Origin of the sequence: Psychrobacter sp. UBA2514 (assembly GCF_002341255.1) — a bacterium.
GTDB lineage: Bacteria > Pseudomonadota > Gammaproteobacteria > Pseudomonadales > Moraxellaceae > Psychrobacter > Psychrobacter pacificensis.
In genome coordinates, this window is sequence record NZ_DDNS01000021.1 from 1 (window position 1) to 57,671 (window position 57,671).

The window sequence follows — 57,671 nt, forward strand, 5'->3', positions numbered from 1 at the left end:
GCGTAGAGCCATTATTATAGAGAAATTGAATAATCCATAAATTCTTTATTGATAATAACAAAAGGAAAATACAGTGTCACAGACTCAGCCAACTATTGAAAAAATTCACAGCCTTAGAAAAAAAACAAGAGACAGCGTTAAAAAGTCTTACCCTTATATAGTCGATACACTCTAAAAATGTCATAGCACTACTGGGATGAATTTTGCGCAGCCTCCTATCGTGCGCTCAAAGAAATTTGAAGCGGACTATAATAATTACCATCGTTTGTCAGGCGAGGGTAAGCGGGATACAGACACATTCAGAAATGAAATGAAGAATTTTATTACTATGTATCCTGAAGATTTTGAGAAAAAACCGCTAGAAAATTATTTGAAATAACAGCTATTAATGGCACTCCATTAACATTTCTGTAAGTACATTACCGTTAAATGATTACCCTGCGCAGCAAGATAGCTCTTTAACGTCTTTGCTAAAGGTTTGAGCGCATAACTTCAATCCTTCAACCATCGTCAAATACGGAAATAGTTGACCTGCCAATTCTTCGACTGTCATTTTATTATGAATAGCAAGAGCCGCACTTTGAATCAGTTCTCCGCCTTCATGGGCTAAAATTTGTGCGCCTATCAGTTTTCCCGTGGATTCTTCAGCTACCAACTTGATAAAACCATCCGTTTCAAAATTTGCTAAAGCTCTTGGTACGTTTTCCATATCAAGTACACGACTTATCGTATTTATTCCTACCGCTGAAGCTTGTACTTCGGTTAGACCTACCGTAGCAACTTGTGGGTCGGTGAATATAACAGCAGGCATGGTAGATAAGTCGAGTTGCGCATTTCCACCTGTCATATTAATTCCAGCCCTACTTCCGGCAGCAGCAGCAACATAAACAAATTGTGGCATATTGGAGCAATCTCCAGCGGCATAAATGTTAGCTGTTGATGTTTCCATCATACTATTAACAACAATGGCACCACTTTTATCTGTTTCAACACCAACATTTTCTAAACCAAGCTTTCCAGTATTTGCATGGCGACCCGTAGAGATAAGCAATTTTTCAGCGATTAATGTTCCTTCGTTAGTTTCCAATGAAAAACCATTGCTATCATAAGAAACATGACTTGCTTGCGTATTATTAAGTACCCTAATACCTTCTTTTTCAAAGCACTCTGCCAGTTTTTCACCTAATAACGGATCTTCAGCATATAAAAGGGTATGTCTGGCTAGAATTGTCACACGGCTACCTAAACGGGCATAAGCTTGCGCAATTTCCAGAGCAACAACGGAGGAGCCGATGACAACTAGACTACTCGGTAACTCTTCTGCAAATAAGGCTTCTGTTGATGTCCAATAAGGTGTATCAACTAAACCCTTAATTGGCGGAATGCTTGGTGTAGAGCCTGTTGCAATTAAAATGCGATCTGCAACCAGCTCTTCTTCACTACCATCAGACTTGTGAACTAGCAAGGTATTTTGATTTTTAAAACGTGCATAACCTTTAAGTAAAGATAGCGCGGGATTACTCTCTAAAATACGTTGATATTTAGCATCGCGTAGTTCTTCGACGCGAGCGTTTTGCTGATGTGCTAATAAGGAGCGGCTAAGTTGTGGCTGAATATTTTCTAAACCATCAAACGGGTTAGTACGTTGCTGATGCGCTAATTGCGCAGCACGGATCAATATTTTTGAAGGAACACAGCCGACATTTACACAGCAACCTCCGATTACATCGGCTCCTTCAATGATAGTAACTCTTGCTCCGCCTTCTGCTGCTTTAATCGCACTGGCAAAGGCCCCTGAACCACTACCAATAATGGCTACATGTAATTGTTCTGGCTGGATGTCATTTGGCGAGCAACAACTATTCGTTGACATATTTTATTCCTCTTAAAAAGTTAAGCGGTACAAGTTTCATCATCACAGCGTTTATTCGCAGGAGAAACCATGTCCCAAATTGATACAGCAACCATTAGTCCTAGCCCCGTATAAGTAACGTATGAACTCCACCCGTACTGGAACCAAGGGTATAAAGAGAGTAAAACCAAAATGGGGCCAATTGAACCGATAAAACTACGGTGCCATTGACGATGGCTAAACCAGCCTAAGATATTCATTGCCAGCGCTAATACTGCAAACAGTGGTAACAACGTATTGATAAATACCCCTTCCCACTGACTAAGAAATCCCATCCCAATTGCCGCACCAAGACTAGCTATCGCGGGAAAACACATGGCGCATCCCATTGCCGAAACAAGTGCACCTATAGAGCCTGCTTTATCTCCGATACGCGTAACTAGTTCTAAGGGGCTAAATATTACTTATTTTCACTTTTTAAATTTGAAGGGTAGCCAGCGTTGGTAGTCGCTGCAATTAATGCATTGATGTTGGTTTTAGTGTCATCAAAAGAAACAACAGCTAGCTTAGGCTTGTAGGTAACTTTCGCATTTTCAACGCCATCAACATTTTCTAATGACTTTTTAACTGTGATTGGACATGTCGCACAGTTCATCGTTGGCACTTCCAGTGTAACTGTTTTTACTTCAGCAAAAGCACCAAAACTAGAAAGTGAAAGCAGTGCGGTTAATAATAATTTTTTCATAATTAGCTCCAAATTTTAAAATGTTATAAATTTCTTGATCTGTATATTAAGCAAACAAAAGTATCCAATAATTACTGGTCACTAAAATTGTCGCAACTATAGCGCTCAGCCAGAAAATGACTTTTCGTTGTTGCTGTTTCTTAGGAATTGCACAGGCCGTTCCCGGCTCACACTCTTCTACAGGACGGTAAATTTTCCAACCTGAGTAACCAAACAACAACACTACAAATGCGATAAATAATGGCCTATAGGGTTCAAATGCAGTTAAATTACCAATCCATGAGCCACTTACCCCAAGTAATAACAGGAGCAAAGGACCTACACAGCATACGCCTGCGCCTAATGCTGCTATGATGCCTCCTATCATTGGAAGGTTTGATTCTTTTTGATTCATATAGATACCTCATTAGATAATGCAAGTGTATTGCATGTACCTAAGTACGGAGTCAAGGGTGATTTATAAAAAATTTATCTTTGATAATCTGCTACGACAGATACGGGGAATAAGCTAACTTGAATTAAGGCGCAGAAGTAAAATTGGATATGCTGTTTTAGTGGGAAATGGTAGTTAAGTGAATCATTTACTTCGGTTGCAACGAATCAATTATTGGGCAGTGGCTATCGTCATCATTATTTTGGCATTGTCCTAAATGTTCTTCCAAAGCGTGTTCTAACAACAACAAGTCAGCCATCTTTTTTTGTACTGCGATCAGTTTTTTATTAGCTAATTCTTGTACTTTACTACATGGACTATCGTTTAACGCAAGTAACCCTTCAATCTCATTTAGCGTAAAACCTAATTCTTGAGAACGCTTGATAAAATGTATTCTATTTACCGTTTCTTTCGGGTAATGTCTATAGCCCTGCATAGGCTTTGGTGGTTGTTTAATTAAGCCTTTGCGTTCATAAAAGCGAATTGTTTCGACATTTACACTCAGTTCTTTAGCCAACATACTTATGGTTCGTTTAGACACGTTATCAATTACCTTACTGACTTTTTGTTTACTTACTTTATATCTAATTAAAGTGACCATCAATGAATACCAGTTTAAACATCGCTAATTGATTTTGTTTTTTCTTCTATTAAATAAGTAAAGTTACCGTTGTTACAACAATATTAAACCACAACAATGTATGGTTTATCCTTTTTCATTATCAAAGTCCAAATTAGTGTTATTACATGCAGTTCTACATGAGTATGCTCCAAGGGAACCAGCTATTTAACCCTTTGAACCTATTAATAGACTACTTAAAACAGACTGGTATAATGGAACCACTTATATTAAGTCGTCTTTGATTATTTATAAATAGGTATTATTCACACTAAAATAATCAAGTACGACGTGAACAATACCTATACGGCGATGAGCCATAACAAATATATCAATTAGTAAGCGACTTATCCGCCATTTCATTAGCCATCTTCAATGCTTGGTATAAACTCGTCGCACTTGCGCCGCCGCGTCCCGCCAAGTCTAGCGCCGTACCATGATCGACAGAGGTGCGAATATAAGGCAGTCCTAAGGTGAGATTTACCGTATCACCAAAGCCGTGTGATTTGAGTACGGGCAACCCTTGATCGTGATACATGGCGATGACTGCATCGCAGTTTGCTAAGTGTCTGGGGGTAAACAGCGTATCGGCTGGCATCGCCTCTGAAATATTGACGCCTGCATCGGTGAACTCTCGTAAGACTGGATTGATAATCTCAATCTCCTCCATACCCAAATGCCCGCCCTCGCCTGCATGTGGATTGAGACCGCACACCAAAATACGAGGCTGCGTGAGGCCAAACTTTTCTCTCATGTCATTGACAACGATTTGTACTGTTTGACGTACATTATCCGCGGTGATGGCAGCAGGTATGTCTTTTAATGGCAAATGGGTAGTGACAAGCGCGACTTTCATCGCTTGATTGGCAAGCATCATCACCACTTTCTCACAGCCACTTTGCTGCATAAAAAACTCGGTGTGACCGCTAAACATAGTGCCATCCAATAGCTTGATACCAGCATCTATCAGCGCTGATTTTTGTAAAGGACCTGTGACGATAGCGGCAACTGTTCCATTTACTGCTAACTGATGAGCAATGTCTAATTGCTGAGCCACCATCGCTGAGTTGGCAATATTGATTTGTCCGCCAGTAACTGGTCCTGCACAAGGGACGTTAAGCAAAATAAAAGCACTATCAGCATCTATATCCTGCTGTGCTATCTGCTCGGCCGCGTCCATATCAAAGTCACCAGCCTCGTTGTCAATGGTTTGCCAAATAGGCACTTCTGTCAACACGCCAGCTGAAACCAACTCCTCTGCACGGACTTGCATCGTGCTCGCATCAGCGGTTACCCAAATGGGACGGTCAAAATCTTGCAGCTTGCCCTCTGCCGCCAGATTCAATACGACATCCATTCCAATGCCCGCAGGTTCACCTGTCGTGATTAATAATGGTCGTTTTTGTTCTGTCATAGCAATAGCCTTATTTTATTTAAATTTTTGATTTTATTATATTTATCGTCAATATTTTCAGTTGTTACGTTTAGACAATGGATGCGGTCTCTTATTTTATGCATAACAATCACTGTAGATTTAGTTGCTTACCCAGCCTAAAAAATCACATTATGTGTTAAACTTTCGCTTCTGATTGTAGCATTTGCAGGCAAATCTAAAACCACGTTTTGGTACATCTACCGTAGAGATGTACCATATCTGTTTTGCGCTACCATCGACATCTTTTTTTATACCCATTTTGACTCATTAGGCACTCATGGCAGAAAACGACAAAACCGACGACTTACTCAATCAGACACCGCCGCACAATATCGATATTGAAAAGGCATTGCTCGCGTCTTTGATGAGTATCGAAGAGGCGTACGACAAGATTGCCGATATCGTCACCAAAGATGACTTTTATGCGGGGCGACATCAATATATTTTTGATGCGATTGCTCACCTTGCAGCCGTTAATGAGCCTTATGATACGGTCATGGTACACGACTGGTTAGAGGCGCAAAAGTTACTCAAAGGTGCAGGTGGGGACAGCTACTTAGCTGATATTTTGAGCCAAAGTCCGGCGACCTTGTTTAACCTGACTGCTTACGCTCAGCGCGTACGTGAGCTCTCAACGCTGCGTCAGCTCATTACCACGGGTAATGACATGCTAGCGCTGGCCTACAATCCAAAAGACCAAAGCGTTAGTGATATCTTGGACAATGTCGAAGGTAAGATATTTAGCATCAATGAGCAGCATAACAAACGCGCGGAACAGCGTGGCCCTGTCGGTATTACTTCGGTCTTAACCAATGTTATCGATCAGATTCAAGAGTTAAAATCCAACCCCGATGGCATGATTGGTTTACAAACGCCATTTGTCGAGCTGAATAATAAAACGCAAGGGCTACAATCAGGCGACTTGATTATCGTCGCCGCTCGTCCTTCTATGGGTAAAACCACTTTTGCAATGAACTTGGCAGAAGGGATTTTATTTAATGAAGATTTGCCTGTTGTGGTGTTTTCGATGGAGATGCCGGCAGAGTCTATTGTCATGCGTTTGCTGTCTTCATGGGGCGCGATTAACCAGACGCATCTACGTTCTGGGCAAATGAATGAAGATGAGTGGGCAAAGATGATGAACGCCATTCAGCATCTACAGTCTAAGCATTTATATATTGATGACAGTACCGCCTTGCCGCCATCCGAGATGCGCTCACGCTGTCGACGTATTGCCAAAAACCATGATGGGCGCTTGGGTGCTATCGTGGTCGATTATCTTCAGCTGATGAAAGTGCCGAGCCTAGATGGCAACCGTGTTGGCGAGATTTCTGAGATTTCGCGCAGTCTAAAGGCGCTCGCACGTGAGCTTGAATGTCCCGTGATTGCGTTGTCACAGCTTAATCGTAGTCTAGAAAACCGTCCAAATAAACGCCCAATTATGTCGGATCTACGTGAGTCTGGTGCAATTGAGCAGGATGCCGATTTGATTATGTTCATCTATCGTGATGAGGTTTATAATGAAAACTCAGACCACAAAGGTGTGGCGGAAATTATTATCGGCAAGCAGCGTAACGGCCCTATTGGTACCGTACGCTTGGGTTTTGAAGGTCAATTCACCCGCTTCATTAATCTAACGCCAGAATACTATCAAGGCGTCAGTTTTGAGAATGATGAGTAATCAGCGTTATAACATTTAAGTCTTAGTAAAATGTAAGCCCATACCGATTTTGGCTTACTCACAAGTTAGTAAGTAGCTTTAACCACATAGCCAGTATAGTATCAACTCCATTGATGCTGTACTGGCTTTATCACTTCATAATTCTACTCATAAAGAAGGCGATTATGCGCACCATTACCATAAAACCAAAAGCCATTACTCATAATCTCAATCAAGTAAAACAACGCGCACCGCAAGCAAAAGTCTTAGCGATGGTCAAATCCAATGCGTATGGGCATGGCGTGGCGGCGGTATTACCAGCCCTGCAGCAAGCAGATGGTATTGGGGTTGCGACTTTAACCGAAGCATTAGAAGCCAGACAATTAGGTTGGGAGAAAACCATTGGTCTAGTAGAAGGGGCATTTAGCGCTGATGAGTGGCAACAAGCCATTGATCATGATATTAGCTGCGTGATTCACCACGGACCACAGTTAGAATGGGCACTACAAAACTTCCCGCCAGCTGGTAGTGCAACTAATGTGGTTTGGCTAAAATATAATACAGGTATGAACCGTTTGGGTTTCAATGCTGAGGGTGTGCTATCAGCAGCCAAGCGTTTGCATGAAGCAGGTTATCAGCTGATCCTAGCCACCCATTTTGCCAATGCTGATGATCATGACCATCCATTAAATGCCATGCAGATTGAGCGCTTCTCAAGCGTACTTGCGACTTTGAAAGATACCATTAGCCTAGATATCAAAGGCTCATTATGCAACTCTGCTGGCATCGTCAACTTCCCAGAGTACCATTATGATTGGGTACGCCCAGGCATCATCTTATACGGTAGCTCGCCTGTCGTCGATAAAAGCGCACAAGAGTTAGACTTGCAGCCCGCGATGGAATTTAGTGCTCAAATTATGGCATTACAAACGGTCAGTGCCAATGATGCGATCGGCTATGGTAGCCGCTGGCGTGCGCAGCAAGACACCAGAACCGCTCTCGTGAGTGTGGGTTACGGAGACGGCTACCCGCGTGTAATAAGTGACGACGCTTATGTCACCGTCATCGATACTAACGACAATCAAAGCTACCGTTGTCCTGTGATTGGGCGTGTGGCAATGGATATGATCGTCATTGATGTCAGCAAAACGCCTGAAAGCCTTGCTTTGGATAGCAAAGTCATGCTCTGGGGCGATGCGCCGCGTGTCGATGAAGTGGCAGGTCATGCTGGAACGATTAGCTATGAGCTGTTATGTCGCCTCAGCATACGTCCAAACCGTACACAGGCATAATCATTAACGGCACAGGCATTAGCATACGAGTACTATGGCTTGCTAATGCGATTTCGGTCTATTTAGCAAGCCATTCGATCTTGATAAAATTGCACGTTTACATTGAAAGTAAATACGCTATACTAAAAGTTTGTTGTCAACCCAGTATACGCACTGACGCGATGATATTGAAGACTGATGACGTTTCACTGACTGCGATCGACTGCTAGGATTACTATGAGTTTGCGCCATTTTTTAACCTTATCTGATTTAACCAAACAAGAACTAGAAAACTTAATCAAACGCGCAAGCGAATTGCGTAAGATGCAACACGCAGGCGAGATATATCAGCCTTTCGTTGGTCGTACGCTTGGCATGATATTTGAAAAATCTTCAACGCGTACCCGTATCTCATTTGAGACCGGCATGGGTCAATTTGGTGGTAATGCTATATTTTTATCACCCAACGATACGCAGCTCGGTCGCGGTGAGCCATTAGAAGACTCAGCACGCGTGATCTCCAGCATGGTTGATATCATTATGATTCGTACCTTTGGGCACGAAAAAGTCGAGACCTTTGCTGAATACTCAAGCGTCCCTATTATCAATGCGTTGACCGATGAATACCATCCTTGTCAATTGCTTGCTGATATGCAGACTTATTATGAGCATCGCGGTAGCATCGAAAATAAGATCGTCACGTGGGTCGGTGACGGCAACAATATGTGCTCGTCATTTATGCAAGCCGCCAATCAGTTTGGTTTTGAATTACGCGTGGCAGCGCCTTATGGGTTCGAGCCTGATCCGAAACTTATGGAACGCTTCTCACATTGCGTGAGCTTGGTCGAAAACGTACAAGACGCAGCCAAAGATTCTAATTTGATTGTCACCGATGTATGGGCAAGTATGGGTCAAGAGTCCGAGCAAAATACGCGCGCACGTCGTTTTGCCCCTTATCAAGTGACGCCGTCTCTACTAGACAAAGCCGACCCTGAAGTGGTGTTTATGCATTGCTTACCCGCCCATCGTGGTGAGGAGATCTCTCATGATATGCTAAACGATCCGCGCTCTGTTGTGTGGGATGAAGCCGAAAATCGTCTACATGCGCAAAAAGCCTTGATGGAGTTTTTGCTAAAAGACAAAATCAAACTACCTGCCTAACTTACCGTGTAAAAAACAGTAAGATAAGTCATTAGTCCGTTCATAAATAAAAAAGCCGTTCAGATTTGGACGGCTTTTTTATCTGTAAAAATGGCTTGAGACTGTATTCTTGAGACTGTATTAGCGCGTAAGCGTTGTTACGCCATCTGCACTGGCTTTTAATAGCACATCCGCTTGGTTTGCCGCAAAGATACCATTACAGACCACACCCACGATATTATTCAGCTCTTTTTCAAGCGCGATTGGATTACTCACATCCAAGTCATAAGTATCTAGAATGACGTTGCCGTAATCAGTGACAAAGTCTTCACGATAGACAGGCTCACCGCCCAATTTTGCTAATTGACGCGCGACATAAGAGCGTGCTTGCGGCAGGACTTCAATTGGTACTGGAAACGCACGACCTAATATATCAACGCTTTTGCTCTCATCAACCATGCAAACGAACTTTTTGGAAGCAGCTGCGACGATCTTTTCGCGAGTCAATGCACCGCCGCCGCCTTTGATAAGTTGCAAGTGCTCATTGACCTCATCAGCACCATCAATATAAACATCAAGCGTACCAGCAAAGTTTAGATCAACAATTTCGATACCAAGCGCACGCAGTTTGTCTTCAGTCACCTGTGAGCTGGCAACCGCACCAGCAAGCTTCAATTGTGGCAACAACTCAATCAAACAGTTGACCGTACTACCCGTCCCTACGCCAAGTATCATATCATCTTCGATATAGCTTAGGGCAGCGCGGGCGGCGGCTTGCTTTTGTGCTTGCTGATCACTCATCATAAATCCTTGGAAAATAAACGTATGGTCTTAAAAAAAGTAAAAGGCTAAAACAGATAAAATGCGTGGCTATTATAACCGATGATATTCATCGATGTTAGCGCAATCACAATTCTAATTCGGTAGTCATATAATACTTATCTCACAACGTTCTTCACCACACGCTTTCACTTTATATTCATTCAGGCATAAAATCCCAAGAAAACTGCAATTGAGTCTTGCAAGATACTCAAAATCAGCATAGGCTAATCTATTTCATTTTTATATTCATTCTGTTTAGGGATTACTATGCTGTCACACTGGGTACGAGCCATACTACAAGCCACCGTCTATGACGTTGCGATTCAAACACCACTTGAAACGGCGCCCAAGCTGACCCAACGTTTTGCCAATGACATTCGTTTTAAACGTGAAGACTTACAACCTGTCAAATCTTTTAAGTTACGAGGTGCCTACAACCGTATCAGTCAGCTAAGCGATGAGCAAAAAGCGCGCGGCGTTATCTGCGCCTCAGCAGGCAACCATGCTCAAGGCGTGGCTTACTCTGCGCGCAAACTGTCACTAAACAACATCATCGTTATGCCAACGACTACGCCTGATATTAAGGTAGAAGCCGTCAGAGCGCTTGGTGGCAATGTCGATCTGCATGGCGATAGTTTTGATCAAGCAAACCGCTATGCAATAGATCGTGCTGAGCGCGAGGGCCTGACCTTTATACCGCCTTATGATGATGAATTGGTGATTGCTGGGCAAGGAACCATCGCGCTTGAGTTGACCCAACAGTGGCGTAACATGGATTATGTGTTTGTTGCCGTTGGTGGTGGCGGTCTCATCTCAGGTGTCGCCGCATTTTTGGGAGAAGTGGCACCGCATGTCAAAGTGATCGCGGTAGAAGCGGAACAATCAGCTTGCCTAAAAGCCGCACTTGAAACGGGTGAACGTGTCAAACTTGAGCAAGTCGGACTGTTCGTCGATGGCGTGGCAGTCGCGCAAATTGGTGAACTGCCTTTTGACGTCGTGCGTACTCAGAAAAGTGACAATTCAGGCCCTATCGTGGAGCCTAACGTCGTCACCTGTAGCAACGATGAAGTCTGCGCAGCAGTCAAAGATGTGTTTGAGGAGAGCCGCAGTATCGTAGAGCCTGCAGGTGCGTTGGCAGTTGCTGGTATGAAAAAATATATCACAGCGAACAATATTCAAGGCAAAAACTGCGCGGCCATCATTTGCGGCGCTAATATGAATTTTGACCGTCTGCGTTATATTGCTGAGCGCACTGAGATTGGCGAGAAAAAAGAAGCTATCTTTGGGGTTACTATACCAGAACAAACTGGCGCTTTCTTGAACTTCTGCCGCAGTCTGCACGGTCGTAATATTACTGAGTTTAACTACCGTGCCGATAGCAAAAAGTCACCAGACTCAATGGAGCCTGCCTCAATCTTTGTCGGTATTGCATTAAAAGAAGGTGAAAAAGAGCGTCAAACTATTAGTACTCAATTGGCAAATGATGGCTATACCGCTCACGATCTGACTGACGATGATATCGCCAAGTCACATATCCGTCATTTGATTGGTGGTCACGCTAAGGTCGAAAACGAGCAGTTACTACAAGTGATATTCCCAGAGCGTCCGGGCGCCCTGCTGACTTTCTTAGAAAAATTGGGCGATGACTTTAATATCACTTTATTCCATTACCGCAACCATGGTGCCGCTGAAGGCCGTGTACTGGTTGGTCTACAAGCCTCAGAAAGCAACTCTCGTCAGCTACAAGACGCCTTACTAGACATCGGCTATGACTGCACGACGGTCAATGACAATATTGGCTATCAGTTATTTTTGAAATAATGACTTAACGGGATATATTTAGACCTTATTATAAAAGCGACTTGTCATATGATGGGTCGCTTTTTACTTTCTATAATCTGCTACAGACGGCGACGAACACAAAACCTTATTTGTAAATACCAAATATGCCCTCATATTATTTGATATAAAAACAAATACAGAGTGAGCTTTATGAAAAAAAATACTGATGATAACACCCAAGGTTTGGTCAAAATTCGTCTCGATAAATGGTTATGGGCCGCTCGGTTTTACCGCACACGCACCCTTGCCAAGCAAGCCATTGAAAGCGGACGTGTGCATTATGGTGGCAGCCGCGTCAAGACCAGTAAAGAGATTTCAGTCGGCGATGAGCTAACCATTCGTCAAGGCTCAGCGACCGCCATGACTGAAAAGACTGTCATTGTTGAGGCGCTATCTGCACAGCGGGGCAATGCGACCGCCGCTGAGGTGCTATACTCAGAGACCAAAGAGAGCGAAACGCGGCGTGCTTATTATGCTGAACAGCGCAAACTGGCCAACCTTGCTCGTCCTGATAATAAGCCCAACAAAAAAGAGCGCCGTGACTTACAGCGCTTCAAAAGCAATCAAGATTGATACAGCATTACCCTCGCATCACCCAGTTACCTATAGCATTGTCATAAACCCAGTATTAAGTGACGCTATTGTCTAGTCTCTGTCCTTGCCATTCAAGCGATTAAGCGTTACGCTAGTCGTTGGTTCAATCGATTGCATGCTAATAAAAGCCGCATTAACAGTGCTGGTTTCTTATAGCATGTTTTTTTGTTATAGAAGGTCATATTATGCTGATGAAAGCCTGTACTCCCTCGTCTGTATTATTGGTTTGTTTAGGAAACATCTGCCGCTCCCCTACCGCTGAGGAAGTTTTCCGTCAGCAAGCGGCGATTGCTGGACTCTCAATAAAGATAGACTCAGCAGGTACCAGTGATTCACATGTCGGCGACAAACCTGACCCACGTTCGCAGCGCCATGCGAAATCACATGGCTACAAAATTAATAAATTGGTTGCACGCCAAGTCAGCGCCGATGACTTCCGTGATTTTGATTTGATCTTAGCCATGGATTCACAGAATTTGGCTGACCTACAAGCCATTAAAGACGACATGGCAGAGTCAGAAGAGGACTTGGCAAAGCTGGCCCTATTTAGTGAAGAAGACCCTACCTATTGCGGCAGTGATGTGCCAGATCCATATAAAGGCGATAACGATGATTTCGAAGAGGTGATCGAGCGCATCGAATCAAGCGCCCAAGCTTGGATCGAAAGCTGGAAGGCTTGCTAGCTATAAATTCTATATTTCTGCTACTCTTGCATCCGGTATCCTCTATAATATGGTTAATCCTCTATAAAAGAGCTGCAGCGTTAACCGTGCTTGAAGTAACACAGTTACGTCTGTACTCAACTGCCTTGTATCTCTTTTAAATTGAATCAACTATAGCTACCTTATTATTTATTATCCTTTTGCCCCATAGGCTATGTTATGACCCAAGCTGCACGCCTTGATCTCGACGCTCAGACCATGACTATAAATGACTCATCAGCGACTCTGTTAGTCAGTAATTCAGTCGATTTGGCACATAGCAATACGATGGCACTGTCGTGTGTCGCTGACTCTGTAGTGACGTTGACCAATGAGGCACAGCTTGATGACTTTATGGCAACCTATGCAGAGGATGTAGAGCATCAGCTGTCATTATTTGTCTTATCTGGCGGTAGCAATGTTTTATTACCAGCAGCGTTAAATGCAGTGGTATTGCAACCCAAAATGCGCGGTATTCATTTGACTGCACAAACCGACGATTATGTTGATATCGAAGTAATGGCGGGCGAAAACTGGCATGATCTAGTCGTACATACAGTCAATCAAGGCTGGTATGGGTTAGAAAACCTTGCGCTCATACCTGGCCTAACTGGTGCAGCGCCAGTACAAAATATTGGTGCGTACGGTGTGCAATTAGAAGACTGCTTACAATATGTACGCGCCTATCATTTACCGACACAAACTTGGCACCATTTATCAGCGGCCGACTGTCAATTTGACTATCGTGATAGTATCTTTAAACGCACGCCAAATACATGGCTGATCAGCCGCGTGGCTTTTAGACTGCATACAGATCCCACCCATATTTTAGCCAGCTATGGAGATGTACAGACTGTGGCGCAGCGCTATGCGGAACAACAAGAGCGCGAGCAAGCCAATCCTCATGACGTTATGCAAGCCATTATAGATATTAGACAACAAAAGCTACCAGACCCAAAACAGCTACCTAACTGTGGCAGTTTTTTTCAAAATCCTATTATTGGTCAAGATCAATTTACGGCGCTGCAAACAACTTATCCAGCTATCGTTGGTTATCCGATGCCTGACGCGATGGTAAAAGTTGCCGCAGGTTGGCTCATCGAGCAAGCAGGATTAAAAGGGGGCGGCATCGCACCTATCATGACTCATAAACATCAGGCGCTGGTACTGACCAATCATACTCCTTATCAAGCAACTCAAGAAGATGTGGAAACAGCACAGCGCTATATCGCCAACATCGTCTATGAGAAATTTGCAATTCAGCTATCACGTGAGCCAGTTTGGGTGAATGCTGATGGCTCAATTGGATATCCTGAGCATGTGGTCTAAACAATCATGGTCTAAACGCTTATGGCGAAACTATTTGCGTTCAGCCGAACGAATGGTGAAGCTATTCCGTATCATCAATATTACCTTTGTATTAGGCTCGACGTCTGTTATTTTAGTCCTAATCAGTTTGTTCACACCGCTATTTTCACAAGCCGTTGTCTATATATTTGCGCTTCTTCCTTTACCAAAAATGCCTTCTGCTGCTATGAGCTCTCCGCCGACTGCTTACGTGGTATTAGGCGGTGGTCTAACTAATGATAATAACAATCAAATCATCCTCAATCGCTATAGCCTGAATCGTGTCCGTACCGCGGCTGGGGCCTATCACGATCTTCCCTTACCTATTGTACTAAGCGGCGCTGAAGCCCCTTGGCTAGGTCAATGGCTCATTGAGCATGGTATCGATGGGCTGATAAGCGAAAATGCCAGTATGAATACGTGCGAAAACGCCCGTTTTACAGCCAAGCGTATTCCGCTTCATCACGTTTACCTTATTACTGATAGTTATCATATGGCACGTGCGCGCAGACAGTTTGCCTTGAATGGTATTAATAGCACACCGCTTAGCGCACCATTGCCAGTGAGACGCGACTGGATGAAACCTGCGCAAAACCTAAGTCATTCACGGCGGGCTGTTTATGAAATCGCCGCCTATCTACGGGATGTGATACGTCCGCAAATGAACTGTCGTCACGCCGATGATGTGACTTCACAGCAGCTCCTAACACCGCGAGGCAGTGCCAAAAAAGCATCTGATGAATAGGTTTTTATACTAAACGCGCAGCTAATATCGTCATATGATGCTACGCCTCATTCTAATCGCTACAGATCATCCACTGCATTTGCGATGGGTGTATAATAATAAAAGACACTGCTATTGAAGAGAGTTACCATGCTCAGTATATTTTTATTAATCCCATTAAGTCTCATGCTATTTGTGGTTGCCATCTGGGCGGTGCGTTATGCGGTAAAATCAAACCAGTTCGAAGATTTGGACAATGCATCACAGCGTATCATATTGGATGATCGTCAAGAGCGCAGGCAAACCATGCAGGCTCATGAGCGCGCGGTGCAGTCTCAGCCTTCTGCTGATACCGAGCCGTCAGATGATAACGTTGATAAAGATGCGCTCGTTCGTACTGATGTAGAGAAAAACACAAAAATCTAACCTTTATTCTTCTCTCTTTTCATCGTGTAATGATGAGCTTTCGTTAGATAATAATCGTGTCTATAGATACGGCCTTTATGACTTTTAGGAGATGCATCCATGACCATGGCTTTACTTGCTGCGGCATTACTGATGGGGTTTTTTGGCTCGCCGCATTGTTTGGGTATGTGTGGCGGTCTTGTGACGGCATTTGGTCTGTCTATGAAAGATGTCAGTCCTACTAAACGCCGCGCGCTGGTGGCCACCTATCATCTTGGCCGTCTGAGCAGTTATGCACTGTTAGGTCTGCTGGCAGGATTTATCGGTACGACGGTGTTAGAGCCACTCATGAAAGGCAATAGCTTGCCACGTATTTTACTGGGCGCAGTGTTGGTCTTTGTGGGTGTGACCATGCTTGGCGCACCTTTTTTGAATAAGCTCGAGCGTTTTGGTATGCGCTTTTGGCAATACCTCAGCCCGCTACGCCAAAAGGTCTTTCCCCTAAACACCTTTCCACGTGCATTGACAGCTGGTTTGCTTTGGGGCTTTTTGCCTTGCGGTTTGGTATATGGCGCCCTACTCATCGCGGTGGTGGCTCACAACCCATTAAGCGGTGCAGCGTTGATGTTTGTTTTTGGTCTTGGCACGGTGCCGATGTTAGTTGCAACGCACGAGACAGTCGGCTGGTTACGTGACAAGATTGGTCGTTTTCGCTTAAGGCAGTTAAATGGTGCGGTGATGGTACTCTCAGGTTTGGCAGTTGCTGTCGTTCCTATGGTCATGGCAAACATGCATGGCGGGCATGGTGGTGGACACGCACAGATGGATCATAGTAGCCACTCTGCTATGATGTCTGAGACAGATGCTCATAATATAGATCAGATGAATCACGATATGACGCCAGCTATGGATCATGATATGCAAGACATGGATAATCATATGGATCATAGCATGCATGATATGGGTGATGACGCCACCTCCATGCATCATGGTCAATAATTTCTAACACATAACTCGAGTACTGCGCGGACTTTACCAAGCGTACAAAAACCCCTTAATATCAAAAATGATATTAAGGGGTTTATTGGTTAAGTGTTACCTATTTATAGCAATTATTCCTGCCACTGCTCAAGCGTAAACTTGGTTTCTAAATGCTTCTCTAATGCTGGTATATTAAATGCGTCATCTTCACTGACAAAGCTAATGCTAATGCCTGTTTGCCCAGCGCGGCCCGTACGACCAATACGGTGGACATAATCATCTGGTTGATCGGGCAAGGTATAGTTAACGACATGACTGATATCATCAACATGGATACCGCGCCCTGCAACATCTGTCGCCACCAAGATAGACGTGTGACCATCCTTGAAGCGCTGCAAGTATTTCTCACGTTTTTGCTGAATTACATCACCTGAGAGCATGACAATCTTATGCGCTTGACGCAGTTTATGATAGAGACGCTTGACTTGATCTTTGCGATTGGCGAATACAATGACCTTTTCAACGGCCTCCTCACTAATAATACGCTGAAGGGCTTCGAGTTTTTGATCTTCTGTCAGTAAGTAAAAGTGCTGATCAACCAATTCGCTGGTCTTGTGTTCTGGCTCGATTTCCACAAACTGCGGCTCATGCAACCAGCGATACGCCAAATTCATCACATCTTGGTTAAAAGTAGCAGAAAACAGTAAGCTTTGACGGTCTGTATTGGCGGGCATACGCCCCACAAGGCGCTTGATATCAGGGATAAAACCCATGTCCAGCATACGGTCTGCTTCATCAAGCACCAGCACCTCTACTCGATCTAAATACACCATGCCTTTATTGGCAAGATCAATTAGACGGCCAGGCGTCGCCACCAAAATATCAACGTATTGGCGCTCAAGCTCATGCTGCTGGGTTTCGTAATTGGTCCCACCCATAATACAGACACTGTGTAATGAGGTGTATTTGGTCAGTGCAATGCAGTCCTCAAATATCTGTTGAGCCAGCTCGCGAGTTGGCGCCATAATCACGGCACGCGGCTCACCTAGATAACGCGTTTCATCATGCGTAAAAGGACGTTTGAGTAACGCTTCCATGATTGTCAATAAAAACGTTGCTGTTTTACCCGTTCCCGTTTGCGCCTGTCCGATGGCATCTTGACTTGCTAGTGTATGCGGTAGTATTTTCGCCTGAATCGGCGTGAGTTCCGTGAATCCCAAATCACTCACTGCCCGCAGGGTCGCGGTTGAAAGTGGCAAATCAGTAAACGTTGTAAAATTACTCAAAAAAATATCCTTTTAAATTAGTTGCTTGTATTTTATCAATCACAAATCAGCTCACAATAAAATTTTATACTGACATAAGCGTGACCAATAGTAGTCGCAACATTATATCTATAGATGGCCGCTAGACATACGGGTACAAAAAAAGCCAAGCCCAATACCTGACCTACCAAATATGCTGTTGTTCACTCAACATGGGTAAGACAATACGGGCTTGACTCAGTAGTATATCAGTAGTTCATACAGACATTATAACTAAACTGCTTTAATGTCTGGATAGATTACTCTTCTAACTTTCTGACTTCTTCAGCTTGTAGGCCTTTTTCACCTTCTACTACGCTGAACTCAACTTTTTCGCCATCTTTTAAAGAACGATAGCCATCACCCTGAATCGCGCGGAAATGGACAAAAATATCTTCTCCGCTGTCACGTTGAATGAAACCAAAGCCTTTTGAGTCATTAAACCACTTAACGATACCTTGCTCACGAGCTGACATAATATTACTTCCTAAAAAAGTTCGCTTAGCCCCAAATTCCTTTGCAACATTGCATATAAACGGGATCTAAGATGATGAAATCAAAAACTTAAGAGTACTAATCTAGTCACAGTCATCTTTAAAACGCTTATATAAAAGAAAGCCAATCTTGCAAACTATCTCTCATATCAATGACAGTAACAAACTTGCAATACTTATTGCATAAAAAATATCATAGCACGGGTTTTTAGCAACATAAAGACTTTTAACACGCTTTTTAAGGCATGGGTGAGTTTTTCCTGTAATTTTTTTATAACCCAGCCTACAAGCTGCTATTATAAAGGGATACGCTGGATCAGCGTGTGCAACCTATTTGTCATGCATACCTTATTCATTATAATAAATCATTCACATATTTAAACAGCGATAGAGATTACTATGACGTCCTCTTCTCCATCTACAGCAGCAGAAAATCCTGCTGACCAACACATCGATCAGACCCTCAATCACAAACTGCTATTGGTGAATGGCGTCAACCTGAACTTATTGGGTAAGCGTGAGCCTGAAATTTATGGCCATATGACGCTGGTAGATATCGAAAAACGCTTGGTCGAACGAGCCGCTCAGCACAGCATTGAATTAATTTGTGTACAGTCAAACCATGAAGGCGATCTAGTAGATAAGATTCAATATTATGGTTTATTAGCAGAAAAATCTGCCCAAGCTGATGCCGTTATTATCAATCCTGCTGCCTTTACCCATACCTCAGTTGCCCTACGCGATGCGTTACTAGCGACACAGAAGCCTTTTATAGAGGTCCATTTATCCAATGTCCATGCACGTGAGCCTTTCAGGCATCATTCCTATTTGAGCGATGTCGCAGTCGGTGTCATCTGTGGTTTGGGTCATATGGGTTATGAGATGGCACTAGACTACTGGCTAAGCAATATTTATTCAGTCAATACAAGCACTTAAGGTGTTTTCTAATTTTATAGATTACTAGCTTTGTTAATAAAGTAAAACTTCTTATTTTTCACACATTAGTTAAACAGTAATTGTTTGATGAAAATAATAGAATTATGACTGAGCAAAACAATCCACTATATGGTGATATGAATGGCAAAAACGTCCGGAAAGCGCTTTATGAAACTCGCTGGCATGACAGCAAGCATCGCCGGCAAAGCCGCTAAAAACTCGTTTAAGCATCTCTCGAGTGACGAAGAAAAGCGCCTACAAGCTCGCTCAGACTTGATGCAAGACGTGGGTATCCAGATTGCCGAGACGTTGGGTGAGATGAAAGGTGCGGTGATGAAAGTCGGACAAATTGCCTCACAGTACAAAGACGTGTTCCCGCCTGAGGTCGCAACTGCCCTAGAAAAACTCCAAAAAGATGCACCGCCCATGCCTTATGCGCAAATACGTGCACAAGTTGAGCGTGAGCTTAAAGCACCGATGGCAGAGCTGTTCAGTGAGTTTGACGAGACGCCATTTGCCGCAGCATCTATTGGGCAAGTCCATAAAGCTGTGCTACCTTCTGGACAAAGGGTCGTGGTCAAAGTCCAGTATCCTGATGTCGATGAAAACTGTGATAGCGACCTCAAACAGGTGCGCATGGCGCTAAAAATTGCAGGTGTGCTCAATATGAGTAAGCAGTTGCAAGAGCAGTTATTTAATGAGATTCGACAGAGTCTACACGACGAGTTGGACTATACCAAAGAGGCGCACAATCTGCGTGTATTTGGTGCCTTTCATGCTGATGATGAAGGTCTCATTATCCCAAAAGTCATTAGCAGCCACTCTTCTAGACGGATTTTGACACTGACTGAGGAGATAGGAGAGACATTGACCGTCGCTGCAACATGGGACAATGCCATTAAGCAAAAAATAGCAAAGCGCTTGTTTCATTTTACCGCAGGACAACTATTTAGTCTGTACCGTATGCATTGTGATCCGCATCCAGGCAACTTTGCTTTTCGGCAGGATGGTAGTGTTGTGGCGTATGACTTCGGCGGTATCCGTAGTTACAGTGATAGCGAGGTCCAACTATTCCGTCGTTTTGCCAAGCATGCTATCAAAGGCGATGTGACCGCGCTTGAGCAAGACCTTGTCGCCTTAGATATTCGCCGTGATGATGATAAAAACATCCCTGGCGAGTTTTATGAAAAATGGCTATCTATTGGTCTAAAACCACTATCTATCCGCCCATACCAAGAAGGGCCATTTGATTTTGGTAGCAGTCAAATACACCATGAGGTGATTGCCCAAATGCGCACTTCATTAAAATACTTCGGTCAGTTTCAGCCCTCTGCCACCACCATGATGTTAGACCGTACCGTATCTGGACAGTACTGGAATCTGGTCAATCTTGGCGTTGAGACTGACCTCTCGCCGCTCGTTGATGAGTACATTGACGTATAATAAGCGATCAATTGGCAATAACAGTCAAACCTGTCATTAAATGTGGAGCGCGTGCCCGCAGCGATCGCAAAAGTCTGCGCCCACTGCATGACCGAATTTACCACAGTTCGGACAAGTGACAGGATTAAGCTGCGGACGCATATTACGAGCCAGCTCAGAGGTAAAAATACCTGTCGGTACAGCGATAATCGAATAACCTGTGATCATAACCATGGTTGCAATTGCTTGGCCTAACGGCGTCTTGGGCGACATATCACCATAGCCAACTGTCGTCATCGTGACGACCGCCCAATAGATAGACAATGGAATACTAGTAAACCCGTTCTCAGGCCCCTCTACTACGTAAATGATTGAACCAAAGATGGTTACCAATAGCACAAGCGACAAGAAGAAAACGGTAATTTTCTGCTGACTGGTTTTGAGTGCAGAAGCCAAAAAACCTGCTTGTTGCATATAGGCTTTAAGTTTTAGGACACGGAATACACGTAAGATACGTAGCACTCGTATGACAAGTAGATACTGCACACCTACAAATAGTAAGCTGAGATAGCTTGGCAAAACAGACAACAAATCCACTATGCCAAAAAAACTAAACGCATAGCGCAAGCGATTGGGTGCTGAAAACAACCTTAGTGCATACTCAATGGTAAATAGAATCGTAAAAAACCACTCTGCATAAAAAAACAACGTGCCATATTGCAAGCGCATGTACAACACACTATCAAGCATGACGACAGCCACACTGGTCAAAATCGCAATCAATAATACAATATCAAAGAGCTTACCCAAACGGGTATCTGTACCTTCAATAATAATATGCGTACGGTTACGCAAGTGTGTTAGGGCTTCAGCAGTTGGTCGCTTCATAGAATCAGTAACTTTATAAAATCAATGGCTTGATAGCGTTCCATGACTTAAAATGTGATGGATAAGGGCAAGTTGGTCAAAATAGTTAAAACTGGTTTATAATATTGCTCACTTATCACAGTGAATACAATCTATAATTTGCCACAGTGTAGCAAAAAAGCACTCTCAACAACATACAAATCGTTAACGTGCAAGTAGCGCTATTACCTGATATAGACAAAATAATGATAGTATAAAACAAGGTGATCAGACATCGAAGGCTGTAATTCATCGCCTTCTTGCACATAAAAAATAATACGTAAACCTTAAGGATGTTATATGGCAGGCCATTCAAAATGGGCAAATATTAAACACCGTAAAGCCCGTCAGGATGCAGTAAAAGGTAAAATATTTACCAAAATTATTCGTGAAATCGTCTCAGCTGCCAAACAAGGCGACCCCGACCCTGACAAAAACCCGCGCTTACGTGCTGTTATCGAAAAAGCGCTATCAGTCAATATGACTCGCGACACGATCAACCGTGCTGTCGACCGTGGTACAGGCGGCGGTGATAATGAAAAAATGGAAGAAGTCAGTTACGAAGGCTACGGTGTCGGCGGTGTAGCGGTACTGGTCGAAACCATGACTGATAACCTCAATCGTACGGTCAGTGAAGTCCGTCACGCCTTTACCAAATGTGATGGCAATCTTGGTACTTCAGGTTCAGTGGCTTATCTGTTTACCAAACGCGGCGAGATCACTTTTAATGATGTAAGCCTAGAAGATGAAGTCATGATGGTGGCACTAGATGCGGGCGCCGTTGATATCGAAAACGATGGTGAAAGCTTGCTTGTCATCACTGAGTGGGAAACTTTCGGTCAAGTTCAAGACGCGCTTAACGCTGCTGGTCTTGTCTCTGACAATGCTGAAGTCACCATGTCACCATCTACCACGGCTGAAATCGACAATGTGGAAGATGCTGAAAAAATCCTAAAGATGATCGATATGTTAGAAGATGCGGATGATGTGCAAGAAGTTTATACTAACGTGAACTTCTCTGCTGACGTCATGGCGCAGCTTGAGGGATAGCCAGCTTAATAACTAAATACTGGCAAGAACACCCCCAGAAAAAGCACCAATCAATTGTCGGTTTGGTGCTTTTTTCTGCTCACTCATTCAATAGTTGAAGCATTATATTTATCTTTACGTTCTACACCTAACCCCTTCAAGCGCCAGCAGATATTCCTTCTTATCTAATCCACCTGTATAACCGCCAAGCTTACCGTCGCTTGCAATCACTCGGTGACAAGGCACAATGATACTAAAAGGATTTTTGCCATTAGCCTGTGCAACCGCGCGGAACCCCTTCGGGCTATTAACACGCTGCGCGAGGGTGGCATAGCTGATGGTTTCGCCATAGCCAATCTCTTGTAGTGCCCGCCATACGCTTTGTTGAAACTCAGTACCCATAGAAAAATCTAAGGGCAAGTCCAATGTCTTGCGTTTACCAGCAGCATAATCTTTGAGTTGGAAAATCGTTTCTATCAGTAAAGCTTGAGTAGGCTCTTTCATGCTTAGGCTATTGCTGTCTATAAAGGTAAAGTCTTCATCTGTCAGGCCATAATATTTTTTAAGCTTGGGGACAGATTTTGAGCTGTGCCAAGTATTACCGGGCAGCAGCCAGTTGGCTTCAACGAGCACAGGCTGGTCATGCTCATCGAGACGGGCAATGAGCGTTAATCGATACGATCCAAAAGATGCTTCGGTCACTATCATGGCTTTGATTTCCAAATTATTTTAAAGATTGTTTAGCCGTTACAAATAGCGGTTCTACTCTTTGTCATCTGTCTCAAACAAAGCGGCGACAAACTGTTTCGGACTAAAGGCGCGCAAGTCATCAATCGACTCACCCACACCAATATAGCGGATAGGCACGTCTGTCGTTTCGGCAATGTTAAACACCACGCCACCTTTTGCCGTACCATCTAGCTTCGTAATGGTGATACCTGTCAATGGTACAATCTTGTTAAATAGCTCAACTTGGTTAATGGCATTTTGACCCGTGCCAGCATCGAGTACGATCATACCTTCATGCGGAGCGCTTGGATCAGCTTTACGCATCACGCGCACCACTTTCTCTAACTCTGCCATCAAATGTGTCTTGTTTTGTAGACGGCCAGCGGTATCTGCTATGAGTACGTCGATATTTTTTGCTTTGGCAGATTGCATCGCATCAAAAATGACAGAAGCACTATCAGAGCCATGACCTTGTGCCACCACTGGGATATGATTACGCTCGCCCCAAATCTGTAGCTGCTCGGTGGCAGCCGCGCGAAAAGTATCCCCTGCCGCTAGCATGACTGATTTACCCTCACCTTGTAAGCGCTTGGCGAGCTTACCGATGGTTGTGGTTTTGCCAACACCATTGACACCCACAACTAAGATAACAAATGGTTTTTTGCTGGTATCGATCACCAGCGGCTCAACCTTAGGCGTTAGGATATCAACCAGCTCACTTTGCAAGGCTTTATAGAGTGAGTGAGCATAAATCAAGTCACCACGGGCAGTCTGCTCGGTCAGGTTCTTGATGATACGGTTGGTTGCATTAACGCCGATATCAGCAACCAATAACTGATCTTCGACCTCTTCTAACAGCTCGTCATCGATCTCTTTACCACCGATAAGTATGCTGACCATCCCTTCGGCCAAATTTTTACGTGACTTACTCAGCCCCGTCTTCATACGGTTAAACCAGCTGCCTTTTTTCTTATTTTCTGGTGGCTCTGCAGCAGGCTCTTGTGGCGTGGCTGCTTGGGTATTGCTGCTAGCGACTGGACTTACCCTTGGTGTATCCCCAAGTTGCTCTTGTAATGGCATGGCAGGAATGGTTGTCGCAGTGCTAGGTTTGCTCGTAGTGCCTGTCTCTTTAGCACTTGAAAAGCTCTCAGAGGCACCTTTAGGGACGTTATGCTCTTCTGTCATAACAATTGGCGTGGCCAAAGCAATATTTTCTGCTGCCTGATTGTTTGAGACATCTGGATTTGCCGTATTATCCCTTTGTAGCGCAGCACGCTCTGTTTCATCAATGATTGGCACCGATTGCACCGGTAGACTGGGTAAGGTAATATCATCGTCATCTAAATCATCGAGACCATCATCAAGATTGATGACCACACGGTTGCTATTGTTTGGGTTATTCATAAGTTTGCCCTAAAAGTTATCGCTATTAATTATTTGTTTATTGTAAATGGATTTTTAGATTGTCATAAGCTTGCCAGCTATATGACCATGGACTTTAGCCTATTTTAGCATAATTCAAGTCGCGCTTAGCCCTTACCATAGTAGACTGTCGTCAAAAATTATCTGCTCAAAAAATCACATAATGATTTGAGAGAGTTTTGCTTAAGGTTTGGACACAAAATTCTGACTTGTTCCTTGCAAGACTTCGCCTACTCTACCAAGACTCATCTAAAAATTCTTATTAGGAAACGCTTATGTCATCACTCTCTAAACACTATAAAAGCATTGCCAATATCAGTGTGGCGATTTTGCTAACGACAACTGTATTATCTGTGGCAGGTTGCAATACGACGCAAGATATTAGACCGACCGCTAGTGTCATGGTTGGCACACAGACATCACTGTGATGCATTGTATTGCTATGATTACGTCCATCACTTCAGTCATTATTTTATATAAGTAGACCATACCATGCCATTGTCTTCAACGCTCACTACTACGCCATTACGTATCGCCTGTGCTCTAACGGTGGCAACATTATTTTCTGCCTGTCAAACCACCGCATTACCTTCTAGCACGACTACCACTACAAAAAATACGGTCACGACAGATGGGTCATCTCAAAGCGCATTTAGTAAAAATAAAACAACTGATGAGGCAAAGCCCTCTGCTTTGACAATGGATATGTCAGGTCGACATGAATACCAGTTAGAAAATGGCCTAAAAGTGGTCATAAAAGAAGACCACCGTGCACCCGTCGCCATGACCCAGATTTGGTATCGGGTGGGCTCGGCAGATGAGCCGCTGGATAAAGGCGGCATCTCTCACTTACTTGAGCATATGATGTTTAAAGGCACCAACAATGTTTCAAGTGATGATTACGAGCGGTTGATTGCCAAGTTTGGCGGGGTTAACAATGCTTTTACCAGCTATGATTATACGGGCTACTACGAGCTATTTCCTGCCAATCGTATGCCGTTGGCGTTAGAGCTTGAAGCAGATCGAATGAAAAACCTCACCTTCAATGACAAAGAGTTTACCAAAGAGCACCAAGTCGTCATGGAAGAGCGACGTCAGCGTACTGATGACAATCCCCTTGCCAAAGCTTACGAATTATTTCGTTTGCTAGCATTGCCTAACAGTCCAAAGGGTGAATCTGTCATTGGGCCCATGAGTGAGCTAGAATCCATCAAACTCTCGGATCTAAAAGACTGGTACAAGACATGGTATGCACCCAATAATGCTACTTTAGTCATCGTCGGCGATGTGCAACCACAAGAAGTACTCACTCAAGTCAAACGCTATTTTGGTGAGCTGGCGCCAAGCAACGTACCTAAGCGTAACGCTGTCACTCAAAAAGGCTTTCGTGGTTATCAAAAAGTAGACTCTGAGCAAGCGGTGCAAGTGCCCGTCCTACTTATGGGTTACAACGTACCTAGCCTAGTGACAGCAGGCGCAAACAATGAAAAACAGGCTTACGCCCTCTCGCTTGCTCAAGACGTACTCGATGGCGGTCTATCTGCACGCTTGGAGAGTCGATTGATACGTGAGCAAGGTCTACTGACCACGGTTGGTACTTCTTACGATTTGTTAGATCGCGGCGATGGGCTATTTATGATTCAAGCGACACCACGTGAAGGTGTCAGTTTAGAGCAAGCGCAACAAGCCATAATATCAGAGATAGAAAAACTCAAAACCGATCCCATTGCTGCCGATGAAATCAGTCGCGCCAAGACCAATGCCGTCACTGGCCTAGTATATGCACAAGATAGCATGGAAGGACAAGCACGTATGATCGGCTCACTACAGTCTATCGGGCTAGATGACAGATTACTTGCTAAGTTACCAACCAAACTAGATGGTATCAGTGTCGCTGACATTCAGGCTGCCAGTAAGAAGTATTTGGTTAAGGACAACTTAACGGTGATGCATATTGTGCCCCCGAAAGAGAACACTACCAAAGCACAATAAATACTGCCTGTTATCAGAACGTTTCATAAAAGCGACGATATAACCGTATTCTTAATAAGAAGAACATCATGATTCAGAATAAATATGACTCTCAAGCAACACACAAATCTTTGAGTAATGCCTTGCCCTCTACATCATCTAATCTCTCATTAAAAAAGCTATCATACCTTAGTACCAGCATAGTTTTTGCATTGAGTATATTGGCTAATACTGCCCAAGCCGACACTACAGGCGCTGAAGATTACCGAGCCCCTACTGCTGTTGATGCAAGTGCGCCGATTGCAGCTTTATCTAAACTTACCAGTATCGATGATGCCAAATCTTTAAAAGTCACAGTGCCAACGATTCAAGAGTTTAAGACCAAAGCTGGTGTTCCTGTCATGTTCGTTCAGACCACAGCCTTACCGATCGTCGATGTGGACTTACGTTTCAACGCTGGTAGTGCCCGTGATGGCAGCATCAGTAAAGACGGTTTTGGCATCGCCAACATGACCGCAACGATGCTTGAGCAGGGTTCCAAAAGCTTAGATGAAGATGCGTTCACGCGTGCTGTTGAAACACTAGGCATCAATCTAGGCAGTAGTGCCTATAAGGATATGTTCATTGTTTCGCTACGCAGCTTATCAGACGATAAACACCTTTTACCAGCTGTTGATTTGATGACGCAAATGGTGAGTGAGCCTACGTTTAATGACGAGGTATTAGCACGTAACAAGTCACGATTACTCGTTGGCTTACAGCAGCAAAAACAAGACCCTGGCAGTCTTGCCAGTATTGCCTTTGATAAGGCTTTATACGGCAGTCATCCTTACGCTCATCCCTCAGTCGGTACGCTAGAGAGCGTGCCAACTATCCAGAAGCAACAGCTGATAGACTTTAAAAATCGGTATTTAGTGGCGGCAAATGCCTCTATCGCTATGACAGGCAATCTGACCTTGGTACAGGCGAAAAAGCTGGCTGAAGATATCACGATTAAACTATCTGCTGGTCAAGCTGCCGCTGATTTACCTGAGCCTAAACCTCTCACTAAATCACAGCACATTCATATCCCCTTCCCAAGTACCCAAACTACCGTATTGATGGGGCAATTAGGCAGTAAACGTGCAACCAATCCAACAGCCCAGCAGCAGCAAACCAATTTTGCGGTTGGTAACGAGGTAATGGCAGGTGGTGACTTTAATGCCCGTTTGATGACTGAGATTAGACAAAATCTCGGGTACACCTACGGTATTTCAGGATCAATGAATCCGATGCTAGCACGCGGGCCTTATCAGATTGGCTTTTCGACACGTAATGACAAAGCACGTGCGGCAATCGATGCAAGCTTAGCGGTTATCGATGACACGTTAGAAAAAGGAGTCACTCAGGACGAGATACGCCTGACCAAAGACAATCTCAAAAATAGCTTCCCGATGGGTTTTGCAAGTAACGCAGGGATCAATGGGTTGTTAGGAATGATGAATTTCTATCAATTGCCAAACACTTACTTGGCCGATTATGTCAACCGTATTGATCAAGTCACGCTGTCAGGGGTCAACAAAACGCTGCGCGATACCTTAAATCCGGATAACTTTTTAATCGTGACAGTTGGGCAAGACGATCCTTGGAAGGGGATAGAAGCTACGACAAAAACGACCAAATAACAAGAGGGAAATAAGCTAGGTTAAATTCACTCAGTTAGATAACAAATAGCGTGAGTGATGAGCGATTCAGTATGCCCGACTCATCACTCATGTGTTTATTATCTTGTGACTGACTTGTGCTATCAAAAAAGACTACGAATACTCTTTATCAGAGTTATCAGAAATGGTCATTACGATGTCGTAATTGAGGTTTTGAGGCTTATAGGTGGCACCATTATAGCTCAGTCGAATGATATGCTTGTCGTAAGACATGACCTTATAACCACCATTAGCAAAGTTATGTAGCGCGGGGACTATAAGTAAGGCCTCGATTTGGCGATTGTTGGTGGCGACTGAAATATGCTGACCCTCTCGAGGATATAGAAAATAGTCACAATAATCGTTTACCATTACTTCTGCAACGCGCTCAATAACCTGACTACCCTGTTCTTCTATCAACTTTGGGCATACATCAGCGCGCTCTGAGGCCAAACGAGCATAAGAGTTTCTAATACTGTCTTCAATGTTTTCAGAATTTTGTGCGATGCTATCACGTGTTAGCGCAGCTTTATCTGTCACCAGCGAGCTGTTTTCAGGATAGGGTTCTGGACTGCAGGCACTCACCAATAATATGGAAAATGATGCCATTCCTATTAATGTGGTGTAAATATATTTTGAGCGAAAAAAACGTTGTTTCCTTTCATTCGATTTACTGCATCTTGCAACTGCTGAATGCTGCTTTGTCATAAATCCCGCTTATATTAACCATAATCTTCTTCTTTGAAGAGTGATAAGGATATAAAGATAGTAAATGAAAATATTCATATTAGAACATAAATATTAAATTCCAAACAATTTTTTGGTGAACTTGCGCGTCTAGCCAGCTCATCCTATTAATCATTTAGCTGTAAAATTTATAAGCGATATTATACTGTTTCTCGTTTTTTTATTGTCACTAATTTGAGTGTGCGCTTGCTTATGACGCGTTAACCCTTAGCTATCTAATAGCGACAATAAGAGCTACTACTGGTATGGTTAAAACCCCATTTACGATAACCATCGGTATCTAGATGAATCGCACCTGTGGCATATAAACCCAAGCCAAAGTTGTAAGACTGTCCTTGATATTGCCAAAACTGGCACAGGCCATCCTGCATCGTACTAAGCCGCCATAGGTTGTCTTCGTACTCTGGCACCCAAATATCCATGGCACTTGCATTCATATGCTTGCTACTGCCAGCACCGCCAGCACAGTCGTTCAGCCCAGGGCTACGATACACCGAGCGTATCTCAGTACTTAAAGGCAAAATGCCTTGATTTTTTAGCTCACTATAGAGGTGTAGTGTTGGCACGATATTGGCCCACAACTCTCGCGGTGGCAGCTGATAAGGCTCATAACCGCATTTGTCCCAGCTGCGCGCGGTGGTAAGTAGCTGAGACAGTGGTGGTACATTTTGTGCACCCACACGTGCGCTCAAATAGCGCTGATATTCGGCTACTTGCCTAGCACGGTAACTGTTACTGTTGAGCCATGCATTAAAGTCCATGCTCGTAAGATCGTTATTAGCACTATTATAGGTGTTATTCGTTGTGCTGTAGCTGTTATTACGGTAAGTTGTATTATAAGTCGGTCTTCGTTGATTCACATTAACGCGTTTGTTTTCCTCGATAGACAGACTGGCATCAATTTCAAAATCACGCTGCTTTTGTGCAATCAAGCTTTGCATACTATCGCCATTTGATGCATTTGCGCCACTTAACATAGTGACACCAGGGCGCTGACTAGAGACATTGTTAGAAGGCGATATATAAGCATTGCTAGTGTCGCCACTGCCTTGACGCACTTCGATACGGCGTTCACTACTATCAGTTATAATAGCGGCATGAACATTGATGCTACTCATACAAACAACCAGTGCAAGAATAGGCTTCTGGATTTGTCCATAGTTATGGTTTTTTGATTTTATCATTGCAGGAATCTACCGCTAAAAACGTTTTATCGATACTATCAAATTTTCAGCAAGCAGGCTAAACTATCGCCTCTAATCTGAGGCAGGATATTCGTAATTAACACTTATCCTTATCACTTTTATAATTACGTGACTTTATTGCCTAGATGTTAAGTATCTGCTTGTTTTTTTGTCCGTGAGCTTCTATTAGAATAGAGACCGTCAAATACTCATCACATATTTTATATAAGACAGCTTAGAGAACCTCTCCCTTTTACTCCAACTGCTAGCCAAACTTTGCCTATGTCTTCTAACCCGCAATACCGTTTTTCACGTCAGAGCCATCACTTAGGCCAAGGTCATGCACCGACGATCTGGCAACGTATTCACATCGATCCGTGGTTGACCTTGCTTTTGTTAACGGTTTGCTGCATTGGCCTGACGATTTTATATAGTGCTGCCAGTCAAGACATCGGCATGGTCATACGTCAGATGGTAAGTTACGGTGTGGCATTCACCGTAATGTTTGCGATGGCACAAATACCGCCAAGCCTTTACCGTACCTTTACGCCTGTGTTTTATGTATTAGGTCTTATATTATTGGTATTGGTTGATATCATTGGTGAAGTGCGTATGGGTGCTCAGCGCTGGATCAACTTACCTGGGTTTGGTAGTGTGCAGCCGTCTGAGTTTATGAAGCTTGGTATGCCGATGATGTGTGCTTGGTTTTTGTCCAAGCGTGATCTTCCGCCATCACCGTCCAGTATTGCCATCACTCTGGCATTGATTATCGTTCCTGTATTGCTGATTGCAAAAGAGCCTGATCTTGGCACTTCGCTTTTAGTCGCTGCTAGTGGCATTTTTGTGCTGTTCTTGGCGGGCCTATCTTGGCGTCTGATTTCTGCTGCTGTGGTTTTAGCGATACCTTTTATTGCATTTGCTTGGAACTTTTTGTTGCATGATTATCAGCGTACGCGCGTCCTAACCTTACTCAATCCTGAAGCCGATGTACAAGGTGCTGGATGGAATATTATTCAGTCAAAGACAGCCATTGGGTCAGGTGGTCTCACTGGCAAAGGGTATTTAGAAGGCACACAGTCGCATCTGCATTTTTTACCAGAAGGTCATACTGACTTTATTATTGCAGCTTTCTCTGAAGAATTTGGTTTACTAGGTGTCATGCTGCTGATGTTTATTTACTTTTGCCTTTTGTCGCGTGCCTTGTATATCGCTTTCACCCATCCTGACATTTATAGCAGGCTGCTTGCGGGCGCTATTGCCATGTCTTTCTTCGTTTATATATTCGTCAATGTCGGTATGGTTGGCGGTATTTTACCTGTTGTTGGCGTACCCCTTCCTTTCATCAGCTATGGTGGTACCGCTATCGTGACTTTGATGGCAGGTTTTGGCTTATTGATGTCGATTCACACTCACAAATCTGGTTAAAAACACTGATAAACAATACCTTATATATAAAACATCAGTAAATTATCATTGAAATATGACAAACACACATCATTTATATCTCTCAAAAACACTGAGCATAAAATAAAGCACTCTTGCATGACTAATGACAACAAAGTTTAGATTAAATCAAAGTATCAGCGATTTTGCTACTATTAATATTTTGTTACTTTTAATAGATACTACATAACCCCCAGTCATGACCAGACTATCAAAATGCTGTCATGAGACATAAAGTATTGTTATTTAATTACTTGTATCATACTGTCATTAACAGTGATTTTTTTAACCAAAATGAATTGTAAATCAGGGCTGAAATATTTTATTTCTTGTTTTTTACAAAAAATTGCGTTAACCTCGTTTTACTGTACTTTGATACATAACCCGTACATAGCCACTAACAAAATTTGCATTTAATTATACTTTGGTTGTAGATTGGTCGTATAGTTAGCATCTTGTAGATTTCAGACTTTCAAATACACTACTTAATTAACGGTTTAATAACAAAGCATCACGCAAAAACTTTTAAACCCTTCATTACTTTAGCAATATCAGAAAGTTTGTATATCGGAAGTTTTATAGATACGACATATAGTGACATTGGTACTTACTCTCCAAGTTAAAAATAAGTACTCAATGAATATCACTGACTATCATTTAAGCATGTCCTAAGTAACTACGGTCATTACTACCGCTACTTATGATCATAAAATGAAAAATTACCATATATTGAAACCTATAAGAGTCTCGCCCTAAATATTAATCGCTATCAAAACAATAGATTAATATAAAGATTCTAGAGTTTGATTCACTGTTAGATTGGTCTAACGCTGTCATACTTAATCTAAAAATTTAGAGTTAGGTTTTGGTGTATAAGTTATAGAGGTATTTATGAATAAGCGTTTATCTGGTTTACTTACTATGTCGGCAGTTTTATTCGCTGGCTCTGCAGTTGCTACAAATGTAAATGCTGTAGAAGCAAAAACCTCCCTTGCAATGATTTCACAAGATAACGCCTCCCATATCGATCGTGTACTTGGTGAGCTTAGCCGTCAGCATGATGGTGCATCAAGTTTGGTCAAATCAGCACGTCAGCCTACTTCATTAGCACTTAGTAGTTCACTATTAGCGAGTGATACCACTCAAGTCACTAATGATGAAGATGTGTTAGAGCGTCTAACCGCAGTAGCCTCTAATTCTGTTAGTAAATTTAAGCAAACTGGTCTTGCCTCTTGGTATGGTCGTAAGTTTCATGGCCGAAAAACTGCTAGTGGTGAAACTTTTGATATGAATGGTTTGACGGCAGCACATCGCTCACTACCACTCAACTGCTATGTCAAAGTGACCAACAAGACGAATGGCAAGAGCGTTGTAGTAAAAGTGAACGATCGTGGTCCATTCCATGGCAACCGCGTATTAGATTTATCGTATGGTGCAGCTAAGCGCCTAGGTATCACTAATAAAGGTGTCGGTAATGTCGCTATTGAGCGTGTTTCAGGACCTTAGTTTTAAAACTTATAGCATATAAAAAAGCCCTTAACTTATCATGAGTTAGGGGCTTTTTTGATCAAATCTTTTATACTTTTCAAGATTGGTTATAACTCAAACGCACTTTCGATGGCATCGTCAAGACGTTCAACAGCAATCACATTGATTCCTTTAAATTGAGGCGCATCTTTAGCAGGTGCATTGGCCTTTGGAATAATCGCATGTTTGAACCCATGCTTCATCGCTTCTTTTAAACGCTCCTGACCGTTGGGTACTGGACGGATTTCACCAGATAAACCGACCTCACCAAACACTGCTAATGACGATGGTAATGGCTTTTCTTTGATGCTTGAGGCACATGCCAACAACACTGCCAAATCAGATCCAGTCTCTATGACTTTGACGCCACCAACAACGTTGACATAGACGTCTTGTCCACTGGTATGAATGCCACCGTGACGATGCATCACTGCTAGTAGCATGGACAAACGCTGGAAGTCCAAACCCAACGCCATGCGTCTAGGCTGTCCTTGGGAGTCATCCACCAACGCTTGCACCTCAACCAGTAATGGCCTAGTCCCTTCACGGCTAACCATAACAACAGATCCAGCAACGGGCTTATCATAACGGCTCAAAAATATCGCTGATGGGTTGGCAACTTCTTTGAGCCCCATGTCAGTCATGCCAAAAATACCCAGCTCATTAACCGCACCAAAACGGTTTTTGACTGCACGAATCATCCGAAAACGTGAGTCAGACTGACCTTCAAAATACAATACCGTATCGACCATATGCTCAAGTACACGTGGGCCTGCTAAAGTGCCTTCTTTCGTCACATGGCCCACTAAAAATAGCGCTGTACCTGTTTGCTTTGCATAGCGCGTTAAGATCGCGGCAGACTCTCTGATTTGACTGACGCCGCCTGGTGCAGAATTGATGGCGTCAGTATAAATAGTCTGGATAGAGTCAATAATAGCGATGGCTGGCTGCTCTTGGGTCAAGGCCGCACAAATGGTTTCTACATTGGTTTCTGCGAGTACGCGAAGTCTATCAGCAGGTAAATCTAAGCGTTTGGCACGCATAGCTACTTGTGCAAGTGACTCTTCGCCAGTCACATAAAGCGCGCTACCTGCCAAAGAATCGGCACGTGCCATATTAGTCGCTGTCTGCAACAATATGGTTGACTTACCAATACCCGGGTCACCACCGATTAGTACGACAGAACCAGCTACCAATCCGCCACCCAGCACACGATCAAACTCGCTAATGCCTGTTGGCAAGCGTGTGTCTAGCGTCACACTGACTGCGTTAAGTGGCATAACTGCGCTGTGAGTGCCAGAGTAGTTACCAACTGGTGCAGCAGTACTACGAGAAGTGGATCGGCCGGCATTAGGCTTGGCGGTATTTTTATTGTGATGCGGCATACTGACATTTGGCGCTTCTACCAAGCTATTCCATTCGCCGCAATCTGTACACTGCCCTGCCCATTTGCCAAAATGCGCGCCGCAATTCTGACAGACATAACTGCTTTTATTTTTTGCCATAAATGATGAGCCTTATCCAGATGATTAGTCGAGAATAATGAATAAAATATCGTACGCTCTTTGATGAGTAGGAATGTAAGAGTGTTTGTCGCGATCAGCCAGTTGTGAGTATCGAAAGCTGTATCTGATAGAAGGGAGAGCGTTAAGCGTAGGTTATTCTAAATATAATGAAAATGTTGACTGCTGGCTTTATCAGTTAGTTGCAATGCTAAAATCAGCAGTTCGTGTAGATAAGAATATGAGTAAAAAATGATTTAGCACAGCGGGCTATACTTGAAAGTCTTTACCTAAGTAAACAGATTTGACCAGATCATTTTCTAAGACTTCCGATGAAGTACCTTCGGCAATGATAGCCCCTTCTGAAACAATATAAGCCTTTTCACAGATGGCTAACGTATCACGAACATTGTGATCAGTGATTAAGACACCAATACCACGATTTTTCAGTGTCAAAACAACATCCTTGATATCGCCAACAGAAATGGGGTCTACACCGGCAAATGGCTCATCCAATAAGATAAATTTAGGATCCGCCGCTAGCGCACGAGCAATTTCACAGCGACGACGCTCGCCGCCTGACACACTCATTCCAAGTGAGGTACGTACATGTTCTAAATGAAATTCGCCAATCAGCTTTTCAAGCTCTTGCTGCTGCTCAGCTTTACTTAATTCTGTACGAGTCTGCAAAATCGCCAATATATTGTCTTCGATAGATAATTTACGGAAAATCGACGCTTCTTGCGGCAAATAACCAATACCAGCACGAGCACGCTCGTGCATAGCGTATTTAGACAGATCCATTTTTCCTAGAGTGACACGGCCCTTATCCATATTGACCAGTCCCACCACCATGTAAAAACTGGTCGTTTTACCAGCACCATTCGGGCCTAGCAGTCCAACAACTTGGCCTTGCTCAACAGAAAACGAGACATCTTTGACTACCCAGCGCTTGCCGTAACGTTTACCCAAATTTTGCATAGTCAAGCGAGCGACAGGCGCCGTATTGCTATTTGATACTGAAGAATCTATATTTTTATTGTCACTCATAGCTTACTCTTGCTTTCACGATATTCGTATACTACCAAAAACCTATTCATGCTTTGGTTGGCTAGGTTAGCGAACGCCACTTTGGTTGGTATTATTATTTGGTGGAAATACCAACTCTACTCGCTGATTACCACCAGCGGTCGCTTCTACATCACCTGCTTTTAGACTATAACGAATAACATTACCGGCAAAACTTGCCCCATTCTGAACCAGCTTGGCATTTCCTGTTAGAGTGATAATGCCAGATACCGCGTTATAATCAATCTTATTTGCCTGACCTTTTGCCAAGCCTTTTTCTTGCGTCACAACCTGCTGCATAGTTGCTGGACGACCCGTCGCTACCGCTGAATTAATGCTGCGCTGCTGCGAGAGATTGACTGTGATATTGTCCGCAGTCATTTTAAAAGTGCCTTGAGTAATAATGACATTACCTGAGTAACTAGTGACGCCAGTACGCTCACTATAAGTGGCCTTGTCCGCTAGCAGTTTGATTTGCTGATTGGCATCTGATGGCAGTGCATGGCCATACAATGGTAGGGCTAACAACATAAACGTTGGAACAACACGTAGCTTATGTGAGCAGATTGATGCGCATAAAGTAGGCAAAAATTTAGATTTCATATAATAACTCGTTTCATAATTGTTGATAGGATTTGCAAACTTCATGATGGCTGCTGTTTTAATGTAGTAGAAAACGCTAGTTTAAAATAATGCTTTGTCTTGACGATCAGCGGGCGTAAAAGCGACAGCAACTTGCCCAAACTCATATTCACCCGTTTCCAGATTGGCAGTCATGCTGGATGCTTCAAAACGATTCATCCCTTGTTCAATTTTGACGGGCTCATCGCTATACACTTGACCAGACTTTGTATTGCCTTTTAGGGTACTACCAGTCACTTTGATTGGCTCAATATCAGACGCCTCTTTATTACCTTCGCTAACCAGTGTAAAGCCACCTGATAAGCTCAACTCCCCTGTTTGCTGACTGATGGCTGCACTACCTGCTTGAATACGGTAGCGCTGCTCTGTTGACGGCTCCCAATTCATCGTGATGCCTGACATCTCATCCTGATTGGTCTCAGGATTATGCGTTAAAGACTCAGCAGTAAGTTCATACTCAGTTTCACCTTGCTCATTTGTCTGAACTGCTTTGATATCAGTGGCTTCATAATCGACATCTGTCGTCTCGATATTGACTGGTGGCGACACATCCCCTTGTTGCTGGAAAAACCAGCCCGCAATACCAGCAATAATCAACGCTAATATAATGAGAACACGTGTATTCACGACAGTTCATCCTGAGCTTGAGTTTCATCAAGCGTATAATGTGCAATAAAGTCTTGATAATGTCCGTACCCCTTTAAGATGAGATCACATACTTCACGTACTGCACCTGCACCCCCTGCTCGAGTGGTGACCATATCACTGCGTTTTATGACTTCCGCGTGTGCATTGGGTACGGTTGCTGCAAACCCTACCGTTTGCATCGCTTTAATATCTGGCAAGTCATCACCCATATAAGCGCAGTCGGCAGCAGTAATATTGAGCGCAGGGTCAAGAGACGATAATAACTCTTTTAGTGCAATGAGCTTATCATCCCGTCCTTGTACCACATGATTGACACCCATTTCTGTTGCACGTTTATCAACCATAGCGCTGCTACGCCCAGTAATAATAGCAGTTAAAATGCCATAACGCGCTAGAGACTTAACACCGACGCCATCCTGTACTGAAAACGCTTTGGTTTCGATACCATTTGCGTCGTAGATAATTTGACCATTAGATAAAATCCCATCGACATCCATGATCAATAGCTTTACTTGTCCGGCTTTTTTTATTAAATCTTGCATTATTTGTCTCTTTTTGACGAATATTTTTCTAACTATTTTATATGAAAAACCAATCGTTCTATCAACTATTAATGAATTACTTTACACCAGCTTGTAATAGATCATGAACCGTAATGACTGCTTCTAAACGATCTTCATCATCAATAATTAGTAATTGACTGATACCATTTTCATTCATGACACTCAAGGCATCCGATGCGCGCATTGTTTTACTGATATGGCGTGGGTTACTGACCATTACCTCATTCATCGGCGTTTGTAGATCAATACCTTTTTCAAGACCACGGCGTAAGTCACCATCTGTAAATACGCCAACGACTTTATCATTATCATCCGTCACCACGGTCATCCCTAAGCGTCCAGCAGACATCGTAAATAGTGCTTGCTGTAGCGGTGCTTGTTGGTGAATCAAGGGTAAGTCTTCTGACTTGGTATGCATTAAATCTTCGACACGCGTCAATAGCTGACGACCTAATGCGCCCGCTGGATGCGATAATGCAAAGTCCTCAGAAGTGAAGTTACGAGCATGTACCAAGGCGACCGCTAGAGCATCCCCTAACGCTAAGGTAGCCGTTGTACTCGATGTAGGGGCAAGATTGAGCGGACAAGCCTCTTGTGAGTGGCCAAGGGTCAAAACAATATCAGCCGCTCGTGGCAGCATACCGCGTTTATCTCGGCTGATACTAATTAGAGGGATGTTCAAGCGTTTGACCACTGGCAATAGCATCTTAATCTCATCGGATTCACCAGAGTTCGAGATAGCAAGCAGTACATCACCTTTGACCAGCATGCCCAAATCGCCATGACCTGCCTCACCAGGATGCATAAAAAAAGCAGGCGTACCCGTCGAGGCAAAAGTCGCTGCTATTTTACGTCCAATCAATCCTGATTTACCCATGCCCGTTACTACCACTCGACCCTGACAAGCCAAAATAACGTCACATGCTTGTGCAAACCTGTCATCTATCTGCTCTGTCAACAATGCTAATGCAGATATCTCAGTATTAATCGCGTCAATAGCCGTTGTGATAAATTGCTCATGGGTCAAATCAGTTGTAGTATCGCTCATGAATCTGCTCTATTTTTATAATGAATCAACCTAGTATTTTACTATACTCTGTTTCATATTAATAATGGCCTACCATTTATATAATGGAGGCAGCCATTATTTTTTACAGTAACTATCTGCTTATTTATATAAAAAAAACCCACTATAGCAGCAGGTCTTAATCGTATAAATCATGTCTTTTAATGTATAGTTGGATAATATACTCAATGCGTGCAGCTAATTAACTATTGGTATCATTCGATCCGTTGTCCGGCTTTTCTTCAAAGCCCGTACCGTCTGTCGGTGCATCAAAACCACGATCCTGTCCAAAGCCGCCGCGCTCAAAACCGCGTTCCTGACCTTGTCCAAAGCTACCACGCTCAAAGCCACGTTCTTGACCTTGACTAAACCCTCCGCGATTAAATCCACTACGACTAGAGGCAAAACCACGCTCTTCAAAACCGCCCGCAGCAGGATTGCTGCCACGCTCAAAGCCACCCCCTTGATAACCAGTTTGCGCTAAGCCTTGAGGTTGAGCGCCAGTACCTGTAGTGGTTGTACTACTACGCGGGTTACGAGCTGGCACTACGGTTGAGATGGCATGTTTATATACCATCTGACTGACTGTATTTTTGAGGAGTACAACATATTGATCGAATGATTCAATTTGGCCTTGCAGCTTGATACCGTTAACCAAAAAAATAGAGACAGGAATGCGATCTTTGCGCAGCGAATTCAAGAATGGATCTTGTAAAGTTTGTCCTTTTGACATGAAATCTCTCCTAAATATTATATAGTTATGTTTAGAGTGCCAATTATTCTAAGTGTCAATTTAATTATAGTGGCTAAAAGGTAGATACAATAATATGTTTTCTTTATAAAACGTATCTAAATAAATATTCATTGTTCTTAAGTTATTCCACTTTAACGCGAGTACGTTATCATTGTCAGTAATTAGGTAACCACTTGTTTCATCAAGCGTTTTTTCTGTAAAAGTTAATAGCTATCTACTACCAAGATAACTGTATTTAACGGCTACTAGATCTGTAGTAAGCTCAAATTATAACAGTTATCCACGCTAATTTTTGAAACTAATTGTGATTCTTTATTTATATATCAATAACGTGCTTTGAAAACGTAAAGTAAGACGCAAGCCAATAAGATAAAAGTATATTTTCAAAAAAGATAATCTCTTGCTTGTGCCATTGTTGTAAAGTTTTTTAGCACCATCCCTTTGGTGACCGCATCATCAAACTCAGATGCAGCATCAGGCAATTGAGCAACTTTTCTAAGCCATGTATATTGGCGTTTTGCTAGCTGCCTTGTGGCATATAATGCCTTATTTTGCATTTCCTGACAAGCAAGCGCTTCGGTCTCAGCATAGGATACATCTGGCTGAGCATTTGTGTAAACGCCCTCGCCTTGCATCTTATTTATGGCCATTAGGCTTTTAGAGTCTGCAAAGGCTTCATAAAATTGGGCTTTGTCCAAATGGGTTTTATCCAATACTGGATGCTGCGTACGAACGAGATATTCCAATACTTGGCGATAACCCACACAGCGCATCGACGGCATATTAGGGGTCAGCGGGTACTTCTCAAGTAAGCCAACAACCTCTGCCACTAACCCTTCTTGCCACATGATATCAAGGCGCTGTTCGATACGCGCATGTAACCACGGGCGGTCTGGTATCACTGACAATGCATGCCACTGCTGTTCTGGATGATGGGCCAAAGCTTGTTTTGGCTCACGCTGCCAGTCGCTTATGGGCCTATCTGTCTGCAAATAAACCTCAATTGCCCGAGTAATGCGCTGAGTATCCGTCGCATTCAAACGCTGATGGCTAACTGAGTCAACATGGCCAAGATAATCATATAAAGCACTGATACCTTCCTCTTGTCGCCACTGCTCAACGCGTGCACGTACGCTGTCATCGCTATCAGGTACGGGAGACAGGCCATCGAGTAGCGCCATGTAGTACATCATAGTGCCGCCTACTAACAGCGGTATCTTTTTGCGCTCATGACACTCATCAATAAGACGTGCTACATCATCAATAAACTCAGCGACGCTATAGCTTTGCATGGGATCAATAATATCAACCAAATGATGCGGATAACGCGTTAATTCATCTGCTATTGGTTTTGCGGTACCAATATTCATATCGCGATATATCAGTGCTGAATCCACAGAAATCAGTTCAAAACGGCCTGTATCGTATAATTCATATGCTAATGCTGTTTTTCCGCTGGCAGTGGGCGCCATCAGACACACGACACTATTATCAGGCAGATTAGTAGAGACGCTATCAGACGAATATTGCATAGAATTGCCTTTCTCAATATGTAGTTGGCTAAAATAGTAGTCAGCTTGATATTTATTCGGATGTAGAAGATAACATTAGTGTGACTAAACGATGACTGTCTAAGATTCTGATCGCATTTCTTGTCAGTATATCAGCGAGATCTGCGACAAAAACTGCTGAGTCTTGTGCAGTCATTTGCGAGCTTACTGTTGTAAGCTGTTGATTGATCTCCATAGCACTGTTTGACATTTTATCTTTTTTAAATACCTTATTGCTAAATATAGATGATTCAAACAACTGTCTTACCTTTGACTGCCAGTCTTTAGTACTTATTAATAGACATTGCCCTTGATGATAAAATAAGAGCCAAGGTAGGTTTTTATCAGTTGCGGTTGAATCGATAACAAGAGCCTCTGCATCATTAATAATATCCAAGCAGATTGGTAAGGATGAAACTGTAGGCGCTTCGGATGAACGATACGAAGTACGGCGACTTTGCTGTAACGGCTCATCGACATAAGATGGTGCTGGTTCTTTAGCTGGCGACTTATGTGAAAATGATTTGCTTGAAGCAGATTGATATGACTGCCTAGGAGCTTGCACTTGCCTGCTCTGCCTTATGTGATCTATAGGCATATCATTGGGCAAATGTGTGTCAGACAAATTATCTACAGAGACGTCTTTTTCTGGCACTTCTGGATTATCGGGGCTAGCAACCTTTGACGTAGCATTGACTATTTTTAGCTGTGAACGAATCGTATGGCTTAAGTGAGCCATGATATTGTTTAGCGGACTGATTTTGATACGCTGCTTCGATGGATGCACATTGACATTGAGCCACTGGGTTGGCAACTCAAAATAAAGCGCATACCCCATACCTGCTAGCTGAGCGCTCTGAGCAAGTTGACGCATTTGGTTACTGATCAATGCTTCTTTTACCAAGCGACCATTCACATAAATTAGCTTTGGCAATGCTATCTGCTCATCAGTCATCGGCCATAACCAGCCACTGATTGCTGCCTGATTAACCGTGCTATCGCCGTACGCTACAGACGACTGCACAAGACTCGATAAATCTATCGATATCGCTAGCGCATTGTCCGTTAATGGCATACCAGTCGCTTGTTCTAGACGCGGCAATGGTAGACAGTTAGCATCATTATCGTTAACGTTTGTAGCATTTGCAGACAATGATAACCGCTTTTTATTGTCATGAAAAAGTGTCAGTGCGACATCAGCTCGCGCCAGTGCGACTTCACGGACGATGGTCTCGATATGGCCAAATTCAGTGGCAATAGATTTTAAATTACCGCGGCGGGCAGGCACATTGAAATATAAGTCTTTGACTATGATTGTTGTGCCGCGATTATGCACGACTGGTGTGAGCTTTGGGGTATCATCTAACACCCCAGCCACCTGTAGTTGACGGCCTATACCACTCTCATCATGGCTACTCGTCAAGGTCAAACGAGAGACAGCCGCCATCGCTGCCAATGCTTCACCTCGAAAACCGAGCGTCGTAATGCCGTGCAAGTTCGCAACATCAGCGACTTTGCTAGTCGCATGACGAGTAATCGCCATCACCATATCATCAGGATGAATACCCACACCGTTATCCACCACTTCAATCATGCCCATACCACCTTGAGTAATACGTATCTCAATATCGGTGGCACCTGCATCAATGGCATTTTCGAGCAGCTCTTTGACGACCGCTGCTGGACGTGTCACGACCTCACCTGCTGCTAGTTGATTAATCAGCAGCGGCGATAGTTTTTTGATGCGGGTGTTGTGGTGGTTATCTGGCATTGATAGATGTCATATTTTAAAAGAATGGCAAGTGGTGTGATTTAGATATTAAATTTTGATAAATCCAGACCTTGCGCTTGGCCTGCTTTTGATACTCTTAAGTGCACTTGGCGTGCTTCATTACCTTTATCATCGTTTTCAACTTGCGTAATATCGATAAACAAAGTTGGCATCGGTAGATAACCATCAGCACGGCTCGCCCATTCAATGATAACGAGCGCTTCAGGCTCATCTAAATACTCATCAAAGCCAATAAAAGACAGCTCTTCTGGATCTTGGAGACGATATAAATCTGCATGATAAACTGGCTTAGTCGTGCCATTGCTTTGCTCAATGCTATAAGGCTCAACCAAGGTATACGTTGGGCTTTTTACCGCACCAGTATGACCGAGAGCATGCAACCAGTAACGCGTTAAAGTGGTTTTACCTGCACCCAAATCCCCTGCCAGCCACACACTACCCGTCAGCGGCAATGCTGCCAGTTGCTTAGCCAATAACTGAGTGCCTTGCTCAGAGTTCAGTATCAAAGTTTGCACGCTGTCACTGTTTTCTATTGATTGATCATTATGCATCAGTCTGAACCTGCATAGTCACCGTTGGATTGGTGAAGCTTTCACCGCGAATCAGCTTGGCGTATAGCTCAGAGTCCGTCCACTCAGCACGAACTTGTTCACTAAATTCGAAATCCTCTAAAACCAGCTTACCCATTTGCTCGTTTGCCACATCATCGGCGAAACACTGCGCGTAACCCGTCGCGGTTTCATGAGCAATCACTGAATACACACTGACATCCGCCTCACCATTTTGCATTTGCGTCTGTCGCAGTATTTCTTGCGCCCAAAAGAAAATCACCCGTGAAAACTGTTCTGCCGATGGTGAGACTGGCAGACTGATCCAACGTGCGCTAAATTTCTTACACGCTGCGACATATTCAGGATCGTCTTTGTTCCAAAAACAAATCGCATGATCAAAGCTGTCGATAATGTCTTTGATCGAAGATTTTAGCAGCCCAAAGTCATAAACCATTTGCCCATGGTCTAGACGGGTGGCTTCTAAAATCAGCTCAATCTGATAGCTGTGACCATGGATGGAGTGCTTGCAACGCTCAGAGCTACAGTTGCGAACGATGTGAGCGTTTTCAAATTTGAATAGTTTACGTATACGCATAATAATTTGACCAAAACAGTGAGCACGATGGTGCTAAATGTTAATAAATAAGAGTTTGCCGCGTTTATGAATCGGTTTATGGCTAATTATAGCAAATCGCCATGTATCCGTAAGTAAGCACTTATGAATACCATGATTAATTGAACGAATCGATTAGCGCATAACTTGGCTAAAGCAATGATTTCGCTAAAGGAAAGAAGCAAGAGAACTGAATCGTAGGCGAATTGAATTGTGCGAGTACTATCTATTACTAATGCTTAAGCCTATACTCGATTTAGTAAGCGACTATGTTAGTCGTCACCATACTTACCTTAAGTCAGCCCAATTGGCTTAGCTGGTTGTATGCGTTATCTACAAAGGAATTACCATGAGCAAAGTCAAGACAGTAAGAAGAATGTCAAAAAGAAACCACTTTTGACAGCAAAAGAAAAGAAAGCGGCGAAAAAAGACGACAATGGTAGCATCTTAGGTAAACATTAATATTTCTCGTATCAATATGCCAATCTGACCTAGTGGTTTGATTGGCGTTTTTTTGAGTTGGCCACTCGTTTTTTTTAGGCACTGCGCGGCGCAAACATAATAACCGCCATTCCTAATAGTGCAACTACTGAGCCCACTATGTCCCACATGGTTGGTCGTATCCCATTGACCGTCCATAACCATAAAATCGCCATACAAATATATACGCCACCATAGGCCGCATAGACCCTACCTGCAGCAGTCGGATGTAATGACAGCAGCCAGACAAACGCGATCAAACTCAGCGCGCCAGGTATTAATAGCCAGATAGATTTATCTTCTCGTAACCATAGATAAGGCAAATAACACCCTGCAATCTCAGCCAATGCGGTCAGCGCAAAAAGCCCAACGGTTTTTAATTCTGTCAAACTTACCTACTCCTCAACGGTAATAAATCCAGTCAGGTATTGTACGGCATTGCCAGAAATAAGCACTCTATCGTCTGCCACGGTACAGTCAAGCACACCGCCGCGACTAGATGCTTGATAAGCGACTAATTCATTTTTGGCTAAACGCTTCGCCCATAAAGGGGCAAGTCCAGTATGAATCGAACCTGTTACTGGGTCTTCATCACCACCATTTGCTGGCCGAAAGTATCTAGAGATAAAATCATAATCATGATACCTCTCTGAGGTTGCCTGACAAGTTACCACCACATCATAGGGCGCTAGCTGCTTCAACTTTTCATTATCACGCGCGACATTCAGCACATCGGATTCAGAATCATAGATGACGAAATACGCTTGAGTATTACGATAGACTTCAGCAGGCCCAATGGATAGACCTGCTAATAAACTATCAGGAATCTCATCGATTCTCTCAGGCATTCTATTGGGAAAATCCATTTGCATTTTGCCAGAATCCGTTTTTGCGACTGTCAAAATACCAACCGCTTTGGCTGAAAAGTTAATCGACTGTACGTTTGAATTTTTATTAAACAATACATAGGCAGCGGCTAAGGTCGCATGACCACAGAAGTCAATTTCGGTCAATGGTGAGAACCAACGAATATGATAAACACCTTTGCCATCAGCAACAATAAAAGCGGTCTCAGACAAGTTATTTTCAGACGCAATAGACTGCATCAAAGCATCATCTAACCATGTATATGTCACAATAACCGCCGCAGAATTGCCTTTAAACAACGTGTCAGTGAAGGCGTCTATAATATTTATTTCTAGTTGCATGTGATGTTCTCATTTTTATAATTTTTTAAAGATTAATCTTGGTCATCATTATCTTAGGAGAAATCAAAATAAGAAATAGTTGACCAAAACTTAATACTTAGATCAATAGGCAATACTTTCAATGATGTTGTACTGTAGCTAACCGGTCTTGGCAACGAGCTAATATACCTAGCTCGCTAATTGTCTCAAAAAATCTCACTATAGCTAGGACAACATAATTACTTTAGCATTTTGACAATATTGAAATAGTATGACACACAAAACCCCAGTAAAATCTATCATGGCAAACAAACTTCTTAAATAACCGCCTATCTAGGCCATACCAACACTTTAAATTTAAATAGGAAATTAGCGTCATGATGCGTATTGGATTGTTTTTATTGACCAACTTGGCCGTGATCGTGGTCTTTAGCATTGTGTTTGGGATACTATCCAGATTTTTTGGGATTGGCGGTGTATATACGGCAGGCGGGCTAAATTATGTCAGCCTTGCAATTATGTGCGGTATCTACGGTATGGTCGGCTCAATGATTTCGCTATTTCTGTCGAAATGGATGGCCAAAAAATCCACGGGTACGGTGGTAATAGAATCCGCACGCAACCCAACTGAGCAATGGCTGGTCGATACAGTGGCAAAACAAGCGCAAGCGGTAAACATCGGTATGCCTGAGGTTGGTATTTTTAATAACTCGCAGCCAAACGCGTTTGCAACTGGCTGGAATAAGAATAAAGCGCTGGTAGCGGTATCCTCTGGTCTACTACAAAATATGAATCAAGATGAAGTCGAAGCGGTACTAGCGCATGAGATTGGTCATGTAGCCAACGGTGATATGGTAACCCTTGCCCTCATTCAAGGCGTGGTCAATGCGTTTGTGATGTTCTTTGCGCGCATTATCGGTAGTTTCGTGGACCGTACTGTGTTCAAAAACACCAGTGATCGCCCAGGTATCGGTTACTTTATCACCAGTATTGTGATGGATATTTTGCTTGGGTTTTTGGCGTCTGCTATCGTGATGTGGTTCTCACGCTTACGTGAATTCCGTGCGGATCAAATGGGCGCCAAACTTGCCAGCCGCGAAAAAATGATCAGTGCGCTTGATGCTCTGCGTCCTTCTGCACAGCGACCAGATCAAATGCCTGAGAGTATGAAAGCATTTGCAATCTCGTCTGGACAATCTCAAGGCTTTAGTATTGCCAACCTGTTCCGCTCACACCCAACATTGGATGATCGTATTGCGGCGTTGAGAGAATATAATCCTAGTGAAAGGTGATGGATTGTTTGGTTCATTATTGATTGCTAGAAGCACAACCTTTAAATTGGGCTAGTGATCTGTAGGTTATACCTTGATTTTGGTCAATATAGCAAAATTTATAGTTTAAAAATATAGACTCACTATACGAACCAATGCAACTAGGCTTGATCAAACATTGCTCATCATTTTTATCCTAAGATCAAATGCAATATAAATATCCTGAAACTCTGGACTATATAATTCCACAACACCTTTTATATTTTTTACCACTACCACATGGACACTGTTGGTTACGACCTATCTTTTCTTTTTTTATAGTTTTTTTCACTTCATTAAAAGGTACAGGGTAACGATTAATTGCAGATTGATAACTAATTTCCATATTACTTATTTCCACACAACCACCGCCAACACCTACTGAAAGCGAGTGTTCCAATATATCCAACCCCACCTTGCAACCTGATATACTCATAGATGAAGAGCTCAAAACTTGACCACTTCGAGTCACTACTTTTAAGTCTTCATTTTCTCGACAGCTAATCTTTACTCCATGATGCATCATTTCAAGTCTTTCGATAATTAGGGTGTGAGGAGCCTCTGACCTCAATACTAGAGAAATATTTCCTGAGTTTTTTCGAATCGTAATTTTTGCTCCAATAACTTCAACGTCCCAATTTAATGTAGAAGTAACCCATTCATTATTTACAATCTTCAGTATTTCTTTACCATCAAAATTTGTAAGATAGGCGTTAATTCTAAAGGGTGATCCTGTGCACTCAGGTCTTTTCACAGAGAAAATACTTTCACCATCAATATTAATTAAAGAATCTACATTTTTACATATCAAGGTGCCTAATTTTATAGTAGGTTCTACAAGACCAAGATCAAAAGGACCAAAAGAAAATCCTTTCTGATTACAAATAGGATTTAAAGATCGCATTTTGATAGTGTCTTTAGATAGAATTTTTCTAGTGACTCGATCATGGCAGCCTCCACACAACAAAACAATATGTTCAGGATTGTGTTCCTTTGCTTCAGCAAAAGTAGGATCAAGATGTTCATATTGATATACGGCGTTACCACAGTTAACACAACCAAACCCACAGCGCTGCCTAACTTCTCTTTTCACTAAAGAGGATATAGTATCTTTTAAACCATATTTATTGACTCTCAATTTTACTGTCCTTAATATTTTTTTAAAGTGAAAGCTAATGAGTATAAAAAGTAGAGCATTTGTAGAAAATAAAATGGTAGCTACCAGTGATAGTAGCAAGAACGCCATGTCACCGCTAGCCCCCTTTATTCATATAACTAGACATAAAAAAAGCCTATCTATAAAAGATAGGCTTTTCTAAATAACATTTGCTAATTAAATATCAAACTCAAGCGCTCTATCACCTTCGCTATCTTTGATACGCGTTGGCAGACCAATCTTATTCAATAGATTAATAAATGGCTTGGCATCTAGCTCTTCGACGTTGACCATCTTGCCTGCGTCCCATTCGCCAGTCGCGACTAGTATTGCCGCAGCAACAGGTGGCACGCCTGCAGTATACGAGATACCTTGGCTACCCACTTCGTTGTAAGCGTCTTTATGATCTGAGACATTGTAGATAAACACTTCCGTCTCAACGCCATTGATTTTACCTTTAACTTTATCACCAATGCAAGTCTTGCCTGTATATTCTGGTGCAAGCGAGCTTGGATCTGGTAGTACCGCCTTCACGACTTTTAGCGGCACCACTTCTTGGCCTTCAGCCGTCATCACTGGCTGCTCAGACAGTAGGCCTAAGCTCTGTAGCACGGTGAATACATTGATATAATGCTCACCAAAGCCCATCCAAAAACGAATGTTTGGTACATCTAGGTTGGCTGACAATGAATGCACTTCATCATGACCACTCAGATAGCTGTTCTGCACACCCACAACTGGCAAATCATCTGTACGTTTGACTTCAAACATTTTATTAGACTGCCACTTGCTATCTTGCCAAGAGTAAACTGTCCCTGTGAACTCACGGAAGTTGATCTCTGGGTCAAAGTTAGTCGCAAAATATTTGCCATGACTGCCCGCATTGATATCAATGATGTCAATATCAGTCACAGATCCTGCATCCATCATGTCATAACCCAAGCGTGCATACGCATTGACCACACCGGGATCAAAGCCTGCACCTAAAATAGCAGTGACATTATTGTCTGCACAGCGCTGTTTGCGTTGCCACTCGTAGTTGTTGTACCACGGCGGCGTCTCACAAATCTTGCGTGGATCTTCATGAATAGCCGTATCTATATATGCCGTGCCTGTTTCAATACAAGCTTCTAGTACGGTCATATTGATAAATGCCGAGCCAACATTAATAAGTATCTGTATTTTTGTGTCTTGTATCAGCTGCACGAGTGCTTGGCTGTCCATCGCATCGACCTGATGCGTATGCAAGACTGCAGCCTGCTTAAAGCTGTCTTTTTCTTTTACGCTCTGCGCGATGGCATCGCATTTGTCTTTGGTACGTGAGGCGATATGGATCTCGCCGAGCACATCATTGTGCATCGCACATTTATGCGCGACCACTTGAGCGACGCCGCCTGCTCCGATGATAAGTACGTCTTTTTTGTTAGATTTGGCTGGTTGGTTTGTGTTCAATGAACAATCCTCCTTTGTGTCCCTGTCGATACCATTGATTTTGGCTATGCAAAACAGAAACGAGTGAATGATATGCGTGAATTAAAAAGGAAGACCGAGGAAAACCCACGCACCCGTCGGGCAGATAATACTCCATTATTTGCCCGACGCGATTATAACAATTTTTATTCCCTTATCGGTAAAAAATATGTATAAAAAGTAGAGATATTAAAATGCATACTAATACAGGTTAAGCCTTTGTTTTTTAAACATTAAAATACAAAACCCGACAATAACATAGTCTTAAAAACTAAGGCTACTAAGGCTTAAGATAGGCTGGCTTTATATTCCTCATAGTCGAACTCACGCTGGATATCGGTACTGCCGTCCAAACGACGAATCACAATCGCTGGCATATTAACCCCATTGAACCAGTTTTTCTTGACCATCGTATAACCGGCAGCATTACCAAAGGCGATCTTATCGCCTATCTGAAGATTACTCGGTAATGCATACTCACCAAAGATATCACCTGCCAAGCAAGAACGACCATAAATAATGGTATGGTCTGCCGACTCAGCATTGGCTTCAGACGGCGCAGCTTCTGCTGGATTGCCAGTAGGTGCAATATTGCTAGCAGTATTATTGATCGCGACAATCGGTGCGGACTCACGATAGATAAGCAAGTCGAGCATATGTGCTTCAATCGAAGCGTCGACGACGGCGAGATTTTTTTGATTGTGCATGGTGTCTAACACTGTCGTGACCAACGTGCCCGCGCCATGGATACTTGCTTCGCCTGGTTCTAAATAAACTTGCACGCCATAGGTCTCACTAAATACTTTTAATCTGTCAGCCAGCTTTTCTAATGGATAATCAGGCGCGATAAAATGAATGCCGCCGCCTAAGCTTACCCATTCAAGTTGCTGCAAAATATCGCCAAATCTAGATTCGATATCTGCCAAACTTTCACTAAAGGCTTCAAAACTGTCATTCTCGCAATTGTTATGAATCATAACGCCTGTAATATCGCTTAGTACCGCTGCGATTTTATCTTTATCGTGCTCACCAAGGCGGCTAAATGGACGTGCAGGATCAGCAATCAAAAATGATGAGTTGCTGGTTTTTGGATTTAATCGTAAGCCTACTGGAACACCTTGCGCTGCCGCTTGATTTTTAAAAGCAGTTAGCTGTGAGATTGAGTTAAATATAATCTTATCAGCATAACTGAGTACTTCAGGAATTTCATCTGCACTATAGGCGACGCTATAAGCGTGGGTTTCTTTTTTATCGCTGCTACTGGCATCAGCGTTATTACCAAAGGTCTCATAGCCCAATCTCACTTCGTTAAGTGAAGACGAAGTCGTGCCATGCAGATAAGGCTGCATCACATCAAAAACACCCCATGTGGCAAAGCATTTTAGTGCCAATAATGCTTTTGCACCAGACAGCTCACATAGCCTAGCGATGATTTTCATATTGGCAACGATCGCCGCTTCATCAAGCACGTAGTATGGCGTTGGTGGCAACGATACGTTGATAGAATTCTCTAGATTTTTTGCATTCATAATAGGTTACCTAATAGACACTCTGCTGTTGGTATCTTGACAGACAGATATAAATATTTGCGCTATAGTAGACTAAATCCATCATAATTAGAATATCTTATGGCACTCTCAACCGATTATTCCACCTCTGCCAGTCGATCCCATGCCTCTCAATTAGACCCAAAACATATAGACTTGACGCACCTCCACCCGGATGCGCGTGCAGTATTGGATTTTTGGTTTGATAAAGATAATGAAGCGTGTTGGTTTGAACAAAACGATCGTTTTGATAAGCAGATAAAGGACAAGTTTGGTGACATTTGGCAGGCAGCAAAGCAAGGTGAATGCGTTAAATGGCGCCTCGCAGAATCTTCTCTAGATGGCAATAGTTCAATAACAGCGCTAGCAGGACGATTGGCAGAAATCATTGTCTTAGATCAGTTTTCACGAAACCTGTGTCGCGAACAAGCCTGTGCTTTTGCCCAAGACGGTATGGCATTAGTTTTAGCACAAGAAGCCACTCAGCAGCCCTATTTTGACACTTTACCGATGCAATGGCGTAAGTTTATGATTATCCCATTTATGCACTCTGAATCTGCCTTAATTCATGAGCGCTATTTGCCATTATTTAGACAGTTAAATGATGCCACTACGCTAGATTTTGAATATCGTCATAAAGAAATTATTGATCAATTTGGGCGTTACCCACATCGTAATGAGGCACTAGGGCGCAAATCAACTGAGGATGAAAAAGCCTTTTTGCAACAGCCAAATTCTTCATTTTAAAGTAGGTTTTATCCAGTCTGCTTACTTTGTCACATTCTTATAGTGTCTTTATATAAAACAAGGACTGAGCCAGTTATCTGGTTCAGTCCTTTTGTTTGTACAATTGATTAAACGGCTTAACTAATAATTTACCTTACCCGTCGTAAAAGTGAATGACTTACTTTCTAAGTTTTTATCATCAATCAAGATATCAAAGCTTACTTGATACTTTGTATTGCCATACAGACCACATTGCTGGCTTTGATTTGCCGCGCGATTAACTTCGCAGCTCTTTAGTGCATCTGTTAATGGCAAAATAAATGCCTCATTCGCTGGTAATGCGTAGTTGGTGTTCACATACGGATCGTTATCAAAGTCGATCAATTGAATCGGTATATTAGTATTTCGCTGAGTATCTCGGAACTTGATGTTGCTGACTTTGATTTTGTTTGCTGATGGCATACTCACATAAACAGGCTGTCCGATAGGATCGGTACGTAAATCGCGACCTGTGCCTTTAACAGGGTTTGGCGACTCACTATACAGAGCAGTTACTGTATCAGTCACACCTTGACAGGGATAAGTAAAAACACCTGACACGGTTGTATCTTTGGTCGCTTTTGTCGCTGAGGCATGGCTAACCAAGACATAACCTTGGTTAAGAGCTGGATTTTTGGCATCCGGTTTATATAAAACCATGGCTGAGCCAACAGCGCTTGAGGTGGGTAGCATCAATGAACGCAAATGATAGGGTGCTGCCAACAACGACTTGGCCATTGATGTTGCCACCACATCCGTTTTCAGAAAGCTTCCTGCTGAATTGAAGTAGACAGATTGAGCAATATTTTCTGTGGCACCATATTGTGCGTTGCTGTATTTTGCGTTTAATAAGCGATCTGAGAAATCTAATCCACCGAAGAATGGGTTATTGCTACCTGTCAAACTAGCAATATCGCTGATTTTATTTTCGACATGGGCATTAAAACTGGTCGGCGTGCTATTAGCAAAGACGTATTTGATATAGTTTGCGTGCTTAATCGCAATATCATCAAGCGCCGTATCGACAGATAAGCCACTTAAACCACAACTGGTTCTTGCCAGACTAAATTGATTATTAGCACTTAAGGCTGCTTGCGGATTATTCTCAGTTGGCGCATTGCTTTCATTAATAGGATTACTATCTTGCTCATCTTGTGTTTCGCTCTGTGGATTATTGGATGTAGAACCATTATCAGAGTCACCACCACCACCGCAGGCGGTTAAAAATACCGCTAAGAAAAGCACTACAGCAAGGTTCTTTTGAGGGGGATGAGCCATCATTTCTTATCCTATAAAATAGTAATATATATAATTCATAGTGAGAATAAAACTCAAAATAAAAGCTTAGTTATTGATTTAACAGCACTTTATACCAAGAGCAACATATTGTATTACATTTTATAAATTTTCGCTCGTTATTTTTCCGAAAATTTGCCTATTTGTTAACATAGGTATATATCTTCTTTCTGCTGGTACATTAAATCTTTATTATTAGACGATTTCTAGACGAGATATTGTCGTTTAAAATTAGCTCTCTAATGCCTTTCTCACTGGCGCAAAGCTGCGCCTATGTGCTGATAAGACACCATGTCTCTCAATGGCTTCCATATGTGCGCGAGTTGGATAGCCTTTATGTTTGGCAATACCGTATTCTGGATACTGCATGTCAAGGGCATACATGGTCTCATCACGGCTCACCTTTGCCAATATACTAGCCGCTGCGATACTGGTATGACGTGCATCACCCTTCACCCATGCTTGGCAATCAACAGAAGATGGCGATATGCCCAATTCGTGAAATGTAGCATGGCTCAAATCAGGACAGCGATTACCATCAAACAATACTTCAATTTGTAATTGTTTAAGCAATGTATTCTCATTGTTTTTAGTCACCAAGCATGTAAGAGCGGCATCTAGCAGTGCCTCCGTACACAAGCGCATACCAAGCATCGTTGCTTGTAAAATATTGACTTGATCGATGACAGCTGCGGGTATATCAGCGATGATATAACCGAGGGCATGCACCTTTACCAGTGGATAAAGGATATCGCGCTTTTTTTCACTCAGTTTTTTGGAGTCTGTCAGTATCGACAATGGTGTGTCTTTGAGTGGTTGTTCTTCAATCAATCCTGACCAAGACGCAGGCAATATCGCGGCGGCCACATTGACACTACCTAATAACGGTCCACGTCCTGCTTCATCAACGCCAATTTTTAATATTGACTGTTCTAAGCGTTGCGCTTCATCGCGCTCATATTGAGCAAACAGCTTAGAGGTATTCAACTGTCCATATAAGCGTATAGGCGCCGCCAATTGAATATACTGCCCTTTGACATCAATATGATCAATACTGACGTCAATTATCTGGGCTAGGTTTTTTGTGCTAGGTTGAATTTGCATAATATTAGAAAGTCTTTCTAGGTTAGGTAAGATTAGAGGCATTACTATCGCTCATAAAATATTGTTCAATCACGCTATTTGCTGGCTCATGATTGCTTTGCTGCTGCAACGTGTGCTTTGTCGCGAGCAGATCTTTTAATTGCTCAGCATAAGCACGCGGTTGTAATAGACGCATCACCGTACGGCAAATATTATCCCCACTTGCCTGCTCTTGAATAAGCTCAGGCACAATCGGCGCATTAGCCAAAATGTTAGGTAGTGCCACATAAGGCACTTTTACCAGACGTTTGGCAATCTGATAAGTGATCTGATTCAATTGATAAACCACCACCATCGGACGCTCAAGCAGCATTGCCTCCAATGTTGCTGTCCCAGAGGCTAGCATCACGATATCTGACGCTGCCATCGCATGCTGACTAAACTCTGGCTGAGTATCATCATAAACGACGACAATAGCCGCCCGCAGCTGCTCTGAGCATTGATCAATGACTTCTTGCACAATATATTGGTGATTTTGATCAACCGTTGGAATGATAAAACACAGCTTTGGGTCTAATAATATGAGCTTTTGAATGCCGTCAAGCATCAATGGCAAGATAGCGGTAATCTCGCCACGCCGAGAGCCAGGCATCACGCAGATAAGCTGGCTGACATCATCAAACCGTTCAATAAAAAACTGCTGTAAACCATCATTGTGCCAGACCAGCTCGCTACGGCGCTGATTGATTGGCGTGTCTATCAGTGCTTGATCAATGGTTCGTAGCAACGGATGCCCCACACAGATCGCCGGATGATTATGACGCTCATAAACCGGTAGCTCAAATGGGAATAGGCACAATACCAGATGAGTCGCCGCTTTAATGTTATGGATACGCGACTCACGCCATGCCCAAATAGAAGGACTGACATACTGCACGCAAAAGATGCCTTTTGGCTTTAGTTTCTTGGCGACCCGTAGATTAAAATCAGGTGCATCGATACCAATAAACCAATCGATACCAGCTACCTCAAAGGCGCTCAGCAGCTCGCGGCGTGCTTTGAGCAAATCTGGTAGCTGCGCCATGACTTCAACCAGACCCATCACTGCCAAACGCTCCAATGGAAAAATACTTTGCAATCCTTGCGCTTGCATCTTAGTGCCGCCCACGCCTACCCAAACGATGTCATCACGCAGATTATTCATCTGTTGCATAAAATCTGCGCCTAAACTGTCACCTGACACTTCACCTGCGACAATGGCTATCACTAGCGACGTGGCAGTCGTTTTAGGTTTATTAAAATCCGTCTCTGTTTGGCTGATGGAATCAGTATGTGGATGAGACGTAGCAGAATCTGTCATGACAAGCTCTCAATATTGAAGATATACAAATAAAATAAATCGTTGTTGTAAAATATAACACAGTCAGTCAATGATAGAGGTTGATGACATACACATTTTATCTGTGTCTATTTTTTGGCATTCATGTTTTAGTGTGCAATCGTTTTAGTGCGCAATCATAAAGCCATCGCGGTCGCTATCATATGTGACGATGATACAAATAGCTAAATTCACGCATAAAACCTGATCGTTGAGCACCCAGCACTTAATTCATCCTTATTAATAGACAGAAAAAACGAAATACCAAACGTGCATTTGCGAATTCAAATATAACCTTAATCATGTGTAAGTATAACTAAGTTTTAGTTTCCTCATTCCAGTTATCAGTCAATTAACTACCGGACTACCCTTGTCAACCAACACTTTTGTCCGCATAATGAATATTCCTATAAATCAGCTAGACGATATATAACCATGACAACATCAGTTACCCATAATGCAGACATTGACGACGTGAATATTGAAAAATTTATTCCTTTGATTACTCCCGCTGAGCTAAAAGCTGAGCTACCTCTGTCAGACGATGCATACAAAACCGTACTAAACGGTCGCCAAACGATCCAAAATATCTTGGACGGTAAAGACAAGCGTCTGTTTGTAGTCGTCGGCCCCTGCTCTATCCACGATATTAAAGCGGCCCATGAGTACGCCGATCGCTTAGCCGTATTGGCAAAAGAGATCGAAGACAGCGTATTTGTCGTCATGCGTGTTTATTTTGAAAAACCTCGTACCACGGTCGGTTGGAAGGGTATGATTAATGACCCTGACATGAATGACAGCTTTGATATCGAAAAGGGCTTGCGTACGGCGCGCAAGTTATTGCTTGATCTCAATGAAAAAGGCTTACCTTGTGCGACTGAAGCCCTTGATCCAAATACGCCGCAGTACATGCAGGATTTGATTAGCTGGTCAGCGATTGGCGCCCGTACTACCGAGAGCCAAACACACCGTGAAATGAGCTCAGGCTTATCTTGCCCAGTTGGCTTCAAAAACGGTACTGACGGCGGTATGACGGTTGCTGTCAATGCGATGCAGGCGGTTAAAGAAGGGCATAGCTTCCTAGGTTTATCCTCAGATGGCAAAGTCTCTATCATCAAATCAAAAGGCAATCCTTACGCACACGTGGTACTCCGCGGTGGTAATGGCAAGCCTAATTATGATGAAACGGCAGTTGCTCAAGTTGAGAACGAACTGGCAAAAGGCAAAACCAATGGCAAAATCATGATTGACTCAAGCCATGCCAACTCAGGTAAAGATCCTTACTTGCAGCCGATGGTTATCCAAAACGTCGCTGAGCAAATTCAAAATGGTAATAAATCAATCATTGGCATGATGGTTGAGAGTCACCTAAAAGGCGGCAATCAAAAACTAACCGCCGATTTAAGTCAGCTTGAGTACGGTAAATCTATCACTGATGGCTGTCTAGACTGGGATAGCACTGTCACCGCATTGCGCGGCTTGCGTGATATGGTAAAAGATGTGCTACCAAACCGCTAATAGCCATTAACGATAGTATATCGTCAAGCAAAAACTAAAAAGCCCTTTTCGTACTGACACGAAAGGGGCTTTTTATTGGGAGAATTTTAAGAAAAACATTTTCTTGAGCAGCTTAATTCTTAATGATCATTAATGCTATACGCTCAATTAAATAAAGCCAACTCTAGTTTGAGGTTGGCTTTATTTTAAAGTTAATACTACAGCTAAATTATTTCCTAGTTATTATCAATCAGCTATTTGCAGCACCTAATACACTCTCTAAACTTTCAAGCACATGCTTGGATGCAACGTTCTTGCGCAAGTCTGTTAGCTGCTCATGTGCCATTTGACGACGTGGTTCAGCCAACGTATTCCAGCGTGCCAGC

Annotated in this window: 54 protein-coding genes and 2 pseudogenes (1 of these 56 running past the window's edge); 21 read left to right on the top strand and 35 right to left on the bottom strand. The window is 43.0% G+C overall.

The genetic code is table 11. The annotated features are described in order from the left end of the window. Positions 1 to 433: 433 nt before the first annotated feature. From merA to pdxA, 6 genes are all read right to left on the bottom strand, one after another. Positions 434 to 1,873, bottom strand: a complete 1,440-nt coding sequence (gene merA / locus B3V51_RS07195) for a mercury(II) reductase (protein ID WP_025643785.1) — start codon at positions 1,871 to 1,873, stop codon at positions 434 to 436. A gap of 20 nt (positions 1,874 to 1,893) precedes the next feature. After that, on the bottom strand, positions 1,894 to 2,313 hold the full coding sequence (merC, locus tag B3V51_RS07200; RefSeq protein ID WP_008467331.1) for an organomercurial transporter MerC: 420 nt from the start codon (positions 2,311 to 2,313) through the stop codon (positions 1,894 to 1,896). Continuing rightward, positions 2,313 to 2,597 (bottom strand): mercury resistance system periplasmic binding protein MerP, encoded by a 285-nt coding sequence (merP, locus tag B3V51_RS07205; RefSeq protein WP_008110847.1) that lies wholly within the window; start codon positions 2,595 to 2,597, stop codon positions 2,313 to 2,315. The genes merC and merP overlap by 1 nt, the downstream gene beginning before the upstream one ends. A 46-nt stretch (positions 2,598 to 2,643) precedes the next feature. Then, on the bottom strand, positions 2,644 to 2,991 hold the full coding sequence (locus B3V51_RS07210) for a mercuric transporter MerT family protein (RefSeq protein ID WP_016899520.1): 348 nt from the start codon (positions 2,989 to 2,991) through the stop codon (positions 2,644 to 2,646). A 187-nt stretch (positions 2,992 to 3,178) separates the two neighbouring features. Then, positions 3,179 to 3,631, bottom strand: a complete 453-nt coding sequence (gene merR / locus B3V51_RS07215; RefSeq protein WP_008110844.1) for an Hg(II)-responsive transcriptional regulator — start codon at positions 3,629 to 3,631, stop codon at positions 3,179 to 3,181. A gap of 349 nt (positions 3,632 to 3,980) precedes the next feature. Continuing rightward, the gene (gene pdxA, locus B3V51_RS07220; RefSeq protein ID WP_071001651.1) at positions 3,981 to 5,063 is read right to left on the bottom strand and encodes a 4-hydroxythreonine-4-phosphate dehydrogenase PdxA; all 1,083 of its coding nucleotides are present in this window, start codon (positions 5,061 to 5,063) and stop codon (positions 3,981 to 3,983) included. Between the two features lie 298 nt (positions 5,064 to 5,361). On the opposite strand from pdxA, the gene dnaB reads away from it, so the two are divergent. The 3 genes from dnaB (at position 5,362) to argF (ending at position 9,176) form a co-directional block, all read left to right on the top strand. Continuing rightward, positions 5,362 to 6,765 (top strand): replicative DNA helicase, encoded by a 1,404-nt coding sequence (dnaB, locus tag B3V51_RS07225; protein WP_071001653.1) that lies wholly within the window; start codon positions 5,362 to 5,364, stop codon positions 6,763 to 6,765. A 164-nt stretch (positions 6,766 to 6,929) separates the two neighbouring features. Next, entirely contained in the window at positions 6,930 to 8,036 is a 1,107-nt protein-coding gene (alr, locus tag B3V51_RS07230) for an alanine racemase (RefSeq protein WP_071001654.1), read from the top strand. 216 nt (positions 8,037 to 8,252) lie between these two features. Then, positions 8,253 to 9,176 carry an ornithine carbamoyltransferase gene (argF, locus tag B3V51_RS07235; protein WP_071001655.1) on the top strand — a complete coding sequence of 308 codons (924 nt, stop codon included), beginning with the start codon at positions 8,253 to 8,255 and terminating at the stop codon, positions 9,174 to 9,176. Between the two features lie 120 nt (positions 9,177 to 9,296). Here the strand turns inward: argF and rpiA are convergent, their stop codons facing one another. Further along, on the bottom strand, positions 9,297 to 9,956 hold the full coding sequence (gene rpiA, locus B3V51_RS07240) for a ribose-5-phosphate isomerase RpiA (protein WP_075107409.1): 660 nt from the start codon (positions 9,954 to 9,956) through the stop codon (positions 9,297 to 9,299). Between the two features lie 288 nt (positions 9,957 to 10,244). Here rpiA and ilvA point away from each other — a divergent pair, with 288 nt between their 5' ends. The 7 genes from ilvA to B3V51_RS07275 all read left to right on the top strand — a co-directional run bounded on the left by ilvA (position 10,245) and on the right by B3V51_RS07275 (position 16,589). After that, positions 10,245 to 11,798 (top strand): threonine ammonia-lyase, biosynthetic, encoded by a 1,554-nt coding sequence (gene ilvA, locus B3V51_RS07245; protein ID WP_071001658.1) that lies wholly within the window; start codon positions 10,245 to 10,247, stop codon positions 11,796 to 11,798. A 171-nt stretch (positions 11,799 to 11,969) separates the two neighbouring features. Then, a complete protein-coding gene (locus B3V51_RS07250; RefSeq protein ID WP_071001659.1) occupies positions 11,970 to 12,392 on the top strand; it encodes an RNA-binding S4 domain-containing protein in 423 nt (140 codons plus the stop codon). A 206-nt stretch (positions 12,393 to 12,598) separates the two neighbouring features. After that, positions 12,599 to 13,096, top strand: coding sequence for a low molecular weight protein-tyrosine-phosphatase (locus B3V51_RS07255; RefSeq protein ID WP_083328818.1), 498 nt, complete (start codon positions 12,599 to 12,601; stop codon positions 13,094 to 13,096). A gap of 237 nt (positions 13,097 to 13,333) precedes the next feature. Then, positions 13,334 to 14,443, top strand: a complete 1,110-nt coding sequence (gene murB, locus B3V51_RS07260) for a UDP-N-acetylmuramate dehydrogenase (protein ID WP_071003614.1) — start codon at positions 13,334 to 13,336, stop codon at positions 14,441 to 14,443. Then, entirely contained in the window at positions 14,433 to 15,206 is a 774-nt protein-coding gene (locus B3V51_RS07265; RefSeq protein WP_071001661.1) for a YdcF family protein, read from the top strand. Before murB ends, B3V51_RS07265 begins: the two co-directional genes overlap by 11 nt. A 129-nt stretch (positions 15,207 to 15,335) precedes the next feature. Further along, positions 15,336 to 15,611 (top strand): cbb3-type cytochrome oxidase assembly protein CcoS, encoded by a 276-nt coding sequence (ccoS, locus tag B3V51_RS07270; protein ID WP_058024050.1) that lies wholly within the window; start codon positions 15,336 to 15,338, stop codon positions 15,609 to 15,611. Between the two features lie 99 nt (positions 15,612 to 15,710). After that, complete coding sequence (locus B3V51_RS07275) at positions 15,711 to 16,589, top strand: sulfite exporter TauE/SafE family protein (protein WP_093070024.1); 879 nt, start codon at positions 15,711 to 15,713, stop codon at positions 16,587 to 16,589. A gap of 113 nt (positions 16,590 to 16,702) precedes the next feature. On the opposite strand, the gene B3V51_RS07280 is transcribed toward B3V51_RS07275, so the two are convergent. Both B3V51_RS07280 and B3V51_RS07285 read right to left on the bottom strand, forming a co-directional pair. Then, positions 16,703 to 17,857 (bottom strand): DEAD/DEAH box helicase, encoded by a 1,155-nt coding sequence (locus B3V51_RS07280; protein WP_093070021.1) that lies wholly within the window; start codon positions 17,855 to 17,857, stop codon positions 16,703 to 16,705. Between the two features lie 278 nt (positions 17,858 to 18,135). Then, complete coding sequence (locus B3V51_RS07285; RefSeq protein ID WP_058024053.1) at positions 18,136 to 18,351, bottom strand: cold-shock protein; 216 nt, start codon at positions 18,349 to 18,351, stop codon at positions 18,136 to 18,138. 417 nt (positions 18,352 to 18,768) lie between these two features. Here B3V51_RS07285 and aroQ point away from each other — a divergent pair, with 417 nt between their 5' ends. Both aroQ and B3V51_RS07295 read left to right on the top strand, forming a co-directional pair. After that, positions 18,769 to 19,305, top strand: a complete 537-nt coding sequence (gene aroQ / locus B3V51_RS07290; protein ID WP_093070019.1) for a type II 3-dehydroquinate dehydratase — start codon at positions 18,769 to 18,771, stop codon at positions 19,303 to 19,305. 141 nt (positions 19,306 to 19,446) lie between these two features. Then, complete coding sequence (locus B3V51_RS07295) at positions 19,447 to 20,748, top strand: ABC1 kinase family protein (RefSeq protein WP_093070016.1); 1,302 nt, start codon at positions 19,447 to 19,449, stop codon at positions 20,746 to 20,748. 36 nt (positions 20,749 to 20,784) lie between these two features. On the opposite strand, the gene B3V51_RS07300 is transcribed toward B3V51_RS07295, so the two are convergent. Continuing rightward, positions 20,785 to 21,615, bottom strand: coding sequence for an ion transporter (locus B3V51_RS07300; protein ID WP_093070013.1), 831 nt, complete (start codon positions 21,613 to 21,615; stop codon positions 20,785 to 20,787). Between the two features lie 318 nt (positions 21,616 to 21,933). Between B3V51_RS07300 and B3V51_RS07305 the strand changes: the two genes are divergently transcribed. Further along, complete coding sequence (locus B3V51_RS07305; protein ID WP_093070005.1) at positions 21,934 to 22,683, top strand: YebC/PmpR family DNA-binding transcriptional regulator; 750 nt, start codon at positions 21,934 to 21,936, stop codon at positions 22,681 to 22,683. A 114-nt stretch (positions 22,684 to 22,797) separates the two neighbouring features. Here B3V51_RS07305 and B3V51_RS07310 read toward each other — a convergent pair whose 3' ends face one another. Both B3V51_RS07310 and ftsY read right to left on the bottom strand, forming a co-directional pair. Next, positions 22,798 to 23,370, bottom strand: coding sequence for a methylated-DNA--[protein]-cysteine S-methyltransferase (locus B3V51_RS07310; RefSeq protein WP_093069992.1), 573 nt, complete (start codon positions 23,368 to 23,370; stop codon positions 22,798 to 22,800). A 54-nt stretch (positions 23,371 to 23,424) separates the two neighbouring features. Next, complete coding sequence (gene ftsY, locus B3V51_RS07315; protein ID WP_228724683.1) at positions 23,425 to 24,336, bottom strand: signal recognition particle-docking protein FtsY; 912 nt, start codon at positions 24,334 to 24,336, stop codon at positions 23,425 to 23,427. Positions 24,337 to 25,088: 752 nt separating this feature from the next. Between ftsY and B3V51_RS07320 the strand changes: the two genes are divergently transcribed. The 3 genes from B3V51_RS07320 (at position 25,089) to B3V51_RS07330 (ending at position 28,448) form a co-directional block, all read left to right on the top strand. Continuing rightward, positions 25,089 to 25,241 (top strand): hypothetical protein, encoded by a 153-nt coding sequence (locus tag B3V51_RS07320; protein WP_186474399.1) that lies wholly within the window; start codon positions 25,089 to 25,091, stop codon positions 25,239 to 25,241. 64 nt (positions 25,242 to 25,305) lie between these two features. Further along, a complete protein-coding gene (locus B3V51_RS07325; RefSeq protein WP_286708167.1) occupies positions 25,306 to 26,805 on the top strand; it encodes a M16 family metallopeptidase in 1,500 nt (499 codons plus the stop codon). A gap of 200 nt (positions 26,806 to 27,005) precedes the next feature. Further along, positions 27,006 to 28,448 (top strand): M16 family metallopeptidase, encoded by a 1,443-nt coding sequence (locus tag B3V51_RS07330; protein ID WP_286708168.1) that lies wholly within the window; start codon positions 27,006 to 27,008, stop codon positions 28,446 to 28,448. A 132-nt stretch (positions 28,449 to 28,580) separates the two neighbouring features. Here B3V51_RS07330 and B3V51_RS07335 read toward each other — a convergent pair whose 3' ends face one another. Further along, positions 28,581 to 29,174 carry a hypothetical protein gene (locus B3V51_RS07335; protein WP_143007420.1) on the bottom strand — a complete coding sequence of 198 codons (594 nt, stop codon included), beginning with the start codon at positions 29,172 to 29,174 and terminating at the stop codon, positions 28,581 to 28,583. Positions 29,175 to 29,428: 254 nt separating this feature from the next. Then, a complete protein-coding gene (locus tag B3V51_RS07340) occupies positions 29,429 to 30,331 on the bottom strand; it encodes a D-Ala-D-Ala carboxypeptidase family metallohydrolase (RefSeq protein WP_286708169.1) in 903 nt (300 codons plus the stop codon). Positions 30,332 to 30,679: 348 nt separating this feature from the next. Here B3V51_RS07340 and rodA point away from each other — a divergent pair, with 348 nt between their 5' ends. Further along, entirely contained in the window at positions 30,680 to 31,822 is a 1,143-nt protein-coding gene (gene rodA / locus B3V51_RS07345; protein ID WP_071001679.1) for a rod shape-determining protein RodA, read from the top strand. Between the two features lie 909 nt (positions 31,823 to 32,731). Beyond that, positions 32,732 to 33,346: a septal ring lytic transglycosylase RlpA family protein gene (locus B3V51_RS07350; RefSeq protein WP_071001681.1), complete on the top strand. Its 615-nt coding sequence runs from the start codon at positions 32,732 to 32,734 to the stop codon at positions 33,344 to 33,346. Between the two features lie 89 nt (positions 33,347 to 33,435). On the opposite strand, the gene radA is transcribed toward B3V51_RS07350, so the two are convergent. The 14 genes and pseudogenes from radA to B3V51_RS07415 form a co-directional block, all read right to left on the bottom strand. Next, positions 33,436 to 34,872 carry a DNA repair protein RadA gene (radA, locus tag B3V51_RS07355; protein WP_071001683.1) on the bottom strand — a complete coding sequence of 479 codons (1,437 nt, stop codon included), beginning with the start codon at positions 34,870 to 34,872 and terminating at the stop codon, positions 33,436 to 33,438. Positions 34,873 to 35,139: 267 nt separating this feature from the next. Continuing rightward, positions 35,140 to 35,919 (bottom strand): LPS export ABC transporter ATP-binding protein, encoded by a 780-nt coding sequence (lptB, locus tag B3V51_RS07360; RefSeq protein WP_071001684.1) that lies wholly within the window; start codon positions 35,917 to 35,919, stop codon positions 35,140 to 35,142. Positions 35,920 to 35,985: 66 nt separating this feature from the next. Next, complete coding sequence (gene lptA, locus B3V51_RS07365) at positions 35,986 to 36,468, bottom strand: lipopolysaccharide transport periplasmic protein LptA (RefSeq protein WP_223334273.1); 483 nt, start codon at positions 36,466 to 36,468, stop codon at positions 35,986 to 35,988. Between the two features lie 153 nt (positions 36,469 to 36,621). Beyond that, on the bottom strand, positions 36,622 to 37,206 hold the full coding sequence (lptC, locus tag B3V51_RS07370) for an LPS export ABC transporter periplasmic protein LptC (RefSeq protein WP_058024069.1): 585 nt from the start codon (positions 37,204 to 37,206) through the stop codon (positions 36,622 to 36,624). Further along, positions 37,203 to 37,769, bottom strand: coding sequence for a KdsC family phosphatase (locus B3V51_RS07375; RefSeq protein WP_093069982.1), 567 nt, complete (start codon positions 37,767 to 37,769; stop codon positions 37,203 to 37,205). Before B3V51_RS07375 ends, lptC begins: the two co-directional genes overlap by 4 nt. A gap of 76 nt (positions 37,770 to 37,845) precedes the next feature. Next, complete coding sequence (locus tag B3V51_RS07380; RefSeq protein WP_093069980.1) at positions 37,846 to 38,838, bottom strand: KpsF/GutQ family sugar-phosphate isomerase; 993 nt, start codon at positions 38,836 to 38,838, stop codon at positions 37,846 to 37,848. A gap of 220 nt (positions 38,839 to 39,058) precedes the next feature. Continuing rightward, positions 39,059 to 39,589: an RNA chaperone Hfq gene (hfq, locus tag B3V51_RS07385; RefSeq protein WP_058024072.1), complete on the bottom strand. Its 531-nt coding sequence runs from the start codon at positions 39,587 to 39,589 to the stop codon at positions 39,059 to 39,061. 404 nt (positions 39,590 to 39,993) lie between these two features. Continuing rightward, positions 39,994 to 40,173 (bottom strand): annotated as a pseudogene (locus B3V51_RS12890) (tRNA (adenosine(37)-N6)-dimethylallyltransferase MiaA); the annotation flags it as partial. Beyond that, positions 40,162 to 41,142, bottom strand: a pseudogene (gene miaA / locus B3V51_RS07390) (tRNA (adenosine(37)-N6)-dimethylallyltransferase MiaA); the annotation flags it as partial. The pseudogenes miaA and B3V51_RS12890, both read right to left, overlap by 12 nt. A 52-nt stretch (positions 41,143 to 41,194) precedes the next feature. Beyond that, positions 41,195 to 42,931, bottom strand: coding sequence for a DNA mismatch repair endonuclease MutL (gene mutL, locus B3V51_RS07395; RefSeq protein WP_286708170.1), 1,737 nt, complete (start codon positions 42,929 to 42,931; stop codon positions 41,195 to 41,197). 41 nt (positions 42,932 to 42,972) lie between these two features. Continuing rightward, entirely contained in the window at positions 42,973 to 43,503 is a 531-nt protein-coding gene (gene tsaE, locus B3V51_RS07400) for a tRNA (adenosine(37)-N6)-threonylcarbamoyltransferase complex ATPase subunit type 1 TsaE (RefSeq protein ID WP_093069973.1), read from the bottom strand. Further along, positions 43,496 to 44,098, bottom strand: a complete 603-nt coding sequence (locus B3V51_RS07405) for a 6-pyruvoyl trahydropterin synthase family protein (RefSeq protein WP_075107429.1) — start codon at positions 44,096 to 44,098, stop codon at positions 43,496 to 43,498. Before B3V51_RS07405 ends, tsaE begins: the two co-directional genes overlap by 8 nt. A gap of 554 nt (positions 44,099 to 44,652) precedes the next feature. Next, positions 44,653 to 44,985 (bottom strand): YnfA family protein, encoded by a 333-nt coding sequence (locus tag B3V51_RS07410; protein ID WP_071001695.1) that lies wholly within the window; start codon positions 44,983 to 44,985, stop codon positions 44,653 to 44,655. A 6-nt stretch (positions 44,986 to 44,991) separates the two neighbouring features. Then, positions 44,992 to 45,804, bottom strand: coding sequence for a PhzF family phenazine biosynthesis protein (locus B3V51_RS07415; RefSeq protein WP_071001696.1), 813 nt, complete (start codon positions 45,802 to 45,804; stop codon positions 44,992 to 44,994). Between the two features lie 356 nt (positions 45,805 to 46,160). On the opposite strand from B3V51_RS07415, the gene htpX reads away from it, so the two are divergent. Then, positions 46,161 to 47,075: a protease HtpX gene (htpX, locus tag B3V51_RS07420; RefSeq protein WP_071001698.1), complete on the top strand. Its 915-nt coding sequence runs from the start codon at positions 46,161 to 46,163 to the stop codon at positions 47,073 to 47,075. Between the two features lie 214 nt (positions 47,076 to 47,289). Here the strand turns inward: htpX and B3V51_RS07425 are convergent, their stop codons facing one another. The 3 genes from B3V51_RS07425 to B3V51_RS07435 form a co-directional block, all read right to left on the bottom strand. Continuing rightward, complete coding sequence (locus B3V51_RS07425; RefSeq protein ID WP_252962468.1) at positions 47,290 to 48,231, bottom strand: SEC-C metal-binding domain-containing protein; 942 nt, start codon at positions 48,229 to 48,231, stop codon at positions 47,290 to 47,292. 195 nt (positions 48,232 to 48,426) lie between these two features. Next, positions 48,427 to 49,701 carry a saccharopine dehydrogenase family protein gene (locus tag B3V51_RS07430; protein ID WP_071001702.1) on the bottom strand — a complete coding sequence of 425 codons (1,275 nt, stop codon included), beginning with the start codon at positions 49,699 to 49,701 and terminating at the stop codon, positions 48,427 to 48,429. 305 nt (positions 49,702 to 50,006) lie between these two features. Continuing rightward, complete coding sequence (locus B3V51_RS07435) at positions 50,007 to 51,248, bottom strand: carboxynorspermidine decarboxylase (protein WP_071001704.1); 1,242 nt, start codon at positions 51,246 to 51,248, stop codon at positions 50,007 to 50,009. Positions 51,249 to 51,347: 99 nt separating this feature from the next. Here B3V51_RS07435 and B3V51_RS07440 point away from each other — a divergent pair, with 99 nt between their 5' ends. Beyond that, complete coding sequence (locus tag B3V51_RS07440; protein ID WP_083328820.1) at positions 51,348 to 52,013, top strand: DUF924 family protein; 666 nt, start codon at positions 51,348 to 51,350, stop codon at positions 52,011 to 52,013. 120 nt (positions 52,014 to 52,133) lie between these two features. Here B3V51_RS07440 and B3V51_RS07445 read toward each other — a convergent pair whose 3' ends face one another. The 3 genes from B3V51_RS07445 to lpxB all read right to left on the bottom strand — a co-directional run bounded on the left by B3V51_RS07445 (position 52,134) and on the right by lpxB (position 55,770). Further along, positions 52,134 to 53,312 carry a CAP domain-containing protein gene (locus tag B3V51_RS07445; RefSeq protein WP_071001706.1) on the bottom strand — a complete coding sequence of 393 codons (1,179 nt, stop codon included), beginning with the start codon at positions 53,310 to 53,312 and terminating at the stop codon, positions 52,134 to 52,136. Between the two features lie 246 nt (positions 53,313 to 53,558). Then, entirely contained in the window at positions 53,559 to 54,431 is an 873-nt protein-coding gene (locus B3V51_RS07450) for a ribonuclease HII (protein WP_212564451.1), read from the bottom strand. 22 nt (positions 54,432 to 54,453) lie between these two features. Next, positions 54,454 to 55,770 (bottom strand): lipid-A-disaccharide synthase, encoded by a 1,317-nt coding sequence (lpxB, locus tag B3V51_RS07455; RefSeq protein ID WP_286708171.1) that lies wholly within the window; start codon positions 55,768 to 55,770, stop codon positions 54,454 to 54,456. 453 nt (positions 55,771 to 56,223) lie between these two features. On the opposite strand from lpxB, the gene B3V51_RS07460 reads away from it, so the two are divergent. Beyond that, on the top strand, positions 56,224 to 57,306 hold the full coding sequence (locus tag B3V51_RS07460) for a 3-deoxy-7-phosphoheptulonate synthase (RefSeq protein ID WP_286708172.1): 1,083 nt from the start codon (positions 56,224 to 56,226) through the stop codon (positions 57,304 to 57,306). Positions 57,307 to 57,535: 229 nt separating this feature from the next. Here the strand turns inward: B3V51_RS07460 and pepN are convergent, their stop codons facing one another. Further along, positions 57,536 to 57,671, bottom strand: the end of a protein-coding gene (gene pepN, locus B3V51_RS07465) for an aminopeptidase N (protein WP_286708173.1). It continues 2,465 nt past the right edge of the window; only the last 136 of its 2,601 coding nucleotides appear in the window; the start codon falls outside the window, past its right edge; the stop codon is at positions 57,536 to 57,538.

Coding starts and splice junctions, on each gene's coding strand:
- merA (WP_025643785.1), bottom strand. CDS start 1,873: ATGTCAACGAATAGTTGTTGCTCGCCAAATGACATCCAGCCAGAACAA.
- merP (WP_008110847.1), bottom strand. CDS start 2,597: ATGAAAAAATTATTATTAACCGCACTGCTTTCACTTTCTAGTTTTGGT.
- B3V51_RS07210 (WP_016899520.1), bottom strand. CDS start 2,991: ATGAATCAAAAAGAATCAAACCTTCCAATGATAGGAGGCATCATAGCA.
- merR (WP_008110844.1), bottom strand. CDS start 3,631: ATGGTCACTTTAATTAGATATAAAGTAAGTAAACAAAAAGTCAGTAAG.
- pdxA (WP_071001651.1), bottom strand. CDS start 5,063: ATGACAGAACAAAAACGACCATTATTAATCACGACAGGTGAACCTGCG.
- dnaB (WP_071001653.1), top strand. CDS start 5,362: ATGGCAGAAAACGACAAAACCGACGACTTACTCAATCAGACACCGCCG.
- alr (WP_071001654.1), top strand. CDS start 6,930: ATGCGCACCATTACCATAAAACCAAAAGCCATTACTCATAATCTCAAT.
- argF (WP_071001655.1), top strand. CDS start 8,253: ATGAGTTTGCGCCATTTTTTAACCTTATCTGATTTAACCAAACAAGAA.
- rpiA (WP_075107409.1), bottom strand. CDS start 9,956: ATGAGTGATCAGCAAGCACAAAAGCAAGCCGCCGCCCGCGCTGCCCTA.
- ilvA (WP_071001658.1), top strand. CDS start 10,245: ATGCTGTCACACTGGGTACGAGCCATACTACAAGCCACCGTCTATGAC.
- B3V51_RS07250 (WP_071001659.1), top strand. CDS start 11,970: ATGAAAAAAAATACTGATGATAACACCCAAGGTTTGGTCAAAATTCGT.
- B3V51_RS07255 (WP_083328818.1), top strand. CDS start 12,599: ATGCTGATGAAAGCCTGTACTCCCTCGTCTGTATTATTGGTTTGTTTA.
- murB (WP_071003614.1), top strand. CDS start 13,334: ATGACTATAAATGACTCATCAGCGACTCTGTTAGTCAGTAATTCAGTC.
- B3V51_RS07265 (WP_071001661.1), top strand. CDS start 14,433: ATGTGGTCTAAACAATCATGGTCTAAACGCTTATGGCGAAACTATTTG.
- ccoS (WP_058024050.1), top strand. CDS start 15,336: ATGCTCAGTATATTTTTATTAATCCCATTAAGTCTCATGCTATTTGTG.
- B3V51_RS07275 (WP_093070024.1), top strand. CDS start 15,711: ATGACCATGGCTTTACTTGCTGCGGCATTACTGATGGGGTTTTTTGGC.
- B3V51_RS07285 (WP_058024053.1), bottom strand. CDS start 18,351: ATGTCAGCTCGTGAGCAAGGTATCGTTAAGTGGTTTAATGACTCAAAA.
- aroQ (WP_093070019.1), top strand. CDS start 18,769: ATGACGTCCTCTTCTCCATCTACAGCAGCAGAAAATCCTGCTGACCAA.
- B3V51_RS07295 (WP_093070016.1), top strand. CDS start 19,447: ATGGCAAAAACGTCCGGAAAGCGCTTTATGAAACTCGCTGGCATGACA.
- B3V51_RS07300 (WP_093070013.1), bottom strand. CDS start 21,615: ATGAAGCGACCAACTGCTGAAGCCCTAACACACTTGCGTAACCGTACG.
- B3V51_RS07305 (WP_093070005.1), top strand. CDS start 21,934: ATGGCAGGCCATTCAAAATGGGCAAATATTAAACACCGTAAAGCCCGT.
- B3V51_RS07310 (WP_093069992.1), bottom strand. CDS start 23,370: ATGATAGTGACCGAAGCATCTTTTGGATCGTATCGATTAACGCTCATT.
- ftsY (WP_228724683.1), bottom strand. CDS start 24,336: ATGAAGACGGGGCTGAGTAAGTCACGTAAAAATTTGGCCGAAGGGATG.
- B3V51_RS07320 (WP_186474399.1), top strand. CDS start 25,089: ATGTCATCACTCTCTAAACACTATAAAAGCATTGCCAATATCAGTGTG.
- B3V51_RS07325 (WP_286708167.1), top strand. CDS start 25,306: ATGCCATTGTCTTCAACGCTCACTACTACGCCATTACGTATCGCCTGT.
- B3V51_RS07335 (WP_143007420.1), bottom strand. CDS start 29,174: ATGACAAAGCAGCATTCAGCAGTTGCAAGATGCAGTAAATCGAATGAA.
- B3V51_RS07340 (WP_286708169.1), bottom strand. CDS start 30,331: ATGAGTAGCATCAATGTTCATGCCGCTATTATAACTGATAGTAGTGAA.
- rodA (WP_071001679.1), top strand. CDS start 30,680: ATGTCTTCTAACCCGCAATACCGTTTTTCACGTCAGAGCCATCACTTA.
- B3V51_RS07350 (WP_071001681.1), top strand. CDS start 32,732: ATGAATAAGCGTTTATCTGGTTTACTTACTATGTCGGCAGTTTTATTC.
- radA (WP_071001683.1), bottom strand. CDS start 34,872: ATGGCAAAAAATAAAAGCAGTTATGTCTGTCAGAATTGCGGCGCGCAT.
- lptB (WP_071001684.1), bottom strand. CDS start 35,919: ATGAGTGACAATAAAAATATAGATTCTTCAGTATCAAATAGCAATACG.
- lptA (WP_223334273.1), bottom strand. CDS start 36,468: ATGTTGTTAGCCCTACCATTGTATGGCCATGCACTGCCATCAGATGCC.
- B3V51_RS07375 (WP_093069982.1), bottom strand. CDS start 37,769: ATGCAAGATTTAATAAAAAAAGCCGGACAAGTAAAGCTATTGATCATG.
- B3V51_RS07380 (WP_093069980.1), bottom strand. CDS start 38,838: ATGAGCGATACTACAACTGATTTGACCCATGAGCAATTTATCACAACG.
- hfq (WP_058024072.1), bottom strand. CDS start 39,589: ATGTCAAAAGGACAAACTTTACAAGATCCATTCTTGAATTCGCTGCGC.
- mutL (WP_286708170.1), bottom strand. CDS start 42,931: ATGCCAGATAACCACCACAACACCCGCATCAAAAAACTATCGCCGCTG.
- tsaE (WP_093069973.1), bottom strand. CDS start 43,503: ATGCATAATGATCAATCAATAGAAAACAGTGACAGCGTGCAAACTTTG.
- B3V51_RS07405 (WP_075107429.1), bottom strand. CDS start 44,098: ATGCGTATACGTAAACTATTCAAATTTGAAAACGCTCACATCGTTCGC.
- B3V51_RS07415 (WP_071001696.1), bottom strand. CDS start 45,804: ATGCAACTAGAAATAAATATTATAGACGCCTTCACTGACACGTTGTTT.
- htpX (WP_071001698.1), top strand. CDS start 46,161: ATGATGCGTATTGGATTGTTTTTATTGACCAACTTGGCCGTGATCGTG.
- B3V51_RS07435 (WP_071001704.1), bottom strand. CDS start 51,248: ATGAATGCAAAAAATCTAGAGAATTCTATCAACGTATCGTTGCCACCA.
- B3V51_RS07440 (WP_083328820.1), top strand. CDS start 51,348: ATGGCACTCTCAACCGATTATTCCACCTCTGCCAGTCGATCCCATGCC.
- B3V51_RS07445 (WP_071001706.1), bottom strand. CDS start 53,312: ATGATGGCTCATCCCCCTCAAAAGAACCTTGCTGTAGTGCTTTTCTTA.
- B3V51_RS07450 (WP_212564451.1), bottom strand. CDS start 54,431: ATGCAAATTCAACCTAGCACAAAAAACCTAGCCCAGATAATTGACGTC.
- lpxB (WP_286708171.1), bottom strand. CDS start 55,770: ATGACAGATTCTGCTACGTCTCATCCACATACTGATTCCATCAGCCAA.
- B3V51_RS07460 (WP_286708172.1), top strand. CDS start 56,224: ATGACAACATCAGTTACCCATAATGCAGACATTGACGACGTGAATATT.